This is a genomic window from Bacillus cereus group sp. Bc010, from assembly GCF_027716745.1.
Taxonomy (GTDB): domain Bacteria; phylum Bacillota; class Bacilli; order Bacillales; family Bacillaceae_G; genus Bacillus_A; species Bacillus_A pacificus.
Genome location: NZ_JAQFUY010000024.1, coordinates 1 through 57,671, shown reverse-complemented (window position 1 = coordinate 57,671; position 57,671 = coordinate 1). Strand labels below are relative to the sequence as shown.

Sequence of the window (57,671 nt, the reverse complement as noted above, 5' to 3'; positions counted from 1 at the left end):
TTGCTGCTGCAAATTTGTCATCATCCGCAAGTTTCTTAGTTGTGCGGATTTCTTCTAATAAGTCAGTCGCATTAGAATCTAACCAAGCATGGAATTCTTCTTCGAAACGAGTGATATCTACTACTGGGATATCATCTAGGAATCCACGTGTTAAAGCGTAAAGAATGATAACTTGTTTCTCTACACGTAACGGTTTGTGTAATCCTTGTTTTAATACCTCAACAGTACGAGCACCACGGTTTAGTTTCGCTTGAGTTGCTTTATCTAGGTCAGAACCGAACTGAGCGAACGCTTCTAACTCACGGTAAGATGCAAGGTCAAGACGAAGTGTACCTGATACTTTACTCATTGCTTTAATCTGAGCAGATCCACCTACACGAGATACAGAAGTACCCGCATCGATCGCTGGACGTACGCCAGAGAAGAATAGGTCAGATTGTAAGAAGATTTGTCCATCCGTAATCGAGATTACGTTTGTTGGGATGTAAGCTGATACGTCCCCTGCTTGTGTTTCGATGAAAGGTAATGCAGTTAAAGAACCGCCGCCTTTTGCATCACTTAATTTTGCTGCACGCTCTAATAAGCGAGAATGTAAGTAGAATACATCCCCTGGGTAAGCTTCACGACCTGGAGGACGACGTAATAGTAATGACAGCTCACGGTAAGCTGCTGCTTGTTTTGATAAGTCATCATATACTACTAATACGTGTTTACCATTGTACATGAACTCTTCACCCATTGTTACACCAGCGTAAGGAGCTAGGTATAATAATGGAGCTGGTTGAGAAGCAGATGCAGTTACAACGATTGTGTACTCTAATGCACCATGCTTACGTAGTGTTTCTACTACGTTACGTACAGTTGATTCTTTTTGTCCGATAGCTACATAAATACAAATCATATCTTCATCTTTTTGGTTAATGATTGTATCTAGTGCAACTGCTGTTTTACCTGTTTGACGGTCACCGATGATTAACTCACGTTGACCACGGCCAATTGGTACAAGAGCGTCGATCGCTTTAATACCTGTTTGAAGTGGCTCATGAACAGATTTACGATCCATTACACCTGGTGCTGGACTTTCGATTGGACGAGTGTTTGTTGTATTGATTGGGCCTAAACCATCAACTGGTTGACCTAATGGGTTTACAACACGACCAATTAGTTCTTTTCCTACTGGTACTTGCATGATGCGACCAGTACGACGAACTTCGTCACCTTCACGGATTTCTGTGTAAGGTCCTAAAATGATAATACCTACGTTGTTTTCCTCTAAATTTTGTGCTAGTCCCATAACGCCGTTAGAGAACTCTACAAGTTCACCAGCCATAACGTTATCAAGACCATGAGCACGCGCGATACCGTCACCAACTTGGATAACTGTACCAACATCACTAACTTCGATTTCAGACTGATAGTTCTCGATTTGTTGCTTTATCAGTGCGCTAATTTCTTCAGCTCTGATGCTCATGTGCTTCACCCCTATCTATTCTTCATTAATTCACGCTGAATACGTGCTAATTTTCCTTGTAAACTTCCGTCATAAATGCGATTTCCAATACGTACTTTAATGCCGCCTAGTAAATCTTCATCTACAACATTTTTTACACGAATTGCATCTTTTCCTGTTCTCTTTGCAAATGCTTCTGCAATGTTAAGCTTCTCTTCTTCTGATAGAAGACGAGTAGAATATACAGTTGCGTCTGCTACGTTACGTTCTTCATTAGCAAGAACAACATATTCATCTGCAATTTCAGGTAAGATATCAATGCGCTTGTTATCAATTAAAATATATAACGTATTTAAAATAGATTCAGAAACAGACCCGAATACGTTTGCAAGAAACGTTTTCTTTTGTTCCTTTGAAATGTTCGGTTGCGTTAAAAAGCTATGTAGTTCTCCGTTCTTTACATAAACGTTTTGTACAAGGCGTAATTCCTCTTCAAACATTTCTAATACGTGTTTTTCTTTAGCAATTTTAAAAAGAGCGACAGCATAACGTTTTGCTACAATCCCATTGCTCATCGCGCTTCTCCTACTTCTTTAATATAATCGCGAATTAACTTCACTTGATCTTCTTCTTTTAATTCTTTTTCAATTACTTTAGAAGCAATTTGAACAGATAAAGAAGCAACTTGTTCTTGTAAAGCAGCAATCGCTTGCTCTTTTTCGCGTTGAATTTCTTGTACAGCAGATGCTTTAATTGATTCTGCTTCTTCTTTCGCAGCAGCAACAATAGCATCTTTTTGATCTACAGCTTGTTTTTTCGCTCTTTCGATTAACTCTTGTGCTTCAACACGTGATTGTTTTAACATTTCACGTTGTTCTTCTACTAACTTCTTCGCTTCAGCGTTACTTCTTTCTGCAGCGTCGATTTCATTAGTAACATGCTCTTCACGTTCTTTCATAATCCCCATTAAAGGACCCCACGCGAATTTGCGTAGCATTACTAATAGAAGTAAGAAAATGAACAATGTATAAGCAATCGTTCCAAATGGAATGGCAGCCCCTAATAATAAAGTTGGCACAAGGATTCACTCCCTTCAAAATATCTAAATTGATCATATGAAAAAAAAAGACATACGTTTCGTTCATAAAGCAATGGCGAAGAAAGTTCGGAAAAACACTCTTCGCCATCTATGTAAGGGGAGTCTCCCTTATTTGTTCATTACGATGAATGCAATAACTACACCGATGATTGGAAGTGCCTCAACTAAAGCAACCCCGATGAACATAATTGTTTGAAGTGCGCCTTTTAATTCTGGTTGACGAGCAACACCTTCGATTGTACGTGATACGATAAGACCGTTACCAATACCTGCACCTAATGCTGATAAACCAATTGCAATTGCAGCTGCGATTACACCTAAACTCATTTAATTTGTCCTCCTTTGTATTATAAAAAAATAAATTTTTTCTTACTTAAATTATATTAATGGTCATGACTTACTTTATGAGCCATATAAACCATCGTTAACATAACGAAAATAAATGCTTGGATTGATCCAACGAATACACTGAATCCCATCCATGCTAACATCGGTACAAGTGCACCTAATGCTCCAAGGAATGATGCTCCGCCCAACTTAGCAAGTAATCCTAATAAGATCTCACCTGCATAAATGTTACCAAATAAACGAAGACCTAACGTTAATGTGTTAGCAAACTCCTCAATAACCTTTAATGGGAATAAGAATTTCATAGGTTGGAAATAACCTTTTACGTATTCTTTCGTACCCTTCATCTTAATTCCATAATAATGGGTGAGGGTAACTACCATCACGGCTAATGTTAATGTAACTGCTGGATCAGACGTTGGTGATCTCCACCATGCAATATGTTCACCAGCTTCAGTTGCTGAATACATGAATGGTAAACCAAGGAAGTTCGATACGATGATAAACATGATAAGCGTAACGCCAAGCGTTAAGAAACGTCCACCTGTTTTCCAGTCCATCGTACTATTGATAATCCCTTTCACGAAGTCAAACACCCATTCCATGAAGTTTTGCATTCCTGTTGGGCGAAGGGCTAAGCTGCGAGTTCCGATAACAGCGATTAAGAAAACAATAACTGCTGCTACAGTAACCATCATAACTGATGACAAATCGAACGTTAAACCTAGAAATTCAACTAATTTACCGTGTTCCACTAGTAATTCACCTCTCTTCCCTGCTCTTATACTCTAAATAAAGAAAATCTATGATCATGACAAGGTATCCTGTCAGCAATCCTACACCTAAGCCCCACATCGCAATTAACTCTTGATATTTGGCTGCAAATAAAATTAATAACCCAATCGTGGCGAATCTTGAATATGTACTTACCGCTGTCGCCTTAAACTTCACGTTTTCTCCATTTGTCACGCGATCCAACAGCTTGTCTGTTCTACGTGCAATGATGCGCAAACTAAGAAAACTGAAAATCGTCCCGATAATCAGTCCAAGAAATACATCCTTGTAAGAGGTGAATCCCCATCCTAGCACTAGAAGCGCAAGCAAGTAGTACATATATTTCTTTTGTCTTTGGACAAGTCCATGTACGTCTATCATCATTGCTCTCCCGAATAGTAATGTCGAATGAGTCGAATCATTGCGTATACCCCTGTTCCTAATCCGAGTAATAACCCTATAATAAGAAACAATGGAAACGTTCCAACCTTATTATCAATCCACTGCCCACCAAAGATTCCAACAAGAATAGAACCGACTAACTGAGCAAGAATACCTGACATTAAAGCATAAGCTTTTATATGGCTGCGATCGTTTTTTTGCAAGGATTCATCCCTCCAATATGTAACCCTCATTCACGATGTGTTAATAATAACTCATTTTTTTGCATAAATCCTATACAAAATAAAAAGTTTACATTTTCGTCACGGAATAGATGTATTTTTGTCACTGAAAGCCCTACCATCTATCCCCGTTGTTAGCATACAATAGGGTATTAACAGTGTCAACGAGAAATCGTAAAAAATCAAAAAATTTGAGTATTAGTCATTTCCTCCCAAAAATGAAAACGTTCCCCTTCTAAATACTGGTTAGAGATATGCAATTTCTAACAGTTTTCTCTTTATAATAGAAGGAAATGTTCACAAGTTTGTCACTATTATATTTTTACGATATAACGCTTTCCTTCCATAATATAGTGCTCTTTAGACGTAAGACTTCTATATTATATGTGATGTGTATGCAACTTATGTTGTATATACTATGTATATTTATCCTCTCCCCTCCCCCTACTTGCTTACATCAAAAAAAGACGAGCTGAGGAATCCCCCTGCTCGTCAGTTGTCTTACTTCGTTCCGAATAAACGGTCACCAGCATCACCAAGACCTGGTACTACATATCCGTGGTCATTTAATTTCTCATCTAATGCTGCTACATAAATATCAACATCAGGATGTTCTTCTTGTACTACTTTTACTCCTTCTGGAGCTGCAACGATACACATTAATTTAATTTGTTTTGCGCCGCGCTTTTTCAGAGAGTTAATTGCTTCAGCTGCAGAACCACCTGTTGCTAGCATCGGATCTAGTACGATAAAGTCACGCTCTTCTACATCCGTTGGAAGTTTCACATAGTATTCTACCGGTTGCAATGTTTTAGGGTCGCGGTATAAGCCAACGTGTCCTACTTTTGCTGCTGGAATTAATTTCAGAATTCCATCAACCATTCCTAAACCTGCACGTAAAATCGGAATTAAACCAAGTTTTTTACCAGCGATCACTTTTGTTGTCGCTTTGCTTACAGGCGTCTCAATTTCAATGTCTTTAAGTGGAAGGTCGCGAGTAATTTCAAAAGCCATTAAGCTTGCTACTTCGTCCACTAATTCACGAAAATCTTTCGTACCTGTATTCTTGTCGCGAATATATGTAATCTTATGTTGAATTAACGGGTGATCAAATACATACAGTTTTCCCATGTGAATCTCTCCTTTAGATGATATTCATGCGTTTGCACGCTTTTTTACACTATTTACGATTGTAAAGAAAACGCTACTAATATTCAAGGGCAAATTTGGAAAAGTCATGATTTCCGATGAATCTATCTAGTATCTTTACCAATTATGGGAGCTGTATCCTTCATTATATCGCCAAAATTTATTCATCATTTGTATACATACTTAAAGAACAATATATGTCCACAAAAAAGACTGCTAAAACAATTACGTCTCAGCAGCCTTCTTCAATCTATTATAGATCTGTGTACATTGGGAATTTGCTCGTTAACGCTTCTACACGCTTACGCGCTTCTTCTAATGCAGCTTCATTTTCATGATTTTTTAATGTGTAAGCAATAAGTGACGCAATTTCATCCATTTCTTCTAAACCGAAACCACGAGATGTTACAGCTGCTGTACCGATACGTACACCACTTGTTACAAATGGGCTTGCTGTTTCAAATGGAATTGTATTTTTGTTCACTGTAATACCAACTTCGTCCAATACGTGCTCTGCTACTTTACCTGTGATTTCTAGGTTACGAACATCAATTAGGATTAAGTGATTGTCTGTTCCACCAGAAACAAGTGTAAGTCCTTCTTTTTGAAGACCTTCAGCTAAGCGGTTCGCATTGTTAATGATATTTTGTGCATATGTTTTGAAATCATCTTGAAGTGCCTCACCAAACGCAACAGCTTTTGCAGCGATTACGTGCATAAGTGGACCACCTTGAATACCAGGGAAGATTGATTTATCAATTTGTTTTGCAAATTGCTCTTCACATAAAATCATACCACCACGTGGACCACGTAATGTTTTATGTGTTGTTGTTGTAACGAAATGTGCATGTGGCACTGGATTTGGATGTAAACCAGCCGCTACTAAACCTGCGATATGTGCCATATCAACCATTAAGTATGCGCCCACTTCATCTGCAATCTCACGGAATCGTTTGAAATCGATAACACGAGGGTACGCACTTGCACCTGCAACGATTAATTTTGGTTTATGTTCTTTCGCTTTTGCTAATACATCATCGTAATTAATACGGTGAGATTCAGCATCCACGCCATATTCTACGAAATTATATTGTACTCCACTGAAGTTAACAGGGCTTCCGTGTGTTAAGTGACCACCATGAGATAAATTCATACCAAGTACTGTATCGCCTTGCTCTAAAATCGTGAAGTATACTGCCATGTTCGCTTGTGCACCAGAATGCGGTTGAACATTTACGTGCTCTGCGCCGAAAATTTCTTTTACGCGATCACGTGCGATATCTTCTACTACGTCTACATGTTCACAACCACCATAGTAACGTTTCCCAGGATATCCTTCAGCATACTTATTCGTTAAAACAGAACCTTGCGCCTCCATTACTGCTTCACTTACGAAGTTTTCCGAAGCAATTAACTCAATCTTCGAACGCTGTCTTCCTAGTTCTGCCTCAATTGCAGCAAATACCTTTTCATCTTGACGTTTTAAATGATCCACCAAAATCCCCCTTTTCTGAACGAATTACATCGATTCCCAACAGTTTTTTCTTATTTATTCAGAAAAAACGAAAATTCAGGTTGTAATTCTTTCGAACCTTCATGTTTTCAACTACATTCTAACATGACTTTCTATATCATAAAAGAAAAAAAAGACCGAAAATCGGTCTTTTCTTTCTTCTATAATAAAGTCAGACAACATACCTTATTCATAACTTTAACGGCAAGTGATAGTCTCTTCCTTCGCCGCATAAACAGCACGTGCTCCACCAATTAGCTTTCCACGTGTTGTTGCCATCGTTACATGTGCACTTCCAATTTCCTTCACACTAGTACGAACCGGAACAGCTACGTGCTTTAAATGCATACCGATAAATGTATCACCAATATCCATTCCCGCATCTGCTTTAATAAACTCAATTACTACCGGATCTTTCAAATTGTGATAAGCATATGTTGCTAATGCACCACCTGCTGATCTAACAGGCGTAACTGTTACAATTTCAAATTGATATTTCATCGCCAACTCTTTCTCAACTACTACAGCACGGTTTAAATGCTCACAACATTGAAACGCCAACTCAATACCTGTTTGTTCTTGAAATTGTTTTAACTCAGAAAAAATCGCCTCTGCTACTTCCATCGTTCCTGATGTCCCAATTCTTTCTCCTAGCACTTCGCTCGTACTACACCCCACTACAAAAATTTGACCACTTTGTAATGAAGCTTGTTCTTGGAAATCAGAAAGCGAAATTTGTAGCTGTTCTCTTACCTTTACGATTTCTGTCATTACGCCTCTTCCTTTCACAGGTTGGTTCACCAAATTATATTTCCTACTGCTTCTAGTTAGAATCTATTACTTTGCTTCGTATGTTTTAATTTTTCCTACGCGGTTTTCGTGACGGCCGCCTTCAAATTCAGTTGTTAACCAAATTTTTGCGATGTCACGTGCTAGACCAGCACCAATTACACGCTCGCCCATTGCTAACATGTTTGTATCGTTATGCTCTCTCGTTGCTCTCGCACTGAAAGTATCATGAACTAACGCACAACGAATACCATTTACTTTGTTTGCAGCAATTGACATACCGATGCCTGTCCCACAAACTAAAATACCACGATCTACTTCGCCATTTGCTACCATTTCCGCTGCTGGAAACGCAAAATCAGGGTAATCAACAGAACCAGCTTCACATTCACAACCTAAATCAATATATTCAATATTTAACTCTTCTAATAAACTTACAAGTTCTTTACGGATATTCATACCGCCGTGATCAGATGCTACTACTACTTTCATTTTTACCCCTCCAAAGTTTCAATCCATTATCTTCATTCTCACTTAATCCTTTAATGGGACGAAGTGATCTCCAATATCGTATTATACACGAAACATCAACCTTCTGAATGTTTTTTCAGTAAAGTTTGTACAAGTTTTTCCATCTCTTCTAATGTTTCTTTATAAATAGAGAGAGATCCGCCGAATGGATCTGAAATATCCTTACTCATCCCCTCAGTTAGTCCATATAATGTATCTACTTTCCCTTCAACACTCGGATAATGCCCAAGGATAATTTCCTTATGGTTTTCCGTCATTGTTACTATAATATCTGCCCAATCAATTAAGGCTTCGTTTACCTGCTGTGAAGCATGATCGATTGCAATTCCCTTTTCAGCTAAAGCTTCTTTTGCATGTACCGACGCATCACTTCCAGGATAGGCGAAAACACCAGCAGATTGCACTTCAAACTTACCTTCTCCATAATGGCGCAGTAACGCCTCAGCCATCGGACTACGGCATGTATTTCCAGTGCAAACAAATAATACTCGTTTCATCTAAACCCACCCCTTTTCTCTATTTCCTTCCTTTTATCATAGCGTACATTACAATAGAACAAAAGAAATGTGAATATACGAAAGGCGCATTTCTCTTATATTTTTTCTAAGAAAAATGCGCCTTATCCACATATATGTGAAACCCTATTTCCAAGTGCCCAAAGTATTTTACCATATATAAGGAACAGACTACAAAACAAAATAAGGAATCCATTTCATACGAAACGGATTCCTTTCATGTGATAATTATTTCATTGTAACTTTCATTACTTCTGTTGAACCTTTTGTAGCAGTTACACCTACAGTTGTCTTAATAGACTCAGCTGCATCTGTGTTTGTAATAACGATTGGAGTAATTGTGCTTTTCGCTTTTTCACGAATTAATTCTAAGTCGAATGAGATTAATTTATCTCCAGCTTTTACAGCTTGTCCTTCAGAAACGTGAGCTTCGAAACCTTCACCTTCCATTTTTACAGTTTCTAATCCAACGTGGATTAAAATTTCTGTACCGTTTTTCGCTTTAATTCCAATTGCATGTTTCGTGTGGAATAATTGTACGATTTCGCCATCAACTGGAGATACAACTACACCTTCAGTAGGATCGATTGCAACACCGTCACCCATCATACGACCAGCGAATACTGGATCTGGTACTTCTTCAATATTTTTCACTGCTCCAGTTAATGGAGCTACGATTGTTTCTTCATTTGTTTTTGAACCAAGACCGAATAATTTTTTAAACATAGGATAGTCCTCCTTATAATTTACCTAAAAGTTTATAGGGCAATCTCTATTAAAGATCAGAATAAACGTAAGACCTCATACTTCGAATATTATACTGTAAAAACGCTTTCGAAATAAATTACGTCATTACTACTAGACTCTTATTGTAGCGTCTCACAAAATTCCAGTCAATTCTGATTGTCTGAATAACAATAAGAAGTTAACTTCTACTTATATTTTCTCTTTTTTTACCCAACTTGTCTAGAGGTCTTTACTACATTTTATTTTTTGTTGTTAATTTGTAAAATTTTTTTCAAACTTTTTTCGAAATTCACTTGACTAAAGTAAGTAACTATTTTATTATTACTTACGTAAGATAAGTTAATAACTTTTAGGAGGTTTTCAAAAATGATGGATTTCGGTCTTCTTATTATTCGTCTTATTATAGGTATTACATTCATGGGTCATGGTGCTCAAAAATTATTTGGTTGGTTCGGCGGTTACGGTTTAAAAGGAACAGGTGGCTGGATGGAATCAATCGGTTTACGCCCTGGTGTATTTATGGCATTTATGGCTGGCGCAACTGAATTATTAGGTGGTTTCTTATTCGCATCAGGTATTTTCACTGCAATCGGTTCATTATTTATCGTTGGAACAATGTTAATGGCGATATTCACTGTTCATGGAAAAAACGGTTACTGGGTAACTCAAAATGGATATGAATATAACTTAATGTTAATCGCTGTTGCTATCGGTGTAGCTTTAATCGGTCCTGGCGCATACGTTTTACTATAATTTTTATCTTGAATTCGAGATTATTTAGGTGGAACTTACTTCATTGTGGTTGAAGTAAGTTCTTTTTATGTAATAAAAATATTATTTTCAGCAGGAGTTTTCCACTAACATCTTGTAAACAAACAATAAGTCGTCATATTTAGAAAGGGGATTTCAATCATGTTATCCATTAATCCAAATGAACAATCGGAAAAAGAGAATTACAAATTATTAACGGGAAGTATCATCCCACGCCCTGTCGCATTTGTTACTTCTGTAACAAAAGACGGCGTATTAAACGGCGCACCATATAGTTACTTCAACATCGTTGCTGCAAATCCACCACTTATTTCAGTTTCTGTACAACGAAAAGCTGGAGAAAGAAAGGACACTTCCCGAAACGCAATTGAAAAAGGGGAATTTGTCGTACATATCTCTGATGAATCATACGTAGCGGCAATTAACGAAACAGCAGCTAATCTCCCTCCAAATGAAAGTGAAATTGAACTAGCAAAATTAACACCAATTGAAAGTGATGTCATCTCCGTTCCAGGTGTAAAAGAAGCAAATATTCGAATGGAATGCGTACTAGAACGCGCAATCCCTCTCGGCGGAACAGAAGACTCACCGGCTTGCGATTTACTAATCGGACGCGTCGTTCGTTTCCACGTCGCAGACCACCTATACGAAAATGGACGCATTCATGCAGAAGGACTAAAACCAGTAAGCCGCCTAGCAGGACACAACTACGCAAAACTAGGAGAACAATTTGAATTAGTGAGGCCAGTTTAAAAGCGGAAGCGGCTCGCTCAGAATCGCAGGACATTGGAACTCTCGACCTTGAAGCGCTTTTTGCTTCGAGCGAGAGAGTGAAATGGCCGGAGATTCTAGCCGCTGGAGCTGGATAATAGCTAAAAGTGGAGGCGACTCGTTCAGCTCTGACCAGTTAAGGTTCTTAGATGCGAAGATCTGGCCACTGGAACTGGATAGGAAGCGTCCCCTCAGAATGGAAGTAACAATAATATAAAAAGGTGTACCAAATTAATTTGGTACACCCCTTTCATAGAAGAAGAAAAATAATTTTTCAGTATTGGTCATCGACCTCTTTTACCATTATTGGTCATCGGTAAAAAGTAACAGTGTGATCGGTTATTGGATGATTGGTTGTCCTTTGGCCATCACAAATCTCATTTTTACAAAAGTGGTCTTCTTCTATGCCTTGAAGCAGAGTCTCACCACTTCAAGGTTTAAAAGTATTTTTCACCATCAAAGTCTAGTTCAATGGCATAGTTTTTCGCATTAATTAAGTTAGATAACCTATTAGCTTGTCTCTCTAACTCTAAACCTTTTACACGATATACTTCTGGATCAAACATGGCTACTTTTACAAGCGATGATGTTTCACCGTAAGAATATACATGTTCTTCTTTCTTACTCACGCCAAACTCTTTACACTTTCGAGCTTTTGCACGTAACTGCGTTGCAAGTTCTATCGCTTCAACAATCGTTATATTCTCTCCGTTGAAATTCACTTCATTTCGGATATTTGCTTCATACATTAATTTATCTAAAAGACGAAAATCAGCGCGAACTTCATCTAGTTCCTGTTCAACTTGTACCAATGTACGCGTCTGTTTTGGAAGTGTATCACCTTTTTCAATTTCAACAAATCCAATTTGGTTCATCTCTTCTTCTAATTCATGTATTCTTTTCGATAATACACTTTTTAATTTTACAGCTTCTGCCAAAGAAATGTTAGACATAGTATCCCCCTTATATCTCTTCTTTCTGCTCCTCTAAAGTAGGTACTTTCTCTTTTTTCGGTTTCCCAAGCTTAATTACGAAGAAGTAAAGGGAAAGCAATGTAATAAGAAAAACAATTAAAAACGGGTATGGAGAATAAAAAGCACGCGCTGCCTCCGTTTTCCCCGCAACAAACTTCAATGACTCAATATCTAAAAACTCAGCAAACATTTGTACACCGAGCATACTAAACCAAAAAACAAAAAAACTAATAATAACACCAAAAACTTGCTTCAACCTCGTCATCCATCTCATCCTTTCTATATTGTAATTTTTTAGCGCAATCAGTATAGTACAAACAAAACTATGCACAGAAAGGAACTATCCTATCATTCGCGAATTAATTTAATCCAACCTAAAACTGAAATTTGTAAAATAATCCCCCAAATAATAAGCAGTCGTAACCATCTCGGAAAAAAAGTTACAAATCGAATATACCATTCCAATAACTTGTTCATAACGCCCTCCCCCTAAAATTATATAGGAAAAAGGAGATATAATCCAAATCCAACCAAAATGATACCACCTACTATCTCACCGTATGTACCGAGCATATCTTTCGCATGTCTCCCAATGAATAGACCACTCCACGCTAATAACATACTAACAAATCCAAAAAGTAATATCGTAATAATTGTCTGCGCCCCATAAATACCAAGACTAAGACCTACTGAAAAACTGTCTATACTAACCCCAAATGCAAATACGAATAAACTAATTCCAATAGGGGCCGTTCGAGTCTCTTCATTCTCCAAGATAGATGAATATACAATATAAAATCCTAATCCGATTAATAAAATAGCACCTGCAAAATGTGCAATGTCTCCATACTGTTCTGATAAAAAACGACCTAATACCATCCCTATAAATGGCATGATAATATGAAATATCCCTATCGTCACACCGATATACAGGATTTGTCTTATCTTTAAGGTCATCATTCCCATCCCAAGACTTACCGAGAACGCATCCATCCCTAAGGCGAATGCCATAATTATTAAAGGTATTAGCTGTTCAAACGTCATTCATGTCCCTCCTCGGACGTGCTACTTCAAAATATGCTTATCCGAGGAGAAATATTCTGTTTGCTAATCGTACCTTATCATTCGGTAATAATTTGATGTCCTGCCGCTTTTGTTAATCGATTCATAATAGCATTCCCTATTCCTTCATTCGGGAATGATTCACTAAAAATAACATCCACTTCACTTGCATCAAACGTTCTAAGTACATCATATAATTTAGTCGCAACGCTAGCTAAATCGCTTCGAACACCACAAGACAATACAACATCCGCGTTATATACGTGCTGATACTCTTCTGTCGTTAATACACCGACTTTGAATCCTTCTTCCTTCTTCTCATCCACAAGGCGTTGAATAAATTCACGTGAACCTTCAACAATACTTAGCGGCGCTTTCGGTGCATAATGTGTATATTTCATTCCAGGTGATTTCGGTTTTTCCTTCTCATCCTTTAAAGCCGGATCTAAAGAAACCGTGCCGATTACCGATTCTAATTGTTCTTTCGTAATCCCACCTGGGCGTAATATCGTTGGAACAGCGCTCGTACAATCAATTACAGTCGATTCAACACCTACTCCGGTTGCACCACCATCTACAATACCTGCGATTTTCTCATTTAAATCTTCATATACGTGAGATGCTAACGTCGGACTTGGACGACCTGAACGATTTGCACTAGGTGCTGCAACAGGTACATTTGCCTCTTCAATAAGAGCAAGAGCTACTGGATGATCAGGCATTCTTACTCCAACCGTATTAAGTCCTGCCGTTACCTTCTCTGAAATTCCTTCTTTTCTAGGTAAAATAATTGTTAAAGGGCCCGGCCAAAAATGCTCCATTAACTTTTCTGCAACTGGCGGAATTTCCTTCACAATCCCATCTAACTGCGATTTTGTACCGATGTGGACAATAAGTGGATTATCACTCGGTCTTCCTTTCGCCTCAAAAATTTTCGCAATCGCTTCATCATTCATCGCGTTTGCACCTAGTCCATATACCGTTTCTGTAGGGAAGGCAATCGCCTCATTTTCCCTTAATAATTTTGCTGCTTCTTGTAACTGTGGATAATATTTTTTTCTTTCCACAACATTATCCACAATCCACATATTTGTATGCATTTTTTCCCACGTCCTTTTCTACCCTGAAATACTTGTCTATTTTTAGTTTACTATGAGATTTATCCAAAAGACAAACAAGGTTTATCCACAAAATGTGGATAAACCTAATTAATCCGTGGATAACTTTGTGAATAGCTGACAATTTAGTATTATTGCATTTGGCTCTTTTATATTTTTACAAAAGTGTTCTAACTGTCGAATTCCCTCTGGTACGTTCTCTTTCTCTATCGTAACAAAGTCAAAAAACTGAAAGATCGTTATAGATTGTGGATGATTTGTTAGTAAGTACAATTGTCGAATATTTTTTTCTTTCATATACTGCAAAAACATTTCAAAAAAATATAAGAAAGTCTGTTTATCCACATTAGGTGTGAATAAACAAGAACGAATCAGTGCGTTTTCTTCACTTTGTTCATATCCAATGACTGCCCGTATTTCTTCCGCCTCTTCCAAAATCATAAACTGCGCGTACAACTCATTTATTTTATCATCTTTTTTATTAGCTTGTCCGAAAAAAGAATGCAATCTTTCCACATCTGCCTTCGTCGCAAAATATACCTTCTTCATAATAAATCCCTCCTCTTTTTTATATATGAGAAGGGATTTACAAATAGTACTATTTAGAGAATAAAGATGTAAAAGCTTCTACAATAAATAACTTAACTTCCGGCTTTTCTTCTTCCTCCTCTACTTTTACATACTCATTTCGCTTTTCTTGTTTTTGTTCCACAGGTTTCTCCACTTTTTCCACAGTTTTTGTTTCCTCTTTACTTACAGGTTGTTCTTCTACTTTCGTTTCATTTTTTACTACTTTCTTTTCAGAAGCTGTTACTTTTTTTGCGACTTCCTGCTTTACAACTTTCTTTTCCTTCACCTCATCTCCTTTTTTCTCTTCTGCATTTACTACTTCTTCATCATCTATTTGTTTCACTTGCTCCCCTTCAGGAGATTCAGCCTTCACAACATGTTCTTCTTTCCTTACAGCTGTACCACTTGAAAAATCTAAGAAACACATCGGCGGAAATAGTACACACCACCAGTTTGCCCCTTCACCTTCCCCAATTGTAATTAAAACTGCTTCATATTCCCCTGCCGGATAAATAAAATTCCCATATACCTTTGTAGGAAACTTTACATTTTTACTGAATTTCACTTGAAATGAATCTTTACTTCCTTCTTTTTTCAACGTATTTGCTACTGTTTTTTCGATTTCTGGAATATGACTTTGAATGACCTTGCGTGCCTCTTCAAATGAAGTTAAATCAGCTACCCATCCATCAATTTGTGCTTTTACTTCATCACGCACTTTACGCTTTAACGCCTGGTCTTTATCTGAATCACTATTTGCTAAAATCCGTAATCGAACGGCCTCTTTCGGAATAACTGAAGGCCCTTTCGCATCAGCTTTCATATATCCAAACTGCACAAGTAACTGTGCACCAATTAATAATAGAAGAAGATAAGCAATAACTTGTTTTTTCATTTCCTCCACCGTCCCTTCTACAAACAGTGTGGACAGACTTTCATCTTTCTAAACTATTAAATTCAAAATCTATATGAATTTTTCCACAAAAAAATAGAGTAAGGTGTAAACCTTACTCCATCTCCGCAAATACCATGCGATCTTTTCCATTAATATCAAAAACAACCTCAACATGAGCATGTGGAAATGCTTGTTGTAACAGCCCTTTCACGTCCTCACCTTGCCCTACTCCAATTTCAAATGCGACAATTGCTTTCTTCTGCAACACATTTGGCAACTCTTCCATAAAGCGGCGATAGAAATCTAGTCCGTCTTCACCACCAACAAGCGCTCTCTTTGGCTCATGCTCTTTCACCACGGGAGAAAGACCACGCCAATCTTCTTCCGGTATATATGGAGGATTTGAAACAACAACATCTAACTTTTGACCCGTTTCATAAAATGGTGATAATAAATCACCATGATAGAATGTTACTTCTGCGCCCAAAATTTTCGCATTTTCTTTTGCAACTTCAATCGACTCCTGCGCAATATCTACCGTATACACATGAAGATTTTTATTTTCCAAAGCAAGCGTAATCGAAATCGCTCCACTACCTGTACCGATATCTGCTACATGTAGTTTCTCATCACCAAAATGACGCTCGATTCTTTCTAACACTCCTACTATAAGCTCTTCTGTTTCTGGTCTTGGTATTAATACTTCTTCATTCACAAAAAACGATCTTCCATAAAACATTTCATGACCAATCATATATTGAATAGGAATACCTTCTACATGCTTGTGGATAAACTCTGTAAAACTTTTTTCTTGTTCCGCAGTTATTTCTTCACGCATGTTCATCAATATTCCTGTTCTATTCGTCTTTAATACATGACAAAGGACAATTTCTCCCGCATTTTCATCTCGTCCATTCTCCTGTAAAAAAGAAGAAGCCCATTTCAGGGCTTCATAGACACGCATTACTCAGCTGCCTCCATCCTTTGAGCCTGATCTTCCATTACTAAGGCATTGATGAAATCATCTAACTTACCTTGTAAGATTTGATCTAACTTTTGAATCGTTAAACCGATTCGATGGTCTGTAACACGGTTTTGCGGGAAGTTATACGTACGAATACGCTCTGAACGATCACCCGTACCAACAGCTTGTTTACGGTTTTGATCATACTCAGCTTGTGCTTCTTGTCTAAACTTATCATAAACACGTGCGCGTAATACTTTCATCGCTTTTTCTTTATTCTTAATTTGTGATTTCTCATCCTGACATGATACAACTACACCAGTCGGTAAATGCGTTAAACGTACCGCTGACATCGTTGTATTAACGCTCTGTCCACCAGGTCCACTAGAAGCGAATGTATCAACACGAACATCTTTCTCATGAATATCAATTTCTACTTCTTCTGCCTCTGGTAATACAGCTACAGTTGCTGTAGATGTATGGATACGTCCACCAGATTCCGTTTCAGGAACACGTTGTACACGGTGAGCGCCATTCTCGAATTTCAGCTTCGCGAAAGCACCTTTACCGTTAATCATAAAGATAATCTCTTTATATCCACCTAACTCTGTATAGCTAGCCTCGATAATCTCCGTTTTCCAACCTTGCACCTCAGCGTAACGGCTATACATACGGTATAAGTCACCAGCAAATAAAGCGGCCTCGTCGCCACCAGCAGCTCCACGAACCTCAACGATAACGTTCTTATCATCGTTAGGGTCTTTTGGTACAAGTAAAATTTTCAGACGCTCTGATAATGTTTTTTCTTGTGATTCTAACTCAGAAACCTCTTCTTTTACCATTTCACGCATTTCTGCGTCTAACTTATCTTCTAACATTGTTTTCGCATCTTTTAATTGCTCACGAACATCCTTATACTCACGATACACCTCTACCGTTTCCTGTATATCAGACTGTTCCTTTGAATATTCACGAAGCTTATTTGAATCACTAATAATTGCTGGGTCGCTTAGCAATTCATTTAACTTCTCATAACGATTTTCTACAGCTTGCAAACGATCTAACACATCATTCACCTCTACATCCTAGTATCTAATACAAATAGTATATGGTACTTACTCAAAAAAACGCAAATTATATTTAAAAGCGTAAGCGGCTTGCTCAGAATTGTAGGCCATTGGAACTCTCAACCTTGAAGCGCTTTTTGCTTCAAGCGAGAGAGTAAAATGGCTGGAGATTCTAGCCGCTGGAGCTAGATATCACAACTTAAAGCGCAAGTGGCTCACACCACTCACACTCTCTATTCTGAAAAAAACCCGCCTTGCGCAGCGAGTTTTACTTATCTTTGTTTGTAGGAACTGCATGACAATGACGACAGCGTGGTTCATACGATTCTGAAGCACCAACTAAAATAATCGGATCATCAAATGCCGCTGGTTCTCCATCAATTAATCGTTGTGTACGACTTGCCGGAGATCCACATGCAGAACATACTGCTTGTAGTTTTGTTACATGTTCAGCAATCGCCATCAGCTGAGGAACTTGTCCAAATGGTAGACCACGGAAATCTTGGTCTAAACCAGCTACAATGACACGATAGCCACGATTTGCCAATACTTGCACCACTTCCACAATGTCCCCATCAAAGAATTGCACCTCATCGATTGCAATTACATCCATTTCTTCAGTGATATGTTCAAATATATCTTTTGAAGCTGAAACAGGAACTGCTTTTACCTTTAATCCGTTATGTGATACAACGTCTTCTTCACTATAGCGATTATCAATACATGGTTTAAATACAATTGCATGTTGTTTCGCAAATTGCGTACGACGCACACGGCGGATAAGCTCTTCTGATTTACCAGAAAACATACTACCGCAAATCACTTCAATCCAACCGTTCTGATTTATTAAGTACATGAAGCTCTCCTTTCATCTACTTTTTAATTAAAAGTAGGGTAAAGGTATAATATTTTCGCAAAAAAAACAGACAAGCGAATAGATACACTTGCCTGTTTTATGTTTTTATTACTTAAGACCGTATTTCTTATTGAAGCGGTCAACGCGTCCGTCTGCAGTAGCAAACTTCTGACGTCCAGTGTAGAATGGGTGAGAATCAGAACTGATCTCAACTTTTAGTAATGGATAAGTGTTACCATCTTCCCACTCAACAGTTTCGTTAGATCCTCTAGTAGATCCGCTTAAGAATTTGAAGCCTGTGTTTGTGTCCATGAATACAACTTTCTTGTAATCTGGGTGAATTCCTGCTTTCATTCTTTTCATCTCCTTCCGCCCTGAATCATTTTCGAAACAGAGTTTTTCATCTTCAGCTGCATACACAACTATATTGATGAAACACATATGATGAAATTATAACAAGGCTAACTTCATTTTGCAACTACCTGTTTTTGTCTTTTTAATTTTAAAAGTAGAAGCGGCTCGCTCAGAATCGAAGGCTATTTAGAACTCTCGACCTTGAAGCGCTTTTTGCTTCGAGCGAGAGAGTGAAATGACCGGAGATTCTAGCCGCTGGAGCTGGGTATTATCTTAAAGTGGAGGCAACTCATCCAACTAGAACTAACTAATGCCCTTCCACTCATCTCTCTTTAAGATCACCTAAAAAACATAAAAAACTCGCTTACCATAAAATAAGCGAGTCCCAATCTTTTCCCTTTACTTCGTTGTTACATATCTTTTCGAATCTGCAACAATGTTTTGTAAAAATTCTTCATTTGTCTTTGTTTGACGAAGTTTACGTAAGAAACCTTCAACAAAGTCTGGTGTATCACGCATTGTTTTACGAATACCCCATAGCTTGTCTAAATGTTCTTTCGGAATTAATAGATCCTCTTTACGTGTACCAGAACGGCGAATATCAATTGCCGGGAAGATACGACGCTCAGCTAATGAACGATCTAAGTGAAGTTCCATATTTCCAGTTCCTTTAAATTCTTCGTAAATTACATCGTCCATACGAGATCCTGTATCAACAAGCGCTGTTGCTAAAATTGTTAAGCTACCGCCTTCTTCAATATTACGTGCAGCTCCAAAGAAACGCTTCGGTCTATGGAAGGCAGCTGGGTCGATACCACCCGATAATGTTCTACCACTTGGCGGAATAACAAGGTTGTAAGCTCGCGCTAAACGGGTAATACTATCCATTAAAATGATAACATCTTTTTTGTGCTCTACAAGACGCATTGCACGTTCTAACACAAGTTCCGCTACTTTAATATGATTTTCTGGTACTTCATCAAAAGTAGAGCTTACAACATCTCCTTTAACAGAACGTTCAATATCTGTTACTTCCTCTGGACGCTCATCAATTAGAAGGACAATTAATTCAGCTTCCGGATGATTTGTTGTAACACTGTGTGCGATTTCTTTTAATAGACTAGTTTTACCAGCCTTTGGAGGCGCGACAATTAAACCACGTTGTCCAAATCCAACTGGTGCAATTAAATCCATGATGCGTGTCGGTAACTTTTTCGGTTCCGTTTCCAATTTCATTTGGCGATCTGGGTATAATGGTGTTAATGCAGGGAAATGCACACGCTCTTTTGCTGACTCTGGATCATCTCCGTTTACAGCTTCAACTTGTAATAATCCAAAGTAGCGTTCATTTTCTTTCGGAGGTCGTACTTTACCAGAAACCTTATCTCCATTACGTAAATCGAAACGACGAATTTGCGAAGCTGAGATATAAATATCTTCTGAGCTTGGAGAGTAGTTGATAGGACGTAAGAATCCAAATCCTTCTGATTGAATAATTTCTAATACGCCTTCCATGAAGAAGAAACCTTCTTTTTCTGCTCGAGCTTTTAAAATGGCGAAGATTAACTCTTTTTTCGTTAATTTGCTATAATACGAAATTTTAAATTCTTTCGCAAGCTCGTATAACTCTTTTAATTTCATGTTTTCTAATGCTGCAATTGACAAATTCATTCAGACACCACACTTTAACGTTATTCTCTTTTCACATGGGTAAAGGGAAAAAATACGGAAGGCAAATAATTAATAATGAAAGGCAATAAGTTCAAGTAGGGTAATATTCACTATTGTAACCCTTTTATCTAGTTTTAATCAATACGTTGAAACACAAATACAAGAAGCGAAGACAAGAAAATTTGTCTTCGCTTTTTATTTAATCTAGTTTCATCAGCTAGAATGGTCGGTGGCTTCACTTCTTCCCCCTCCCATTCTGAGCGAGCCGCTTCCACTTTTTATTTAATAACCAAGTTCGGTTTTTTATTTAAGCTGTGACGTCCGTCTACGAAGCGTACTGTGCCTGATTTTGCGCGCATAACAAGGGATTGTGTTGTTCCTACGCTACCTTTAAATTGAACGCCGCGTAATAGTTCTCCGTCTGTTACACCTGTTGCTGCGAAGATTGCATCGTCACCTTTTACTAAGTCCTCCATGCGAAGGATGCGGTTGATGTCGTCTATGCCCATCTTTTTGCAACGCGCCAATTCAGCTTCGTTTTGTGGTAATAATTTCCCGTGAATTTCTCCACCTAAACATTTTAATGCAACTGCCGCTAACACACCCTCAGGCGCACCACCAGAGCCGAATAAAATATCTACACCTGTACGATCAAATGCTGTGTTGATTGCGCCAGCTACGTCTCCATCATTAATCAATTTAATGCGAGCACCAGCTTTACGAATTTCTTCAATAATTGCTTGATGACGTGGACGGTTTAAAACTGTCGCTACAACATCTTCAATATCTTTGTTTTTCGCTTTCGCAACTGCACGTAAGTTATCGATAATAGGCGCATCAATATCGACCGCCCCAACCGCTTCTGGGCCAACCGCGATTTTATCCATGTACATGTCAGGAGCATGTAACAAATTACCATGATCTGCAATTGCAATAACAGCAAGAGCATTCCATCCACCAGCTGCTACAATGTTTGTCCCTTCTAAAGGATCAACTGCAACGTCTACACGCGGACCATATCCTGTACCTAATTTTTCTCCGATATATAGCATTGGTGCTTCATCCATTTCACCTTCACCAATTACAACTGTACCTTTCATCGGAATTGTATCAAATACATCACGCATAGCTGATGTTGCTGCACCGTCTGCCTCATCCTTTTTCCCGCGTCCCATCCAACGCGCTGATGATAAAGCTGCAGCCTCTGTTACACGTACTAACTCCATAGATAAACTTCTTTCCACGATAATCCCTCTCCTTTAAGCCTTTATATTTCTGCCGTATTTTGTGAACCGTGTTTTTCTATAAAGTGTACTTCCGCAAGTAGTGATGCTTCGCTTCCCCCTCGCGGAAGTATCACTTATGCGTTCTTCATTTCTTCAATTTCTTGCTTTGTCATTTGTTCTCGCCAAATGTTTGCACCAAGCCCTTTAAGCTTGTCTACTATATTTTCATAGCCACGATCAATATGCTCAAGTCCGGTTACTTCTGTAATTCCATCCGCCATCAATCCTGCAATAACAAGGGCTGCTCCAGCTCGCAAATCACTCGCTTTCACTTTTGCACCTTGTAATAAAACAGGACCAGTTACGATAGCTGACCGACCTTCTACTTTAATTTGCGCATTCATACGACGTAATTCATCAATATGTTTAAAACGTGCGCCATAAATCGTATCCGTTACAACACCCGTTCCATGCGCCTTTGTTAAAAGCGTTGTAAACGGCTGTTGTAAATCTGTTGGGAAACCTGGATATACAAGCGTTTTTATATCAACGACTTTTAATCTCCTATCACCGTTCACTGTAATTTGGTCATCATTCGTTTCAACTTGGACACCAGCTTCTCTTAATTTTGCGGTAACTGACTCCAAATGCTGAGGAATAACATTATCAACTGTTACTTCTCCTCCTGACGCAGCACCTAAAATCATATACGTACCCGCTTCAATACGATCTGGAATGATCGTATGATGACAACCGTGCAGTGAATCCACACCATCAATTCGGATTACATCTGTACCAGCACCTTTAATACGTGCTCCCATGCTAGTTAACAGTGTAGCTACATCAATAATCTCTGGTTCTTTCGCTGCGTTTTCAATAACAGTTCTACCTTTCGCTCGTACAGCTGCTAACATAATATTAATCGTAGCTCCTACACTAACAACATCTAAATAAATACGTGCCCCTCGTAGTTCATCTGCTCTTAAATAGATAGCACCTTGTTCATTCGTAACATGTGCACCTAACGCTTCAAACCCTTTAATGTGCTGATCAATCGGCCTCGGTCCTAAGTGACATCCACCTGGAAGCCCAATAACAGCTTTTTTAAAACGGCCAAGCATCGCACCCATTAAATAATAAGAAGCACGCAATTTTTTCACTTTTCCATTTGGTAAAGGCATTGCAACCATGTTAGAAGGATCGACTACCATCTCTTCCTCCTGTCCATAAGTCACTCTCCCTCCAATTTCCTCTAGTAAGTCTCCTAACATTTTCACGTCCGAAATATTAGGGACACCACCAATAGTTACTGGAGTATCTGCTAAAATTGTCGCTGGAATTAGTGCAACGGCGCTGTTCTTTGCACCACTCACGCGAATTGTTCCATTTAAAGCTCTTCCGCCTTCAATTAGCAATTTTTCCATATTGAGCTCCCTTCTTGTGAATGTATTTACTTTCTATATTTTTATAGAAAGCTCCCCTTAAGAATCTCAATTACTTTTCCATCCCAAAACTCAATAAATAGGAAACCATTATCTTCATTTCTCCTGTAATACAAAAAGATAAAGATTAACTATTTATCGAATTTACTTTATCAATTTAGATACGTTATCACATTTATTAATAGGACTATGCACATTATTTTCTATTTCAAAAACAAAATGATAAAATCTTTAGACTTGTTCACGCTTTCATTATACAACGAAAGGAAACCGTCTAAAAGAGTAGACGGTTTCCAAAACGGAATTTTATTCTTACGCTTTACCGTTAGAACCGAATTCGCGAATTTTACCAATAACAGTTGCTTTGATAGCGTCGCGGCCAGGTCCGATAAATTTACGAGGATCGTAAACTTCTTGGTCTTTGTTTAATACTTCACGAACAGCTTTTGTAAACTCGATTTGGTTCTCAGTGTTTACGTTGATTTTTGAAGTACCTAAAGAGATAGCTTTTTCGATATCAGCAGTTGGGATACCAGTACCACCGTGTAATACTAAAGGTACGCCAGTGAAGTCACGAACTTGTTCCATTTCAGCGAATCCTAAGTTAGGCTCACCTTTGTAAGGACCGTGTACAGAACCTAAAGCTGGAGCTAGGCAATCGATACCTGTTGCTTCAACAAGGTGCTTACACTCAGCTGGGTCAGCGTAAATTACGCCTTCAGCGATTACGTCGTCTTCTTGTCCGCCAACTGTTCCAAGCTCAGCTTCAACAGATACGTTACGAGCGTGTGCGTATTCTACTACTTTTTTAGTAGTTTCTACGTTTTCTTCGAATGGGTGGTGAGAAGCGTCGATCATTACAGATGTGAAACCTGCATCGATTGCTTCTTTACATTTTTCGAAGCTTGAACCATGGTCAAGGTGAATCGCTACAGGAACAGTGATGTTCATTTCTTCGATTAAAGCTTTAACCATAGCTACAACTGTTTTGAAACCAGTCATATGACGAGCTGCACCCTCAGATACACCTAGGATTACAGGAGATTTTTCTTCTTCCGCAGCAGCTAAGATAGCTTGAGTCCACTCTAAGTTGTTCATGTTGAATTGACCAACTGCGTATTTTCCTTCTAGTGCTTTGTTTAGCATTTCTTTCATAGAAACTAAAGGCATGGTGAATCCTCCTAAAAAACGTTTTTTGTATCCGATAAGTTCTTATCGCTGGTAGTATGACCAGAATAAGGTAAAATATGTATATCTACATACCGGACTTTTTTCTACACTCAATAGGATAACAACTTGTACTCAAAAACTCAACCGTATTCACCTGCACAATAGTCCATGTAAACGCTTTTTTCCATATTTTTTATAAAAAATTCATTTTTAAGCCTCTACAGCGAGCTCATTTCTCACCGCTTGACGAATTTCATCAATATCAAATGGTTTAGCAAAATGCATTAAAGCACCTAAATCTTTTGCTTCTTGGATCATATCAAGCTCTCCATAAGCAGTCATTAAAATCACTTTAATACTCTCATCAATTTCTTTTACATGCTTTAAAATCTCTATACCATCCATACCTGGAATTTTCATATCTAACACAACTAAATCTGGATTATCTTTTTTCACGATATCTAAAGCTTGAAATCCATTCGCTGCTTGGAATGTCTGATAACCTTCTTTTTGGAACACTTCATGTAATAACACACGAATGCCATATTGATCATCAACGATTAAAATTTTCCCTTCCATAACTCCCAACCTTTCTGTGTAAGTACAAGATTTAAAGCTTCTTATATCTTAACGATTAATTTTCGCTATTCTTTACCAAATTCCTTCCTATTTCTTTCTTATTTTACCGTTTTCCATTTTGTTATGCCACCTTCGATTTCACCTTTCTAAAAAAATAAACTATAATGAAAGCCGGTAAACACGTACGAAGGGAGTAACATTATGTTAAAAATTTTTTCAACCCAATTAAGCGGTTATTTCTCCAGAGTTTCTCAAAAAGAGGAAATGAATATAGAAGATAGCGCACGTCTACTTGCTCAAGCATTAGTTGGCGAAGGTTTCATTTATTTACATGGTACAAATGAAATGGAGGGCGTTGTTGCTGAAGCGCTATTCGGTGCTGAACCAATGAAGCAAGCAAAACGACTATTTGAAAATGGTAAGGAAGTAGAAGTAACTTCTGCAGGTCGTGTACTTCTTATTAGCCGCTTTTCAACAGATGAAGAAGTTGTAGCAATAGCAAAAAAACTTCAAGCAGATGGACACTCTATTGTCGGCATTTCTGCTATTCAAGAAGGCAATGAATCACTAGAACAATATACAGATGTACATATTGATACGAAATTGTTAAAAGGGCTTATTCCAGACGATGAAGGTAATCGCTACGGATTCCCAAGCTTAATGATAGCTTTATTTGCATATCACGGAATCAAATTTACAATCGATGAAATAATTGAGGATTATGAATAACTTACGTTAAAAGGACCTAAAATTTAGGTCCTTTTATAAATCTCTATTTTATTATGAACCAATACGCCCCTTTTACTAATATTCCTTTTTTCCTGTACCTAAATTATATTGGAAGATTCCATTTTAATGATATAAAATAGAATTTGATTTTACATTTCTTAGAAAGAAGGAGAATATATTGGGGTTTATTTTATTTTTAATAGTAATTTATATTGCTTATAAGTGTTTTAGTTCTGATTCTGGGGGAAGTACCCAAGTAAACCGTAACGATTCATCTGGCTCATGGTACCATCCTGATGGACAATTTATAGAAGGATTTTATATAGAAGATAGGGATGTTTACGCTAAAGGTCCTGTCTTCTCCTTTAATTTCGGGGAGCAAGGGTTACTGTATGGATACGAGGAAGGTATTCTCCAACTTCGAAACTCTACTGGTAATATTGAAATCCAACTCAAGCAAGTAAATGACCGTCGTATCGTTCCTATCTTTTTTCATATAAACGGAAAACCATTCTCTGTTGTAGATAAAAATGGAAATTTTCTCAATCAAAATAATTCCAATTTCAACATCATCAGTGTTGTGCACACATTTAGTCATATGTATGCTGAAATATCAGATGCAAACTTCAATGAACAATTAAAAATAGAGGTCTATATTTTCATGAGAGACCTTCTTATTTTCAATATGATGATTAAACGAGGTATTATAGCAAAGTTCGAAAATCAAAACATATTTGTCTCTAACAAATATGATGGCCCCCTATTCGTTGATAAATTTAGAGAGATATTTGTGATTGCTGAAGAAACAATCGAAACTCACATGGACTGGATTACCTCTGAGAATAATGATTCTAGAGTTTCTATACTTCTTGAAATTCTAGAATTACCTACAGATACAAGAGATATGAATATTATTAAAAAACAGTATAGAACTTTAGCCAAGAAATATCACCCTGATACAGGAAATGGATCAGAGGAAAAAATGAAAAAAATCAATGTTGCTTATGAGGAACTTTGTCAACACCTTGCAGCATCTTAAATCAACATTACAAAAAATAAAGCCGGCACTTTAAAAGTGCCGGCTTTATTTTTTATTACTTGCTCTCTTTATTCGTAATAGACGCTCTTACGAAGTCATGGAACAATGGTTGTGGACGGTTTGGACGAGAAACAAGTTCTGGGTGGAACTGTGCTGCTACGAACCAAGGGTGATCTTTCAATTCAACGATTTCAACTAAACGGCCGTCTGGGCTTGTACCAGAGAATACAAATCCTGCTTTTTCCATATCCGGACGGAATTGATTGTTGAACTCATAACGATGACGATGACGCTCATATACAACCGGCTCATTGTAAGCGTTGTAAGCATTTGTTTCTTCAGCAAGCTTACATGGGTATAGACCAAGACGAAGTGTACCACCTAAGTCTTCTACATCTTTTTGTTCTGGTAATAAGTCGATGATTGCATAAGGTGTGTCAGGATTGATTTCAGAAGAGTTAGCTCCTTCTAATCCTAATACGTTACGTGCGAATTCGATTGATGCAAGTTGCATACCTAAGCAAATTCCTAGGAATGGAACTTTGTTTTCACGAGCATATTGAATTGCAACGATTTTACCTTCTACACCACGATCACCGAAGCCACCTGGTACAAGGATACCATCTGTATCTCCTACTAATTCTTGTACGTTCTCTGCTGTTACGTGCTCAGCATTTACCCATTTCACTTCTACATCTGTGTCGAAAGAGTAACCTGCATGACGAAGTGCTTCTACAACAGAAATGTATGCATCTTGAAGCTCTACGTACTTACCAACAAGAGCGATTTTTGTTTTCTTAGAAAGGTTACGCACTTTTTCAACTAGCGCAGTCCACTCTGTCATATCTGCAGCTGGATTGTCTAATTTTAAGTGATCGCAAACGATTTGGTCCATATTTTGCTCTTGAAGAGATAATGGAACTGCATATAAAGTATCTGCATCGCGTGCTTCAATAACTGCTTTTGTATCAATGTCACAGAATAATGCAAGCTTGTCTTTCATATCTTGAGAAACAGGCATTTCTGTACGAACAACGATAATATTTGGTTGAATACCTAAACTGCGAAGCTCTTTAACGCTATGTTGCGTTGGTTTTGTTTTCATTTCACCCGCTGCTTTTAAGTACGGGATTAACGTACAGTGAATGTACATTACATTGTCACGACCGATGTCGCTCTTAATTTGACGGATTGCTTCTAAGAATGGTAGAGACTCAATGTCACCAACAGTTCCACCGATTTCTGTAATAACAACGTCCGCGTTTGTTTCGCGACCAGAACGGTATACGCGCTCTTTAATTTCGTTAGTAATGTGAGGAATAACTTGAACTGTTCCTCCTAGGTATTCACCACGACGCTCTTTTTGAAGAACTGAAGAGTAAATTTTACCTGTTGTTACGTTGCTGTATTTATTTAAATTGATGTCGATGAAACGCTCATAGTGACCAAGGTCTAAGTCAGTTTCTGCACCATCATCTGTTACGAATACCTCACCGTGTTGGTATGGGCTCATAGTCCCTGGGTCTACGTTAATGTATGGATCAAACTTTTGAATCGTTACGTTTAAACCACGATTTTTTAAAAGTCTTCCAAGAGATGCTGCTGTAATACCTTTTCCTAGAGACGATACTACACCGCCTGTTACAAAAATATACTTAGTCATGAAAAAGCTCCCTTCTATTTTGCTGTTATATAATCACCGTTGCAAAGCGCAACGTATGTAGATAACACTGTATCCATCTTATTGTTAGACTCTTTTTATTTTCTAAACAAAAAACAAAAAAGAAAATTGCTCCCCTCATCACATAAAGTAATAAGTAGGGAGCAATTTTCTTTTATATTTACACTTTAAAAGTATTATCGTCCTTTTTTAAAGAGCCCAAAAATGATTCTACATGGACGATAATGAAAAGTCAAGAACTACAGTTCTTCCTCTTCTTCTTCTTCAGTTTCATCATACTCAAGTTCTTCTTCAGCGAAGTCATCTTCATCTTCGTCTAAATCATCAAGATCATCGTCGTCTCCGTCTTCGTCTTCAAGAACCTTGTCCAAATCTTCTACATCATCATCTTCGTCTTCATTTCCATCTACATCATCAAAGTCATCTTCATCTTCGTCAATGTAGTCGTCAAAACCGTCTTCTTCAACTTTACGTTTCTTCTTCGGTTTTGGTTGAGGCAAGATTTCTTCATCAATTTGCTCGTATGGGTACCAGCTGCGTAGCCCCCAACGATTTTCTCCTAAATTAATGAAACGTCCATCGATGTTTAAGTCTGTATAAAATTGTGCGATTTTCGCATTAACTTGCTCTTGAGATAGTCCCAGCACTTGAGCGATTTCTTGAACCAACTCGTTGAATGTCGTTGCTTGTTTTTTATCCCCTAAAACGCTATGTACAACTTCAATCATTGAACATTCTTTTAGCTCTTCTGGTGAATATTGCTTAAAATCCACTTATGCGGCACTTCCTTTCATCAAATATAACCTTATATATAACGGCCTGCTTAAAAAAATCCATACTATTCATTATAAACAAAAGTCACACAAATATGCTACAAAAAAAACGGGAAACTTTTATAGGGTAGTATACATTCCTTATTTCGGAAGCATATGGGCCCCTTGTAATACATACCTAATTTGCATGTCTGTATATTCTTCGAGCGTATATAGCTTTTGCAGCGCCCAACGTCGAAATCCCCACATCTGTCCTTGTATAAAAATATTATGCGCAAGAAGCTGTATTTCTTTTTTATTTAATGTAAATGTTCCGTTTTCCGTACACTGTTCTAAAATATTCTCAAACATTCCTACCATTTGAAACTCCTTTTCTAATACGTACGGGAGTGATTCTTTCGGTAAGAAGCGTACCTCTTGATACATTATTAATACTTCTTCCTGCAATTCGTCCATCACTTTAAAATAATTCGTTATTGCTATCTTTAAACTTTCTACACTTCCTTTTTCCGTACAAACTACTTCCTCTAATCTTTCTTTTACATGTTCATAAATACTATCACAAACTAAATACAAAACATCATCTTTTGTACGAATGTATTCATAAAGCGTTCCAATACTAAATCCAGCTGCCTTTGCAATCTCTCTCGTTGTTGTACGCGGAAATCCTTTTTGTTTAAACAGTTGCACTGCACCTTTAATCATTTGTTCACGCCTTAACGCGACTAATTTTTCATCTTTCACTGATGCATGCACATTATGTTTAACCATCCCCTTCACCTCTCTATTATTTTTTGGAAGGAAAAAGCGTAGGAAAATACCTACGCCTTTGATCCTACTTCGTTAACATACGAGAAATTACGAGCCTTTGAATCTCTTGTGTTCCTTCATATATCTGTGTAATCTTTGCATCTCGCATATATCGCTCTACCGGATAATCTTTCGTATAACCGTAACCACCAAATACTTGTACCGCTTCAGTCGTCACCTTCATCGCGGCATCGCCTGCAAATACTTTTGACATCGCCGACTCTTTCCCATAAGGAAGTCCTTCCGATTCCAGCCAAGCTGCTTGATATGTTAGAAGACGCGCCGCCTCCACATCCGTTGCCATATCTGCAAGTTTAAAGCCAATCCCTTGCTGCACCGCAATCGGCTTCCCAAACTGATGACGCTCTCTTGCATATTCTACGGAAGCATCTAAAGCCCCTTGTGCAATACCAACCGCTTGCGCCGCAATACCGTTACGGCCACCATCTAATGTTTGCATCGCTATCTTAAACCCTTGTCCTTCTTCCCCTAGTAAATTCTCTACAGGAATACGGCAATCTTCGAACATAATTTCAGTTGTTGGTGAAGAGCGAATCCCTAATTTACTCTCCTTCTTCCCAACTGAAAATCCTGGTGTATCACTTTCCACTATAAATGCACTCGTGCCACGCTGCTTCGATTCAGGATCAGTTAATGCGAAAACAACATAAATATCAGCAATACCACCATTAGTGATAAATATTTTTGATCCATTTAATACATAATGGTCTCCATCTCTTTTGGCGATCGTCTTCATTCCACCAGCATCCGATCCAGATCCTGGCTCCGTTAAGCCGTATGCACCAATTTTCTTTCCTTCAGCCATCGGTCGTAAAAATGTTTGCTTTTGCTCTTCTGTTCCAAATTTAAAAATTGGCCAACCAGCAAGTGAAGTATGTGCAGACAATGTTACACCTGTAGAAGCACATACGCGTGATAATTCTTCAATAGCAATTACATACGCCAAGTAATCGCTTCCAATTCCGCCGTATTCTTCAGGCCACGGAATTCCGGTTAAACCAAGCTCTGCCATTTGATCAAATAGCGCACGATCAAACCTCTCTTCTTCATCACGTTCAGCTGCTGTCGGTGCTACTTCGTTCTTAGCAAAGTCCCGAACCATTTTTCTTATCATTTCATGTTCTTCTGATAGTTTAAAATGCATGCCCGTCTCCCCCTTATGCTTTTATAAAGCCCGGCTAATAACAAGTTTCTGTATTTCACTCGTTCCTTCATATATTTGCGTGATTTTCGCATCACGGAAAAATCTTTCTACTGGATAATCTTTCGTATAACCGTAACCACCAAATACTTGCACTGCTTCAATCGCAACTTCAACAGCTGTTTTAGAAGCGAATAATTTCGCAATAGATGCTTCTTTACCACATGGTAATCCTTGCGCTCTTAGCGATGCCGCCCTATATACAAGTAATCGCGCCGCTTCTACGCTAGTTGCCATATCTGCAAGTTTGAAGCCAATCCCTTGCTGCGCCGCAATTGGCTTTCCGAATTGCTCACGTTCTTTCGCATAATCAATCGCACATGCAAGCGCCGCTTCAGCAATCCCTAATGCTTGCGCCCCAATTCCAATTCGCCCAACATCTAAATTCGCCATCGCTACTTTAAATCCTTGTCCTTCTTCACCAAGTAAATTCTCAGCCGGTACCTTCATATCCTCGAACGTAAGTTGTACAGTGCGAGAACCGAGCAGTCCCATTTTATGCTCATCTTTACCGATGATTAAGCCTGGTGTATCTTTCTCTACTATGAATGCAGAAATCCCACTCTTTCCTGCCTCTGGATTTGTAGAAGCGAATACAATATATGTACTTGCTTCACCACCATTTGTAATGAACACCTTCGATCCATTAATAATGTAATGATCGCCTTTCTTCACAGCTCTTGATTTCAAACTTCCTGCATCCGATCCTGCATTTGGTTCTGTTAATGCAAATGCACCTAAATATTCACCAGTCGCAAGTTTAGAAACGTATTTCTCTTTCTGTTCTTCTGTTCCGAAATATAAAATCGGGTTCATTCCAACTGACGTATGCACAGCTAAAATTACACCAACTGTTGCGCTTACCTTTGAAATTTCTTCAATTGCTAAAATGTAAGAAATAAAATCCATTTCTGCACCACCGTATTTTGCAGGCGCTGGAATTCCCATTAATCCAAGCTCACCCATCTTCTGCAAAATCTCTTTTGGGAACACCCCTTGTTCCATACTAGGAACAAAGGGAGCAATTTCCTTCTGTGCAAAATCTCGAACCATTTTCCTCATCATTTGCTGCTCTTCATTAAAACGAAAGTTCATATACTCCGCCTCCATTTGCTATATAACCTTTTAACAATTTGGTAAGACCACTATTTTGTAACAAAGGGGGATTTATTCGTAAACGTAGAAACCACGACCTGTTTTACGTCCTAACCATCCTGCATTTACGTACTTACGTAGCAATGGACATGGGCGATATTTACTATCACCTAAACCTTCATGCAACACTTCCATAATGTATAAACATGTGTCTAAACCGATAAAATCAGCGAGCGTTAAAGGGCCCATCGGGTGATTCATACCAAGTTTCATTACTTCATCAATTGCTTCTTTCGTCGCTACCCCTTCATATAACGTATAGATTGCTTCGTTAATCATCGGTAATAAAATACGGTTCGATACAAATCCTGGGAAATCATTTACTTCAACTGGTACTTTGCCAATTTTCTTCGTAATATCCTCAATTGTTTCGTATACCGCATCATCTGTAGCCAAACCACGAATAATTTCAACAAGTTTCATAACCGGAACCGGATTCATAAAGTGCATACCGATTACTTTTTCCGGACGTTTCGTTACCGCGGCAATTTCTGTAATTGGCAAAGATGACGTATTTGTCGCTAAAATTGCGTGTTCTGGAGCAATTTCATCTAAATTCGCAAAGATTTTCTTTTTAATATCCATTTTCTCGACAGCTGCTTCGATAATAAGATCCGCTTCCTTCACACAATCTAAATCAAGCGTTACTGCAAGACGGTTTAATGTCGCTTCCTTTTCTTCTTCCTTCATGCGCCCCTTTTCTACTTGGCGTGCTAAGTTTTTCGTAATAATAGCCAATCCTCTATCTAATTGCTCCTGTTTTAAATCTTGAACCTTCACATCGTATCCTGCCATTGCACATACTTGTGCAATTCCTGATCCCATTTGTCCTGCACCAATTACAACAATTTTTTGTACACTCATTTCTTCTTCCCCCTTAATTTTCAATAAACTATATACCGTCTAATCTTAATTAGTGAACTTCAATCATCACTGCATCACCTTGACCACCACCGCTACAAATCGAAGTAATTCCAATTCCGCCGCCGCGTTGCTTCAGTGCATGGATTAGTGTAACGATAATGCGCGCTCCGCTTGCTCCAATCGGATGCCCCATCGCCACTGCGCCGCCATTTACATTCAATTTTTCTGGATCAATTCCCGCAATCTCTGTACTTGCAATTGCTACCGCTGCAAATGCTTCATTAATCTCGAATAAATCGATGTCTTCAATTGTCTTGCCTGTTTTTTCAAGCAATGCGTTAATTGCATAACCTGGCGTTCTCGGGAAATCTTTAGACTCCACTGCAATTGCTGTATGTGCCAAAATTGTCGCTAACGGCTTTCTTCCTTCTTGCTTCGCTCTGTCTTCGCTCATTAATACAAGTGCAGCACCACCATCGTTTAAGCCTGGTGCATTACCAGCTGTCACTGTCGCTGTTTTATCAAATACAGGTTTTAATTTTGCTAACTTTTCAATTGTTGTATCCGCGCGTGGCGCCTCATCCTTTGCAACGACAATAGGATCGCCTTTTCTTTGCGGAATCGTTACTGGCACGATTTCCTCTTCAAAACGCCCTTCTTTATGTGCTGAAACCGCACGTTGGTGGCTACGATATGCCCATTCATCTTGCGCTTCGCGAGAAATTCCATCTTCCTTCGCAACTTCTCCGCCATAAACACCCATGTGTATACCAGAAAATGCGCATGTTAAACCGTCAGCAATGTTTAAATCAACGACTTCGTTGTTGCCCATTCTGTATCCCCATCTTGCTCCTCGTAAAATGTAAGGACTGTTACTCATCGACTCCATACCACCAGCTACAATCAATGATTGATCGCCAGTACGAATAATTTGATCCGCTAACGTAACCGCACGAAGCCCCGACGCACAAACTTTATTCACTGTTTCCGTCTGCACTTCCCAAGGGATTCCAGCAGCCCTCGCCGCTTGGCGTGATGGAATTTGTCCCTGTCCACCTTGAATAACCGTTCCGAATATAACTTCCTCAACATCACTAGCAGAAACATTTGCTCTTTCAAGCGCCGCTTTAATTGCAATCCCTCCAAGTTCTGTTGCTTTTACATCTTTTAAAGACCCTCCAAATTTCCCAACCGGTGTTCTTGCAGCACTTAAAATAACTGTTTTACTCATGTTTCTTTCCCCCATTTCTTTTTATCACTGAGCGTGCGCTCGGTGTTCCTACGTTGAGAAGAGGTGCAATAATTGCACCTCTTTCTAAAGTTGTATGCATTCCTACAAACTAGATTGCTTCTTTCTTCTGTCCAATCACTGAACGTTCTAAAATCTCTGTTACATCGAGAGTTTGAACTTTCTCTTCAACTTCTTTCGCTTTCGTCCCATCACTAATCATCGTTAAGCAATAAGGACATCCTGTACCGATAATGGATGGCTGTACAGCTAATGCTTGTTCTGTACGAGCAACGTTAATGCGTGAACCTGTTGTTTCCTCCATCCACATTAAGCCACCACCTGCTCCACAGCACATTCCCGTTTCACGGTTACGTGCCATTTCTACAAGGTTCACACCAGGAATCGCTTTCAAAATGTCTCGTGGCGCTTCGTATACTTCGTTGTATCTTCCTAAGTAGCAGGAATCATGGTACGTAACTGTTTCCTCAATAGCGTGAACCGGTTTTAAGCGTCCTTCTTTCACCCACTGAGCTAACAGTTCTGTATGATGATAGACTTCTGCTTGCAAGCCAAAGTCCGGATACTCATTTTTAAATGTGTTATAAGCATGAGGGTCAATCGTAACGATTTTCTTCACTCCTGCTTTTTCAAATTCCTCGATATTTTTTGTCGCCATCTCTTGGAAGACAAATTCATTTCCAAGGCGGCGCGGTGTATCTCCAGAGTTCTTCTCCTTATTACCGAGTATTGCAAATGAAATGCCTGCTTCGTTCATCAACTTCGCAAACGATATCGCAATCTTCTGACTACGATTATCATATGATCCCATTGAACCAACCCAGAATAAATATTCGAACTCCTCGCCAGCTTTCGATTTTTCTTTTACAGTTGGAACCGTTACTTCATCATCACCTTGGCGCCAAGTTTCACGCTCTTTACGGTTTAGACCCCACGGATTCCCTTGACGCTCGATGTTTGTCATCGCACGTTGCGCTTCCGCATCCATCTTTCCTTCTGTTAAAACGAGATAGCGGCGTAAATCAATAATTTTATCAACATGCTCATTCATAACCGGACACTGATCTTCACAGTTACGACACGTTGTACAAGCCCAAATCTCTTCTTCTGTAATAACATCTCCAATTAAACTCGGATCGTAAGCGAGTGTTGTGACTGCAGATTCTTGTTGTCCTTTCCCCGCTGCCATCATCGCTAACTGATTTCCTTGTGTATTATTAAAAGCAACTACCGGAACCCACGGTGCTTTTGATGTCACTGCAGCTCCTTTATCAGTTAAATGATCGCGAAGTTTTAAAATCAAATCCATCGGCGATAACATTTTCCCTGTTCCTGTTGCCGGACACATATTTGTACAACGACCACACTCTACGCAAGCGTATAAATCAATAAGCTGATTTTGTCTAAAGTCTTCGATTTTACCAACACCAAATGTTTCTTGTGTTTCATCTTCAAAGTCAATCTTTTCAAGTTTCCCTGGATTTGAAAGGCGGCCGAAGAAAACGTTAGCTGGTCCCGCAATTAAATGCGCGTGTTTCGATTGTGGAACATAAACTAAAAACGTTAACAAAATTAGTAAATGCACCCACCAAGAGAAATAGAACACAGAAATGGCTGCGGTTTCATTTATCCCTGAGAAAACGTAAGCGATTGCAGAAGCGATTGGCTCACTCCATGAAAGCTCCTCGCCATGCCATATAATTCCCATCCCATTACCGAGTAGCACAGAAATCATTAAGCCACCGATGAAGATAAGAACAAGGCCTGATTTGAAATTACGTTTTAAACGAACTAGCTTCTCAACATAACGTCGATGAAAAGCCCAAAAGACTGCAATTAAAATAACAAGTGTGACAATTTCCTGGAAGAATGTAAATGCAGGGTATAGTGGTCCAAGTGGAAGATGTGATCCTGGTGCGAGTCCTTTCCAAACGAAGTCAATTGCTCCAAATTGGACAAGAATAAATCCGTAAAAGAACATAACGTGAATAATGCCGCTCTTTTTATCTTTCAGCAGCTTTTTCTGACCGAAAACATTGACCTTAAGGAGATCCCAACGCTCTTTAAAACGACGGTCAAATTCAATCTTTTTTCCTAACTGTATGTAGGCCATCCTCGTTCGTATAAGATACACAAACAAATATCCCGCATAAGCAATAACAGCAATGGCAGCCAGCCAATTCATGATCAGTAAGCTATTCATTTTTATGCTACCCCTCTCTTTGTAAGCCCTCTTTCTTTTTTAGAATCTTCAAAAACATATAATTTTCTGAATTTTATCCCCTACCTTCATTATATAATGAGTGAGCATTCAGTCAACAGTTTTTTGTTATACAACAACATATTTTTTAATAAAGCTGTTTATTTCGGTGAAACTATAAAGTGAAACTTTAATCAGTAGAAGTTATTTACTCCCTACTAATTATTAGCCCACAAATAACAGGATAAAATGAATGTTTGATTTATAAAAAACGAATGGTGAAAAGACCGTGAAGGAGGGAATTTACTCATGTTCTTCTTATCTCTCTTATTAATAGGTAGCACTCTCTGGATTGTAATTGATCTTTCTTATGGGAGAATTGTTCATTTAAAGCGTGTACGTTCTCGTTCTTTCCCTTTACGTCAAAGTGATTTTCACCTTTATACATACGGAAAAGATTTGTATGACGCTCTATTTACTGATATAAAACAGGCGAAACACCATGTGCACGTTTTGTTCTTCATTGTAAAAAACGATAAAATCAGCCGGGAATTTTTAAAGTTACTTATTGATAAGGCAAAGGAAGGAATTGAAGTAAGACTTCTACTCGATCGATTGGGAAGCCATCATTTATCAAATGAGGCCATTCGCTCCCTACAAAAACATGGTGTCTCTTTTTCATTTTGTCACAAAGTAAAGTTTCCCTTTCCTTTCTTTTCTGCAAATCAAAGAAACCATAGAAAAATTACAGTTATTGACGGGAAAATTGGTTATATTGGTGGATTTAATATTGGAGAAGAATATTTAGGACATAATCAAAAATTAGGATTATGGCGCGATTATCATTTACGTCTTACAGGAGAAGGAATACAAGATTTACAAAAGCAATTTTTACATGATTGGCTGGACGATACAGACCAAAATTTATTAGAGGCATCTCTTTATTTTCCTAAGCAACAACCAGGAACCATTCTGCATCGTTTTATCCCTACTGATGGGGCCTACTTGCAAAATACATTTTTATATTTAATTGAAAGCGCAGAAAAAGAACTCTTTATCGGTACACCATATTTCATTCCTGGAAGAAAAATTATGAATGCATTATTAGAAGCACGAAAACGCGGGGTTCAAATCACAATTCTCGTTCCAGAAAAAGCGGATCACCCCCTTGTTCGAGAAGCAAAATTCCCATATTGCCGAAAGTTAATACAAGCTGGCTGTAATATTTACGCATTTCAACAAGGTTTTTTTCACGCTAAAGTTATTATAGTTGATGACTACATCTGTGATATCGGAACTGCAAACTTTGATATGAGAAGTTTATATATTAACCATGAAATCAACTGCCTTTTATATGATGAACATTTTATACAAACAGTAAAAAATAAATTCCACGAAGATCTAGAAAATGCTTCATTACTTTCCTTGAAAGATGTTAGTCCGAATTCTCTCATTAATAGAGGCAAAGAATGGATAGGAACAATACTTGCTTTCTTTCTATAGGAAAGATAATGCATAAAGGAGATGTATTCATTATGATTATGCGTTTCGGATATGTCTCACATGCAATGGCACTCTGGGACTGTTCTCCGGCTAAAACGATGACATTTACAAGCTTTCAAAAGCTTAGTAAACAAGAACGAGAAGATAAATTATACGATGTTACGCGACAGAATCTTGAGCATACAATACGTATTCTTCATTACAATATAGCGCATGAAATTCCATTATATCGCTTATCTTCTTCCATCGTCCCACTTGCAACACATCCCGAAGTCGAGTTTGATTACATCGGGTTGTTCACACCGCTTTGGCGTACAATTGGGGCATTAATTAAAGAACATAATTTACGCGTAAGTTTTCATCCAAATCAATTTACGCTATTTACAAGCGATAAGCCACACATTACAACTAACGCTATTACAGATATGACTTATCACTATAAAGTATTAGATGCAATAGGAATTGCAGATTCTTCTTATATTAACATCCATGTAGGTGGTGCCTACGGAAATAAAGAAAAGGCGGTTGAACGTTTCCATGAAAACATAAAAAAACTTCCTGCACATATAAAAAGGCAAATGACACTTGAAAATGATGATAAAACATATACAACTGCTGAAACTTTATCTATTTGCCAAAAAGAAAAGATTCCATTTGTATTTGATTATCATCATCACATGGCAAATCTTTGCGAAGAACCGTTAGAAGAGTTACTTCCTGCAATTTTTGAAACTTGGGCACATACAAATATCCTTCCTAAAGTTCATATTTCTTCCCCTAAATCAAAAAAAGAATTTAGGGCTCACGCGGAATATATTGATTTAGAGTTTATTAAACCTTTCTTACACGTTGCAAAAAAAGTCAATCATAATTTCGATATTATGATTGAAAGTAAACAGAAAGATTTAGCGATGCTGCAATTCATACATGAATTATCCGCTATAAGAGGAATAAAAAGAATAAATAGCTCAACATTACAATGGTAAATTGTAATGTTGAGCTATTTTTTTCAAAAAAAGTAATTTTTTAGTGAAAAAAACCCTATTTTATATGCTATGATTGGAATTAGCATTTTCCACCTGTGATTCAACTTTATTGAAACGGAGTCATAATATGATTAATCAAAAAAAATATGTACACTTTGTTATGATATATATAATTATATTTTCTCTTTGGATATTTCTTATTCCTAAGAACTTGAATATAAAAGAAATTGGAATTCTCTTCTTATTTTGTTTTGCTGCACTCTTTTCTTGCTATTGCTTATATAAAGCTATTAAGAAAATGAAGCGCGGTGATAAATTATTTTGGGTTTTATTACTATGCACTTGCCTGTGTGGATTGACAATGGAGATAACTTTATTTCTTCATTCACTTTCTATATATGACCAAGTCATATTCTCATATACGGCATTACCCTTTTTTATCGTACAATATATTTTGCTCTTTTCTGGCTTTGCTATAAAGTTCATAAAACATTACTCTATTAGAGGCCTAGCTCAATTTTCATTCGATAGCATCTTTATCATTATTATGAATATTTATTTTACCTTAACTTTTATTTTAGACCGTTCAAGCTTTCGTATGTTAACAACAGATCATTGGGTTTTAATTGGATACTTTATTGCACAATCATTAGTCATTTACGCCGTTATTAGTCTATATAGACGAGAACAATATTCTGCTAGTAGAATCTCATTAATTATCGGCTTTACTATCATACTTGTATACGGATATATACATCTCTTTCAATTAAACGCAGGGATGAAAACTTCTTCTGAAGTCTCTTACTTAATACATACTGCTTCGATTTTATTAATTGGTTTGTCATCCATACTATATATTTTAGATAAACCAATGCAGCATGAAACGAAAACAAAATATTATCGGTTTGATTATGTGCGCTTTATATTACCTTATTTTAGTATAATCATTACTTTTTCTTTTATTATCTTTCAACCTTGGGATGATAAGTTCATGTTGATCGGTCTAGTATTATCTCTCATCTTATTGTTCTTACGACAACTTTATATGTGGAAAGATAATCAGGCACTAATCGATACATACGAGCAGTTGACTACACAACTAGAAGACAAAGTAGAAGAAGGTGCATCTGCGTTATCAAAAAGTGAACAACGTTATAAATCTTTATTCGAAGATCACCCGGATGCTGTTTTCTCTTTAAATATGTATGGTATTTTCCAACAGTCTAATACAGCTTGCGAAAGCTTATTTACTGCCTACTATTGTGAAGTAGAAAGCTATTCCCTTTTACACTTTATTGACTCAAAAGACCATGATTTACTAAAGAAAGCTTTACAACTAACGAAAAAAGGTAGACCACAAACTTTAGAAGTTCGCACAAAAGAAAAAGAAGGTTATTACTATTACCTTCACATTACGCTCATCCCTACTTTCATAAATAAAGAAGTTGTTGGGATGTTCGGCATAGCACGTGATATTACAACTTTATATGAAAAACAAAAACAAGTAGAGCATTTAGCCTTTCATGATGCACTTACTGGACTACCAAATCGCCGCAAGTTCGAAAAGGATTTAAAAAACATTTTAAATACAGCTCAAACTAGCGCAAGTGATGTTGCTGTCATGTTTCTTGATTTAGATCGATTCAAAAAAATTAACGATAGACTCGGTCATGACGTCGGAGACTTATTATTAATTGAAGTAGCAAAACGATTACGCAGTTGCCTACGTTCAAAGGATGTCGTTGCTCGCCAAGGCGGAGATGAGTTTACAATTCTATTACCAGATATGTACTCAGAAAAAAGTGCGGCTTTTATTGCTGAACAGATTTTAAATATTTTAAACAAACCATTCTTCATTCAAGGCGAAGAACTGTCTATTACACCGAGTATCGGAATTGCAATGTACCCTGATTATGGAACAGATGTAACAGCATTAATGAAAAATGCTGATATGGCTATGTATCGCGCGAAGGCAAATGGAAAAAATCGATTTGTTTTCTTCTCAAAAGAAATAAGTATTGTTCAAAATGAAATCCAATTTTTAGAAGGCGAACTTGCAAAAGCATTACAACAAAATGAATTTTTCCTTGAATACCAGCCGCAAGTAAGCACAAAAACAAAACAAATTATCGGTTTTGAAGCATTACTTCGTTGGAAACATCCAAAGCTTGGTATCGTATCCCCGGCCCAATTTATTCCTCTAGCCGAGGAAACTGGATTCATTATTGAACTTGGAAATTGGATTTTGCGTACCGCCTGCTTAGAAGCAAAAAGATGGCATAATCAAGGTTTTTCTCACTTAAAAGTCGGTGTAAATTTATCTGTTGTTCAATTTAACCATGCAAATTTAATACCTACTATTTCAAAGGTTTTAGAAGAAACAGAGTTAAAACCAGAAGCACTAGATATTGAAATTACAGAAAGTATCGCCATTAACCAAAATCAATCTGTAGTTGCAAAACTAGAACAGCTTCAAAATCTCGGTATTCAAATTTCAATTGATGACTTTGGAACTGGTTATAGTTCTTTAGCTTATTTAACAAAATATCCAATTAATACATTAAAAATTGCTCGAGAATTTATTTGCGGAATTACAACTAGTCCTTTAGAGGAAGCGATTATTTCTTCCATTATTACACTATCAAAAGAACTAAATTTAGAAGTTATCGCAGAAGGTGTAGAAACCGAAGAACAATGGAAGTTTTTATATGGGCAAAACTGTGACCACATTCAAGGATTCTTTATTAGTAAGCCCGTTTCTAGTAAAGACGTTTGGAGGTTACTCCACAAAAAAACAACCGTCTAAGTAAGACGGTTGTTTTTTTAATATTCAAAAGGTACATCTGAAGCTAATTGTACTTCTTGATCATTATGAGAAATTACTTGGTTTTTCTCTAAAGCTGTATCTCCTAATGAAATACCCCATGCCATTGCTAACGTTAACAGACTACCAATAAGTAGTTTTTTCATATTCCATCACCCGCATTTTTTCTTTAAATATATCATGAAAATCCATCCGTATCTTATGCAATTATGCATATTTGCTTTTTAAATCTTTTTTATTTCTTCATTCTTTTTATAATTAATTCTTTTAATGTATGGTTTCCTAATATATCGAAAAAGAAGTAAGCTTTTTCGCAAGCATCTTCAATTTCTGCTCTATCACACTCTAGCTTTTCTAGGCATTCAACTTTTCGATAGTATAACTGTCCAATCAATGTCATACTATTAATTTGACACGATAATTCAATGGCTTTATTTGCATGACAAAGTGCTTCTTCGTATTGATTGTCCAAGTATAATGCTTTTGCATGATTATGTCTCACCTTTACATCAAACTCTTTATTATCATGTAATACTTCTAATTGTTTTAATATATTTTCATATAACTCAATACTCTTCTTAAAATGGCCATTTTCAGCGTAAATGTTTGCAATTGCGTTTTCAATATAAAGGTTCTGATATACGTCTATCCCTGCCAATTGTTGATTGAGCAATTTCTTTAATTCTGAAATACAATATTCGTAATCAATTTTTTTCAATATGTAAGCAGCTACATGATATTGCCATTGAAGAAACTGCTGAAGCTCAGGATGATATTCTTCCTTTTTCAACTCATTCCATACTTTATTATAAATTTCTTTATATTTCTTTTCCTTACAGAGCATAATAATTCGGTCTTTTAACTGCTTATTCCTTTCCATGTCAGAATAAATAAGTACCTCATAAAAATGGATAATGGGAACTTGTAACTTTGCTGCAATACCTTGCAATAAATCCATACTTGGGTATACCGCGCCCGATTCAATTCGGCTCACTTCCGATTGGTGACATATATTCTCGGATAACTGTTTTTGTGTTAATCCCCGCATCACCCTAATTTTCTTAATTTCACTTCCTAATTTTTCTGCGTGCATACTTACTCACCATCCCACTATAACAATCTAATTTTTCGAGTTGTCATACCACTACAATAATGTGAATTCGACAATTTTTGATATGAAATAATGCATAATATATATAAGATTCGGCAAATTTTTCATGCAATTCATCTCACATCCAATAATAGATTAGGAGTATTATAGATAAATTACAGAAAACTTGCCCATACTTCCATTACACTCGGCCTTTTTTATCCTTTATCGGCAAAAACTATCCACACCCAAGAATTAGGAAAAATGAAGTAAAAGTTGAAATTGCTCAGCCTAGCTTAACAATTTAGAAATTAACACAACCTCAAAATGATATAAAAGAAAATATTGCAAAAAAGTATTTAAAAGGTGAGGTAACTGGGGCTAAGGCTCAACAAGAGCAAGTAACAACTGAAAAAATGTAGAATTTCAACCTACCGATAAAGAAAATCAAACCGAATTTCATCTTGCACAAACTTATAAAAACTATAAAGTATATGATCAAGATCTCATTATAAAAGTAGATAAAAATGGAGTAATCACAACTATTAGTGGTAAAGTTATCCAGAATTTAGACCGATAACCTAATCCTACTATAACAAATTTTTTGTCGAAAAATGAAGTAAAATCTATATGACGCAATCCCCCCCTAATTCCAGACTATATAACTGAGACGGAATTACAAAAAAAGAAGCTTACCATTCATAGGTAAACTTCTTTTCATATCCATCCCTTTTCTTCCGCAATTGTAATTGCCTCAATTCTATTTTTCGCATCAAGCTTCGTTAATACTTCAGAAATATAATTACGTACTGTACCAGGTGAAAGATAAAGTGTCTTTGCAATTTCATTTGCTGTCTTTCCTTCTTTCGCAAGTAGCAATACTTCTTTTTCGCGATCTGATAACGGATTTTGCTCTTGCCATAAGCCGAACATTAAATCTTGAGAGATCTCTCGTTTACCTTTCATTACGTTGCGAATTGATGCAGCTAAATCCTCGCTTGGGCTATCTTTTAATAAATATCCGTGCACACCAGCTTTCATTGCTCGTTCAAAATATCCAGGGCGCGCAAATGTTGTTAAAATCATTACTTTACATACCGATTTTTCTTTCTTCAACATTTCTGCAACATCTAATCCGCTTTGAATTGGCATTTCAATATCCATAATGCTTACATCAGGTTTTAACGATTCGATTAGTTTTAGCGCCTCTTCTCCGTTCGCTGCTTGCCCAATTACTTCAATATCATCTTCTAGATCGAGTAGGGCTCCTAACGCACCACGAAGCATTCGCTGATCTTCTGCAATAATAATTCGAATCATGCCTTCACCTCATCTTTTCCTGTTCTAATAACAACTGGAACTTTTACTGTTAATAGTGTTCCTGGATTAATCGTACCCAGTTCAACAAATCCATCAATAAGAGCGATTCGCTCCTTCATACCACGAATACCATTCCCATCGTGGTTTTGGTCCGCTAAACCGATTCCGTTATCTTCTACTGTCAAAATCAATTCACCTTGTGATTCTAGTACAGAAACTATGCAACGCGTCGCCTTACTATGCTTTACAACATTCGTAACAGCTTCGCGTAAACACATTCCTAAAATATTTTGTTCAATGGGTGATAGCGAACTTGCACTCGTTTCTTGTTTGATCTCTAATTCAACATTAGCAGCTTGTAAGATCGCTTTTATTTGCCCAAGCTCTTCTTCCACTGTAATCATGCGCATATCAGAAATTAACTCCCTTAGCTGTTTTAAAGCAGTTCGCGATGTTTGTGTAATCTCCTTCGCTTCCGCACTTGCGCGCTCTGGATTTTTGACGATTAGCTTTTCAACAAGCTGACTTTTCAACGTAATAAGAGATAGCGTATGCCCTAACGTATCATGAAGATCCCTTGCAATACGCTGCCTCTCTTCACGTTTTACTAAGTCTTTAATTTGCTCATTTGCTTCGTTTAATTGATTTCTTAACACCTTTTTTTGATTAAAATTACGCATTCCAAATGGTGTAAGAAGCATTAAAATAAACATCGGAACGATATTTACTAAACTTGTCGGTGTTAGTTGATTCATATTTATAAATACTCCAAGCATTACAACTAACAAACATAGTAATATCCGAAATACTTTCTTACTTGGTGCAAACCCCATTGCACTTGCTGTGAAAAAGCCAAAGAATATCATGAAGGGATTATAAAATAAAGCAAATAAAAGCGTAAGTATCATTTGAATACAAGCCCACAAAATAAACGTCTTCTGGACAAAATAAAGTTGACGGTATGTGATCATGAAAACTATCAACATACCGCTTCCTATTACAAGCTTCCATCCCGATACTTGTGTTAAATTATAAATTGGAAATAACAAATAAACGAGCCACATATACGGAAAGAATCCCATATGTTTCGGAAAAATCTCAATCCTCTTCTTCTCTATCATTTATACCGCTTCCTGTCTTTTTCTTATATATATTGATATTACAACAAATATAAGGAAATAACCTCCTAATACCGCGATATTTTCCCAACCAACCGATTTTCCAGCTACAATATCCCATGCACCACTTCCGAAGTGATATGTTGGTGTCCATTCACCGATAGATCTTAATATTTTCGGGAATACTTCGATTGGCATCCATAGACCGCCAATTACAGCTAAACTCATATTTAAAATATTCGCTAAACCCGCTGCTGCATCCGCCTTCTTAATAGAACCTATTACTGTTCCTAACGCTAAAAATGGTGTCACACCTAACAACAACCATAATCCAGCACCAATCCATTGCCCTACTGTTAACTCAACATGATTAATTAATATTCCTGCGATAAAGATAACTAAGATTGAAAAAGCATTCACTACAGTTTGAGCGATAATCTTCGCTGTTATATACGCTCCCTCTGGAAGTGGTGTAATTTTTAAAAGATGTGTCCAACCCTGCCCTTTTTCTTGAGAAATTCTCACACCGAAACTAAAAAGTGCTGTCCCTACAATACTGAACGTTGCCATTGAGATTAAATAATGCGCTTTCCACGCATCTCCGTTTTGTGGCACTTGAACCACATTTGTGAAAATGTAATAAAACATAACTGGCATTAATAATGAGAAAAAGATAAACAATTTATTACGAAACGTACGTAAAATTTCTATTTTGCATTGCATCCATAAAGCTCTCATGCGATTTCCCCCTCCTGATTTGTGATAAATTGTTCAAATGCTTCATCAAGGCTTCCACGTTCAACAGAAACATCTGTTACAGGTAAGTTCTTTTCATAAATTGCTCTTAACGTTGCATCTGTATCTTCTGTTGTTAAAGTGAAGTGTCCTTCTTTTGATTGTACTTCTGTTACGTTTGGTAATTCTTTTAGTAATTTTGCAGGAATACTTTCCTTCGAATAAAACGTGATTGTTTTTCGTGAAATCGTCGCTTTCATCTCATCTGGCGTACCGTCTGCGATAACCTTTCCATTCGCAAACAATAAAATACGATTTGCTAATGCATCTGCTTCTTCTAAATAGTGCGTTGTTAAAATAATCGTTTTCCCTTCACTTGCTAACTTTCGAATTGTTTCCCAAAATGTTCTTCGAGACGTAATGTCCATTCCAACTGTCGGCTCATCTAAAAATAACAAATCTGGATTTCCTGCAAGTGCGAGTGCAAAATTTAACCTTCTCTTTTGACCTCCTGATAATTTCTCACATCTTTGCTTTCTCTCTGATTTTAAATTCGATAACTGTAGCAACGTTTCTTTCGCTATCGGATTCGTATAATAGCTACGGAATAACTCAATTGCCTCTTCCACTGTAATGCTATCGATGACACTTACTTCTTGTAACATCGCGCCGAGGCTATTACGAACATCTCTATGCTTTGGACTCTTTCCGAATATAGAAACCGTTCCTTCCGTCGGATCCTTTAATCCAAGCATCATCGACATCGTCGTCGTTTTCCCTGCACCATTCGGTCCAAGCAATGCTACGATTTCTCCTTTATTCACATGAAATGAAACGTTATTTACTGCTTTTTTATGTTTAAATGTTTTAGAAACACTATTTACTTCAATAATCTTTTCCATCTCTCCACCCCCGCTGTTTCTTATATTTACATTGTATTCCTTGGAAAACTTAGGAAACAGTATGATGCGTCATAACATCGATATGACAATTGTCATGTATTCTTTATGAGAGGAATCAATCCGCCATACTGCAAGCGAGTAGCAGGACGAAAATAAACATGATACAATCGGGTAAGATATATATTCGAGGAAGGACAGTGGTTTTCATGATTATTCGTAATGAACAAGATTTAGAAGGCTTACGAAAAATCGGCCGCATCGTTGCGCTTGCACGTGAAGAAATGAAAAAAGAAGCGAAGCCAGGCATGACAACGAAAGAGCTTGATTTGATCGGTAAAAAAGTATTAGATGAGCATGGTGCTATTTCTGCACCTGAAAAAGAATATGATTTCCCTGGCGTAACTTGCATCAGTGTAAACGAAGAAGTTGCTCACGGTATTCCAGGTGATCGTGTATTAAAAGAAGGCGACCTTGTAAATGTCGACGTATCTGCAGCACTTGATGGTTATTATGCAGATACAGGTATTTCATTTGTACTTGGAGAAGATGAAGCAAAAGAAAAGCTTTGCCAAGCAGCTGTTGATGCCTTTTGGGCAGCAATGAAAAAGGTGAAAGCTGGTTCAAAACAAAACCAAATTGGTCGTGCCGTTTCAAACTTTGCACATAAAAATGGATACAATGTTATTCAAAACTTAACTGGTCACGGTATTGGTCTTAGCTTACATGAAGCACCAAACCACATTTTAAGCTATTTTGATCCAATGGATAATGCGCTTCTAAAAGACGGTCTTGTTATCGCTGTAGAGCCATTCATTTCTATGAAAGCTGATCATATTATCGAACGTGGCGATGATGGTTGGACATTCGTTACACCTGATAAAAGCCTTGTTGCACAATGTGAACATACAGTTGTCGTAACACGCGGCGAACCGATAATTTTAACAGAAATATAAAATTAAAAATGACCGTTTTTTAGAATTTTTCTACTAAAACGGTCATTTTTAATTTTTGGAAAATATTTGTTAAACCGCTGTTGAACTCTTTATCATTTAAGTATATAATCTTTAGCGAAGGTTATTCATAATCATCTTTCAGAGAAGATAACACTATTATCAAAAGGGATACCTTCTTTTTTCTTATGTAAAACAGCTTCAAAAATGACCGCAGTAATGATTTAGCCGAATATTATAAATAACTTATATTCCACTAAATCCGAAAAGGAACTGTACCATCTTAACTTCGGTCCACAAATTGTACAACTCTCTCTAGGCAGAAAGTTAATTTTCATAAATGTAATAAGTGACATTCTTAAGATACAATTATCTCAATTTCAGATTACATAAATGAATATTTTCAAAGTGCATATTGTCTTCACCCTAACCAAAATCAACCCTATTCAGATTTTTTCCACATAATTTTAAAGCAAAAAACAAACTTTTAACTTGGGATACATTACTTTGGTTAGCATGTATCGTAAAACCTACCTTTATGACTATCCAGTTCATAACACATTCACAAGAAAATGCTCTTGTATATAAAGGTCTGATATCGTTCCTTTTATCAGCATAATTTCGACATTTTTTGTCGAATTATGTATATTCCAGATTTTTACGTTACTTTATATATGCCTTTAGTTAAACATCTATTCTGTCAGAGAACGTACATAGAAACGGAGGGATAGTAGCAACAAAGACTTTATAACAATTAACTTTTTTTATATTCCATTTGTTCATGTGGAATATATTCCTCAGTGAACAAATGAATGTTCAAAGGAGGCAAAATGAAAAAACTTTTCAATATATGTTTAATTGTATTTGTACTATTTTCACAGTTTATTAGTTTCCCGTACAATCAGGCAAAAGCTGAGACTTTAAAGGAAACTTCATTATTTGACACTGTTGAGATGAAAGATGCAACGGATCATATTATTGACGAAGCAAAAAATCCTAACAACTTAATAAAGATAGGATCAACCATTCAAGTAGAATATGCTTGGTCAATAAAAGATCAACAAGTTGTACATGCAAACGATACAGCAGTAATTCAAATACCACTTGCATTAAAAGTATCTAAAGATTTACAAGGAGATTTAGTAACAGATCAAAAAAATATTGGTCAATATTTTATAACAGCTAAAAATAATAAATTAAAACTAATATTTAATGATCAAGTAGAAAATTCGAAAGATGCTAAAGGAAAAATTAAAATTGATACTGTGTTTAACCCAACTTTAAAAGCTGAAGAGAAATCAGTTCAAATCGATTTTCCTTTAGGAACACTGGTTCAGCCTATAACAGTTCCTATTCAAGTAGAAGATTCTAAAGAAGATGGCACCAAACAGGATACTAATAAACAAGTGCCAGATCAAGTAGCTAAACCTGCTACTGACAATCCGGAACAAAACCCAGCAACTAAACCTGCTACTGACAATCCGGAACAAAATCCAGCAACTAAACCTGCTGCTGATAACCAAGAACAAAATCTAGCAAGCGATCCTGCTGAGAGTACAAATTCAGGTCCAAAGCAAATAACAACAAACATTTTAACGGGTGTAAAGTTGACGGATAAAGACGGAAAACCATTTACAGAGGATAACCGTCCAAGTACAGATTCCCCTGCCAATATTGAGTTTACATGGGAACTTTTAAAATCGATGAATGTTAAAAATGGAGATTACTATATTTTTGATCTTCCTAAACACTTTAAGATTTATAATACAATTAACAGTCCTTTATACGATAGTGAAAACAATCCAATTGGTAACTTTACTGTTACAAAAGATGGAAAAGTCACGATGACATTTAACGATTATGTTGAAGAACATCCAGATGTTGTTGGTAACCTACAATTAAAAACAGAATTTAATAAAGCTGAAATTAAAGGTACAACAACACAAGAAATTCCTTTCCCAATTAAAGATAACGATGTTTCTATTACAGTTGACTTTAAGCCTAATGTAAAAACAGCCACGAATAAAAAGGGGTTACCTGATAGACCAATTAATACAAATGAGATTAATTGGACAGTAGAGATGAATAAAACGAAAGACACCCTTAAAAACGCCGTTTTTAAAGATAACATCCCACAAGGTACAAGCTTAAATAAAGATTCTATTAAAGTTTATTATTTAGAAGTTGATGTTAACGGGAACGCAACACGTGGTAAAGAAGCCGATCCAGAAGATTACAAAATTATTTCATCAGATGGTTCAAAATTGGAGATTGCTTTTAAGGAGAATATCAGTAAAGCATACCAAATCGAATATGCCACAAAAATTACTGATGAAAATGTAAAAGACTTCCGAAATAACGTTACGATAACGAGTGATAATCAAAAACAACAAAACGCAAGCTCTACTGTAACGGTTTCTCGTGGTACACATTTAAACAAAACAAGTAAATATGATCCAAAGACGCAAACGATTGAATGGACAATTACTTACAACGGTGATCAAAAAAATATCAAAAAAACTGATGCACTTTTAAAAGATATTTTTGACGATACACATGAACTAGATGCAAATTCTATCGTTGTGAAAAACGCTTCCTACGATGATAATGGAAGGCTTGTAACAGGAGATACTGTTAATAATTAAACTGTAAGTAACAAGAAGAATGGATTCGACTTACAGTTTAATGAGGATATTAATAGTGCTTATGTAATTTCCTATAAAACAAAGCCAACTGGTAATGTCATAAAAGATGGAAAAATAAAAAATACAGTTACAGCTGATAATGGTTCAAGTAAAGAAAATGAAGTTGGCTTCAAGCAGCAAAATATTATTAAATCTAATAATAAAGCTGAAACAAACTATAAAGACAAAACAACAACCTGGACAATTACGGTAAATAATAACAACTATCCATTAAACAACGCGATCATTACGGATACCTTTGACCATGGTGGATTACAATTAAAAGATAAAAAACTAGAAATTAAAGACGGAGATTATACCCTTCAAGCTGGGACTGATTATGTTTTAGATGTAACAGATAAAGGTTTCAAAATTACCCTTATAGGTACATATCAGTCTAATATGACAAAGACATTAGTCGTAAAATATACGACAGACTTTGACTATACAAAATTAGAAAGTGGTAAAACTTCGTTTAAAAATACAGGTAACCTATCTTGGATAGATGCAGGGTCCAATCCACAATCAAATAAAGTTGAAGCGGACTTTGATCCTGATACTTTCACAAAGGCGAATGGATATAAATACGGTTCTTATAACGCCCAAACGAAAGAAATCACTTGGATAATAGGTTTTAATTATAATAATGTTGAGATTAAAGATCCATATGTGATAGACGTAATACAAAATAAACAAAAGTTAGTACCAGGATCCATTGAAGTGCGCGATATGATTTTAAATGGAAGTCCTGACAATGCACAACCTGGTAATGCTGTACCAACTGAGAAATATGAACTTGAAGAACCTACAGAGAAAAATAAAAACACCCTAAAGGTTCATTTCAAACAATCAATTAATTCACCTTACTATATTATCTTTAAAACAAGCCTCGATGGTGAACTTATCCAAGGCATCTACAAAAACGAGGCAGAGTTAAAAGATGGCTCTAAAATTGTAAACACGCTTAAAGGTGATGCTCAAGTAAATAAAGGTGGCAGCTTCGTTACTAAAAAAGCTGTGCAAGATGACAACTATATTAATTGGAGTATTGCAATTAATGAAAGCCAATCGACCATTGCAGACGCAGTTGTAACAGACGATCCAACAGACAATCAAGTACTTGTGGAAGATTCATTCCACTTATATCCTACAACTGTCGATTACTATGGAAATGTAACAAAAGATACAGCAAATGAATTAAAACAAGGAACAGACTATAAACTCAAAATAACAACAGACAATAATACCGGAAAGCAACATTTTGAAATTGCTTTCTTGAAGAAAATTGATCGAGCTTATATTTTAGAATATCGTTCATTTATTAATGCAGACGATAAAGAAAAAGTAAGTAATAAAGCAAAAATTACAGGCAATAAGTTAACAGTAACAAATACAGAAACTACCGAAACGATTGAAGTACGAATGTCTTCCGGTTCCGGCGGAGGATCTGCTACTACAGGTCGTGGAAACCTTGAAATTATAAAGGTAGATAACGACAATAAGAACACTCCATTAGCTGGAGCAGAATTCACTTTATACGATCGTACAGGTAAAACTGTTATCCGTAAAATTACAACAGACAAAGATGGTATCGCTAAATTTAATAACTTAAAACGCGATAAATATTTATTAAAAGAAACAAAGGCTCCTGAAGGCTATGTAATTAGCTGGGAGTTAAAACAAGGGAAAATTGTTGAACTTGGTACACAAGAGACTACAACATATAAACTTGTAAATAAGAAGTTTGTCGGGAAAGTAGTTTTAACAAAGTCTGATGACCTGAACAAAAACGTAACACTACAAGGTGCCGTTTTCACACTACTTGATAAAGACAAAAAAATAATTTCAGAACATGAAAAATTAACAACAAATGATAAAGGACAAATTACTGTAGATAATTTAAAACCAGGAACTTACTACTTACAAGAAACAAAGGCTCCTGAGCATTATAAATTAGATGATCGACTGATTGGGGTTAAAATCGCGGAAGATCAAACAACAGTAATAAACCGCACTGCAACAAACAGCTTGATTCCGGGTTCGGCCATTTTAACAAAAGTCGATAAAGATGGAAAAACTTTAGCCGGTGCGGAGTTCAGTGTACGAGATCGACATAACAATGTAATTCGTGGATATGAAAAATTAACGACAAATGATCAAGGACAAATTGAAGCAAAAGATTTACGCCCTGGAGACTATCAATTTGTCGAAGAAAAAGCACCGAAAGATTACGACATAGATAAAAAACCAATTGAGTTTACAATTGTAAAAAGTCAAAAGAAAGCAGTTACTGTTACTGCGACGAATCACCTCATTAAAGGTGGCGTCACTTTAACAAAAACTGATGATATCGATGGTACAGCTCTTGCAGGTGCTGTATTTAAAATTGTCGATGCTCATGATGAAAAGAAAGTCATTCGCGAAAATGTAAAAACTGGTGCTGACGGTAAAGTAACTGTTAAAGACTTAGAGCCTGGTACGTATAAATTTATTGAAACAGAAGCTCCTAAGGATTATGTGTTAAATACAAACCCTATCGAGTTTACAATCGATAAAAGCCAACAGTCTTTAGCTACCGTTACGGCAACAAACAGTTTAAAAACAGGCGAAGTTGAATTATTAAAAGTTGATGAATTTGGTGATAAAAAACCTCTACAAGGTGCCGTATTTAAAATTGTTGATGTAAATAATAATGATGTTCGTACTGACCTAACTACAGATGCTGATGGAAAAACAAAAGCTGATAAGTTACGTCCTGGTACGTATAAATTTATTGAAACAGCTGCTCCTGAACATTACGTTTTACGAGCAGAACCTATTGAATTTACAATCGATAGAAGTCAAAAAGAAACGCTACTTGTGAAAGCTGAAAATGCTTTAAAACCAGGAGATGTTGAATTAACGAAAGTTGATGATATCGATGGTACAGCTCTTGAAGGTGCTGTATTTAAAATTGTTGATGCTAATGATGAAAAGAAAGTCATTCGCGAAAATATAAAAACTGGTGCAGATGGTAAAGCTATCGCTACCGACTTACGCCCTGGCGATTATAAATTTATCGAAGTGACAGCACCGAAGTATTACGATAAAAATACAAATCCGATTAAATTTACGATCACAGAAAGTCAAACGACGTCTGCTACTGTTACCGCTAAAAACAGCTTAACAAAAGGCGGTATTGAATTAACAAAAGTGAATGCTGCAGATGAAAAGGAAACACTTGAAGGTGCTGTATTTAAAATTGTTAATAGAGATACGAATGAAGATGTTCGTGCGGAACTTGTTACGAATAGTGAAGGAAAGTTAGTTGTAGACGACTTACGTCCTGGTAACTATAAACTTATCGAAACAAAGGCCCCAACTTATTACGATGTAAATGTAGAACCAATTGAATTTACAATCGAAAAAGGACAACAAAAACTTCTTCCACTTACATTTAAAAATAGTTTAACGAAAGGAAAAGTTAAACTTATTAAAGAAGATGATGTGGAAAGTAGTATCGCTCTTGCCGGCGCAGTGTTCACATTACAAGACGCAACTGGCAAAGAAATTGCGAAAGATTTAAAAACAAATGATTACGGAGTACTAGTTATTCCTGATTTAGCACCAGGAGATTATCAATTTATTGAAACATCAGCTCCTGAACATTATAAATTAGATCAAACACCTATTAAGTTCACAATTAAAAAAGGTAGCAAGGATGATCTTCCAGTCCCTGTCACTGTAACAAATAGTTTACTTACAGGTGGCGTTACTTTAACAAAGGTTGATGACGTTGATGGGGCTACTCTTGAAGGTGCAGAATTTATCATTGTTGATGCTCATGATACGAAAAAGGTAGTTCGTAAAGGATTAACTACCGATGAACATGGTAAAGTTTCTGCTTCTGATTTACGTCCAGGTGACTATCAATTTATTGAAGTAAAAGCTCCAAAAGACTATGACTTAAGAAAAGATCCTATTCCGTTCACTATCGGAAAAAGTCAAAAAGAAAATATTAGCGTTACCGCTACTAACAGCTTAACGAAGGGTGGCGTCATTTTAACCAAAATCGATGACATCGATCGTACAATGCTGAAAGGTGCAATCTTTAAAGTTGTTGATATGAATGGTAACGAAGTTCGCACAAACTTTGTTACAGATGACAATGGTGAAATTTCTGTTTCTAATTTACGTCCAGGAGACTATCAGTTTATTGAAACAGCTGCTCCTGAACATTATGTGTTAGATGAGAAACCGATTCCATTTACAATTGAAAGAAGTCAAACAGAGAAAATTACTGTTACAGGTAAAAATACGTTAAAAAAAGGTAGCGTTGAATTAACAAAAATTGACGATATTGATACTGATACGAAGCTCGCTAATGCTGTATTTAATTTATTAGATGCAGACGGAGAGATAGTTGAAGAAGGCTTAAAAACAAATGATGAGGGAAAAATTGTTGTTGAAAACCTACGTCCTGGCACGTATCAATTCGTTGAGACAATAGCTCCTGAACATTACGATTTAAATAAAAAACCGATCAAATTTACAATTAAGAAAAGCCAAACTGAAACTCTTCATATTACGGCTAAAAACGCTCTAACAAAAGGTGGCGTTGAACTTTCTAAAGTAGATGACATCGATGGTACTAAACTTGAAGGTGCAGTATTTAACTTTGTTGATATGAACGGTACTGTAATTCATAAAGACCTTGTTACAAATAGTAAAGGGAAAATCGAAATCGATGACCTACGTCCGGGTGATTATCAATTCATCGAAACGAAAGCTCCTAAGCATTACGTTTTAGATGAAACGCCAATCCATTTCACTATTGAAAAAGGACAGAAGAAAGCTATTTCTTTAACTGCTAAAAATAGTTTAAAACAAGGTAGTATCGAATTAATTAAAGTAGATGATTTAAACGATCAAACAAAACTTGCCGATGCTGTGTTTAATTTACTAGATCAAAACGGAACTGTAATTAAAACAGATTTAAAAACGAACGGTGAAGGAAAAATCACTGTTGAAAACTTACGTCCTGGTACGTATCAATTTGTCGAAACAACAGCTCCGAAACATTATGATTTAGATAAAAAACCAATTGTAGTTACAGTTGAAAAAAGCCAGAAAGATGTGGCTACTGTTACTATGACAAATAGTTTAACAAAAGGCGGCGTTGAACTTACTAAAGTAGACGACGTCGATGGTACTACACTTGAAGGTGCAGTATTTAACATTGTTGATATGAAGGGTACTGTAATTCGCGAGAACCTTACTACAAATTCACAAGGTAAAATTAGCGTTTCTAACTTACGTCCAGGTGATTATCAATTCGTCGAGACGAAAGCTCCGAAACACTACGATTTAAATAAAGAACCGATTCCTTTCACTATTGAAAAAGGACAAGCCGAACCGATTTCTGTTACTGCTAAAAATAGTTTAACTAAAGGTGCGGTAGAACTTTCTAAAATGGATGATATCGACGGTACAGCTCTTGAAGGTGCGGTATTTAAAATTGTTGATATGAACGGCAATGACGTTCGCACTGGCATTACGACAGATGCAAAAGGGAAAGTTTCTATTCCTGATTTACATCCTGGAGACTATCAATTTATTGAAACAACAGCTCCTAAGCACTATAAACTAGATGCTACACCAATTAAATTTACAATTGAGAAAAGCCAAGCAGAGAAGTTACAAGTCACTGCTAAGAACAGCTTAATTGAAGGTGCGGTAGAGTTAATTAAAGTGGATGATATAAATCAAGATACAAAACTTTCTGATGCAGTATTTAACATTATTGATGCGAAAGGTAAAATTGTTCGCACAAATTTAACTACTGATAAAGACGGGAAAGTTTCTGCTTCTAATTTAAGACCAGGAGATTATCAATTCGTGGAAACGAAAGCTCCGAAAGATTATGATTTAAATAAAACACCGATTCCTTTCACTATCGAGAAAAGCCAAACAACTCACGTTTCTGTTACTGCTAAAAATGGCTTAACTAAGGGTGGCGTTGAATTAACGAAAGTTGACTCTTTAGATGCGAAAGAAACGCTAGAAGGTGCGGTATTTAAAATTACTGATATGAACGGTAATGATATTCGTACGAATTTAGTTACCAATAAAGACGGAAAAATCATCGCTAAAGACTTACAACCTGGAGACTATCAATTTATTGAAACGAAAGCTCCAAAACATTATGACTTAAATGAAGATCCTATTAAGTTCACAATTGAAAGAAGTCAAACAAAACATGTCTTCGTTACAGCTACTAACAGCTTAACGAAAGGTAGTGTGGAGTTAATTAAAGTGGATGATGTTGAAGAAAATACAACACTTGAGGGTGCGGTATTTAAAATTGTTAATAAGGATGGACACGACGTCCGTACTGATTTAACTACTGATAAAAACGGCCGTTTAGTTGTCGATGAATTACCACCAGGAGACTATGAGTTTATCGAAACAAAAGCTCCTACTCATTATGACTTAAACGAAACACCTATTAAGTTCACAGTTAAAAAAGGGCAAGAAAAAATTGCTTCCGTTACAGCTACTAATAGCTTAACGAAAGGTGCTGTGGAACTTTCTAAAGTAGATGACGTTGACGGTTCTGCTCTTAAAGATGCAGTATTTAAAATCGTTGATATGAACGGCAACAACGTTCGTTCTAATTTAACTACTAATAAAGACGGAAAAATTTCTGTTTCTGATTTACGTCCGGGTGACTATCAGTTTATTGAAACGAAAGCTCCTACTCATTACGACTTAAATCAAACTCCTATCAACTTTACTGTTGAAAAGAGTCAAACCGCTACTGCTTCTGT

The 57,671-nt window shown here is 36.9% G+C and carries 51 protein-coding genes and 3 pseudogenes (1 of these 54 running past the window's edge); 10 read left to right on the top strand and 44 right to left on the bottom strand.

What is annotated here, in order from left to right; all coding sequences use genetic code 11:
* From atpA to PDQ68_RS21200, 14 genes are all read right to left on the bottom strand, one after another.
* A protein-coding gene (atpA, locus tag PDQ68_RS21265) for a F0F1 ATP synthase subunit alpha (RefSeq protein ID WP_000027518.1) crosses the window boundary here: on the bottom strand, window positions 1–1,471 show its 5' portion. It extends 38 nt beyond the left edge of the window; only the first 1,471 of its 1,509 coding nucleotides appear in the window; it begins with the start codon at window positions 1,469–1,471; the stop codon falls past the left edge of the window.
* A gap of 11 nt (window positions 1,472–1,482) precedes the next feature.
* The gene (gene atpH, locus PDQ68_RS21260) at window positions 1,483–2,025 is read right to left on the bottom strand and encodes a F0F1 ATP synthase subunit delta (protein WP_000064683.1); all 543 of its coding nucleotides are present in this window, start codon (window positions 2,023–2,025) and stop codon (window positions 1,483–1,485) included.
* The gene (gene atpF, locus PDQ68_RS21255) at window positions 2,022–2,528 is read right to left on the bottom strand and encodes a F0F1 ATP synthase subunit B (protein ID WP_001142617.1); all 507 of its coding nucleotides are present in this window, start codon (window positions 2,526–2,528) and stop codon (window positions 2,022–2,024) included. Before atpF ends, atpH begins: the two co-directional genes overlap by 4 nt.
* A 129-nt stretch (window positions 2,529–2,657) precedes the next feature.
* Window positions 2,658–2,876, bottom strand: a complete 219-nt coding sequence (atpE, locus tag PDQ68_RS21250) for a F0F1 ATP synthase subunit C (protein ID WP_000052064.1) — start codon at window positions 2,874–2,876, stop codon at window positions 2,658–2,660.
* A gap of 56 nt (window positions 2,877–2,932) precedes the next feature.
* Window positions 2,933–3,652 carry a F0F1 ATP synthase subunit A gene (atpB, locus tag PDQ68_RS21245; RefSeq protein ID WP_000399870.1) on the bottom strand — a complete coding sequence of 240 codons (720 nt, stop codon included), beginning with the start codon at window positions 3,650–3,652 and terminating at the stop codon, window positions 2,933–2,935.
* Between the two features lie 7 nt (window positions 3,653–3,659).
* Entirely contained in the window at window positions 3,660–4,052 is a 393-nt protein-coding gene (locus PDQ68_RS21240; RefSeq protein WP_000567600.1) for an ATP synthase subunit I, read from the bottom strand.
* Entirely contained in the window at window positions 4,052–4,276 is a 225-nt protein-coding gene (locus PDQ68_RS21235; protein WP_001171223.1) for an AtpZ/AtpI family protein, read from the bottom strand. Before PDQ68_RS21235 ends, PDQ68_RS21240 begins: the two co-directional genes overlap by 1 nt.
* A 26-nt stretch (window positions 4,277–4,302) precedes the next feature.
* Complete coding sequence (locus PDQ68_RS21230; protein ID WP_000232961.1) at window positions 4,303–4,416, bottom strand: DUF4024 domain-containing protein; 114 nt, start codon at window positions 4,414–4,416, stop codon at window positions 4,303–4,305.
* A 379-nt stretch (window positions 4,417–4,795) separates the two neighbouring features.
* A complete protein-coding gene (gene upp / locus PDQ68_RS21225; RefSeq protein WP_000517539.1) occupies window positions 4,796–5,425 on the bottom strand; it encodes a uracil phosphoribosyltransferase in 630 nt (209 codons plus the stop codon).
* Window positions 5,426–5,696: 271 nt separating this feature from the next.
* Window positions 5,697–6,938 (bottom strand): serine hydroxymethyltransferase, encoded by a 1,242-nt coding sequence (glyA, locus tag PDQ68_RS21220; protein ID WP_000349818.1) that lies wholly within the window; start codon window positions 6,936–6,938, stop codon window positions 5,697–5,699.
* 216 nt (window positions 6,939–7,154) lie between these two features.
* The gene (locus PDQ68_RS21215) at window positions 7,155–7,727 is read right to left on the bottom strand and encodes a TIGR01440 family protein (RefSeq protein ID WP_029141237.1); all 573 of its coding nucleotides are present in this window, start codon (window positions 7,725–7,727) and stop codon (window positions 7,155–7,157) included.
* Window positions 7,728–7,793: 66 nt separating this feature from the next.
* Window positions 7,794–8,237, bottom strand: coding sequence for a ribose 5-phosphate isomerase B (rpiB, locus tag PDQ68_RS21210; RefSeq protein WP_000869919.1), 444 nt, complete (start codon window positions 8,235–8,237; stop codon window positions 7,794–7,796).
* Between the two features lie 95 nt (window positions 8,238–8,332).
* Window positions 8,333–8,773, bottom strand: a complete 441-nt coding sequence (locus tag PDQ68_RS21205; protein ID WP_000832382.1) for a low molecular weight protein arginine phosphatase — start codon at window positions 8,771–8,773, stop codon at window positions 8,333–8,335.
* 246 nt (window positions 8,774–9,019) lie between these two features.
* A complete protein-coding gene (locus tag PDQ68_RS21200) occupies window positions 9,020–9,517 on the bottom strand; it encodes a PTS sugar transporter subunit IIA (RefSeq protein ID WP_000473666.1) in 498 nt (165 codons plus the stop codon).
* Window positions 9,518–9,904: 387 nt separating this feature from the next.
* On the opposite strand from PDQ68_RS21200, the gene PDQ68_RS21195 reads away from it, so the two are divergent.
* Complete coding sequence (locus PDQ68_RS21195) at window positions 9,905–10,291, top strand: DoxX family protein (protein WP_000968618.1); 387 nt, start codon at window positions 9,905–9,907, stop codon at window positions 10,289–10,291.
* A gap of 159 nt (window positions 10,292–10,450) precedes the next feature.
* Window positions 10,451–11,062 carry a flavin reductase family protein gene (locus PDQ68_RS21190; RefSeq protein ID WP_014893403.1) on the top strand — a complete coding sequence of 204 codons (612 nt, stop codon included), beginning with the start codon at window positions 10,451–10,453 and terminating at the stop codon, window positions 11,060–11,062.
* Between the two features lie 455 nt (window positions 11,063–11,517).
* Here PDQ68_RS21190 and PDQ68_RS21185 read toward each other — a convergent pair whose 3' ends face one another.
* The 16 genes from PDQ68_RS21185 to spo0F all read right to left on the bottom strand — a co-directional run bounded on the left by PDQ68_RS21185 (window position 11,518) and on the right by spo0F (window position 25,028).
* On the bottom strand, window positions 11,518–12,033 hold the full coding sequence (locus PDQ68_RS21185; protein ID WP_000065590.1) for a hypothetical protein: 516 nt from the start codon (window positions 12,031–12,033) through the stop codon (window positions 11,518–11,520).
* A gap of 10 nt (window positions 12,034–12,043) precedes the next feature.
* The gene (locus PDQ68_RS21180) at window positions 12,044–12,319 is read right to left on the bottom strand and encodes a DUF3935 domain-containing protein (RefSeq protein ID WP_000197488.1); all 276 of its coding nucleotides are present in this window, start codon (window positions 12,317–12,319) and stop codon (window positions 12,044–12,046) included.
* 83 nt (window positions 12,320–12,402) lie between these two features.
* Window positions 12,403–12,531 (bottom strand): hypothetical protein, encoded by a 129-nt coding sequence (locus tag PDQ68_RS21175; RefSeq protein ID WP_001037627.1) that lies wholly within the window; start codon window positions 12,529–12,531, stop codon window positions 12,403–12,405.
* 18 nt (window positions 12,532–12,549) lie between these two features.
* The gene (locus tag PDQ68_RS21170; protein WP_061184183.1) at window positions 12,550–13,098 is read right to left on the bottom strand and encodes a manganese efflux pump MntP; all 549 of its coding nucleotides are present in this window, start codon (window positions 13,096–13,098) and stop codon (window positions 12,550–12,552) included.
* Between the two features lie 77 nt (window positions 13,099–13,175).
* The gene (locus PDQ68_RS21165; protein WP_061184182.1) at window positions 13,176–14,216 is read right to left on the bottom strand and encodes an L-threonylcarbamoyladenylate synthase; all 1,041 of its coding nucleotides are present in this window, start codon (window positions 14,214–14,216) and stop codon (window positions 13,176–13,178) included.
* Window positions 14,217–14,324: 108 nt separating this feature from the next.
* Window positions 14,325–14,783 (bottom strand): GNAT family N-acetyltransferase, encoded by a 459-nt coding sequence (locus PDQ68_RS21160; RefSeq protein ID WP_000758435.1) that lies wholly within the window; start codon window positions 14,781–14,783, stop codon window positions 14,325–14,327.
* 49 nt (window positions 14,784–14,832) lie between these two features.
* Entirely contained in the window at window positions 14,833–15,699 is an 867-nt protein-coding gene (spoIIR, locus tag PDQ68_RS21155; protein WP_061184258.1) for a stage II sporulation protein R, read from the bottom strand.
* A 112-nt stretch (window positions 15,700–15,811) separates the two neighbouring features.
* Window positions 15,812–16,663, bottom strand: coding sequence for a peptide chain release factor N(5)-glutamine methyltransferase (gene prmC / locus PDQ68_RS21150; RefSeq protein WP_061184181.1), 852 nt, complete (start codon window positions 16,661–16,663; stop codon window positions 15,812–15,814).
* Window positions 16,663–17,730, bottom strand: a complete 1,068-nt coding sequence (gene prfA, locus PDQ68_RS21145; protein WP_061184257.1) for a peptide chain release factor 1 — start codon at window positions 17,728–17,730, stop codon at window positions 16,663–16,665. Before prfA ends, prmC begins: the two co-directional genes overlap by 1 nt.
* Before the next feature lie 268 nt (window positions 17,731–17,998).
* Window positions 17,999–18,586, bottom strand: coding sequence for a thymidine kinase (locus PDQ68_RS21140; protein ID WP_000280862.1), 588 nt, complete (start codon window positions 18,584–18,586; stop codon window positions 17,999–18,001).
* A gap of 108 nt (window positions 18,587–18,694) precedes the next feature.
* A complete protein-coding gene (locus tag PDQ68_RS21135; RefSeq protein ID WP_000643437.1) occupies window positions 18,695–18,940 on the bottom strand; it encodes a type B 50S ribosomal protein L31 in 246 nt (81 codons plus the stop codon).
* 399 nt (window positions 18,941–19,339) lie between these two features.
* A complete protein-coding gene (gene rho, locus PDQ68_RS21130; protein WP_001053898.1) occupies window positions 19,340–20,611 on the bottom strand; it encodes a transcription termination factor Rho in 1,272 nt (423 codons plus the stop codon).
* Between the two features lie 278 nt (window positions 20,612–20,889).
* Window positions 20,890–21,855 carry a class II fructose-bisphosphatase gene (gene glpX, locus PDQ68_RS21125; RefSeq protein WP_000442334.1) on the bottom strand — a complete coding sequence of 322 codons (966 nt, stop codon included), beginning with the start codon at window positions 21,853–21,855 and terminating at the stop codon, window positions 20,890–20,892.
* A 116-nt stretch (window positions 21,856–21,971) separates the two neighbouring features.
* On the bottom strand, window positions 21,972–23,261 hold the full coding sequence (gene murA / locus PDQ68_RS21120) for a UDP-N-acetylglucosamine 1-carboxyvinyltransferase (RefSeq protein WP_000413260.1): 1,290 nt from the start codon (window positions 23,259–23,261) through the stop codon (window positions 21,972–21,974).
* Between the two features lie 330 nt (window positions 23,262–23,591).
* Entirely contained in the window at window positions 23,592–24,449 is an 858-nt protein-coding gene (locus PDQ68_RS21115; RefSeq protein ID WP_001131850.1) for a class II fructose-bisphosphate aldolase, read from the bottom strand.
* 210 nt (window positions 24,450–24,659) lie between these two features.
* Complete coding sequence (gene spo0F / locus PDQ68_RS21110; protein ID WP_000398594.1) at window positions 24,660–25,028, bottom strand: sporulation initiation phosphotransferase Spo0F; 369 nt, start codon at window positions 25,026–25,028, stop codon at window positions 24,660–24,662.
* 201 nt (window positions 25,029–25,229) lie between these two features.
* On the opposite strand from spo0F, the gene PDQ68_RS21105 reads away from it, so the two are divergent.
* Both PDQ68_RS21105 and PDQ68_RS21100 read left to right on the top strand, forming a co-directional pair.
* Window positions 25,230–25,757 carry a DUF2529 domain-containing protein gene (locus PDQ68_RS21105; protein WP_061184179.1) on the top strand — a complete coding sequence of 176 codons (528 nt, stop codon included), beginning with the start codon at window positions 25,230–25,232 and terminating at the stop codon, window positions 25,755–25,757.
* 178 nt (window positions 25,758–25,935) lie between these two features.
* On the top strand, window positions 25,936–26,796 hold the full coding sequence (locus PDQ68_RS21100) for a J domain-containing protein (protein ID WP_061184178.1): 861 nt from the start codon (window positions 25,936–25,938) through the stop codon (window positions 26,794–26,796).
* 55 nt (window positions 26,797–26,851) lie between these two features.
* Here PDQ68_RS21100 and pyrG read toward each other — a convergent pair whose 3' ends face one another.
* The 8 genes and pseudogenes from pyrG to PDQ68_RS21060 all read right to left on the bottom strand — a co-directional run bounded on the left by pyrG (window position 26,852) and on the right by PDQ68_RS21060 (window position 36,753).
* Window positions 26,852–28,459: a CTP synthase gene (gene pyrG, locus PDQ68_RS21095; protein WP_000170453.1), complete on the bottom strand. Its 1,608-nt coding sequence runs from the start codon at window positions 28,457–28,459 to the stop codon at window positions 26,852–26,854.
* Between the two features lie 257 nt (window positions 28,460–28,716).
* The gene (gene rpoE / locus PDQ68_RS21090) at window positions 28,717–29,250 is read right to left on the bottom strand and encodes a DNA-directed RNA polymerase subunit delta (RefSeq protein ID WP_000346275.1); all 534 of its coding nucleotides are present in this window, start codon (window positions 29,248–29,250) and stop codon (window positions 28,717–28,719) included.
* A gap of 141 nt (window positions 29,251–29,391) precedes the next feature.
* Complete coding sequence (locus tag PDQ68_RS21085; RefSeq protein WP_000238604.1) at window positions 29,392–30,021, bottom strand: TetR/AcrR family transcriptional regulator; 630 nt, start codon at window positions 30,019–30,021, stop codon at window positions 29,392–29,394.
* A 64-nt stretch (window positions 30,022–30,085) separates the two neighbouring features.
* The gene (gene acdA / locus PDQ68_RS21080; protein WP_000545534.1) at window positions 30,086–31,225 is read right to left on the bottom strand and encodes an acyl-CoA dehydrogenase AcdA; all 1,140 of its coding nucleotides are present in this window, start codon (window positions 31,223–31,225) and stop codon (window positions 30,086–30,088) included.
* Between the two features lie 21 nt (window positions 31,226–31,246).
* A complete protein-coding gene (locus PDQ68_RS21075) occupies window positions 31,247–32,377 on the bottom strand; it encodes an acyl-CoA dehydrogenase (protein WP_001011168.1) in 1,131 nt (376 codons plus the stop codon).
* Window positions 32,378–32,449: 72 nt separating this feature from the next.
* Window positions 32,450–33,301 (bottom strand): 3-hydroxybutyryl-CoA dehydrogenase, encoded by an 852-nt coding sequence (locus PDQ68_RS21070; protein WP_000116031.1) that lies wholly within the window; start codon window positions 33,299–33,301, stop codon window positions 32,450–32,452.
* A gap of 49 nt (window positions 33,302–33,350) precedes the next feature.
* Window positions 33,351–34,632, bottom strand: a pseudogene (locus PDQ68_RS21065) (acetyl-CoA C-acetyltransferase).
* Window positions 34,633–34,641: 9 nt separating this feature from the next.
* Window positions 34,642–36,753, bottom strand: a complete 2,112-nt coding sequence (locus tag PDQ68_RS21060) for a (Fe-S)-binding protein (RefSeq protein WP_016719011.1) — start codon at window positions 36,751–36,753, stop codon at window positions 34,642–34,644.
* A 306-nt stretch (window positions 36,754–37,059) separates the two neighbouring features.
* Here PDQ68_RS21060 and cls point away from each other — a divergent pair, with 306 nt between their 5' ends.
* From cls to PDQ68_RS21045, 3 genes are all read left to right on the top strand, one after another.
* Window positions 37,060–38,253, top strand: a complete 1,194-nt coding sequence (gene cls / locus PDQ68_RS21055) for a cardiolipin synthase (RefSeq protein WP_000465820.1) — start codon at window positions 37,060–37,062, stop codon at window positions 38,251–38,253.
* 32 nt (window positions 38,254–38,285) lie between these two features.
* Window positions 38,286–39,239: a UV DNA damage repair endonuclease UvsE gene (gene uvsE, locus PDQ68_RS21050; protein ID WP_061184176.1), complete on the top strand. Its 954-nt coding sequence runs from the start codon at window positions 38,286–38,288 to the stop codon at window positions 39,237–39,239.
* Window positions 39,240–39,366: 127 nt separating this feature from the next.
* On the top strand, window positions 39,367–42,045 hold the full coding sequence (locus tag PDQ68_RS21045; RefSeq protein WP_270786946.1) for a DUF4084 domain-containing protein: 2,679 nt from the start codon (window positions 39,367–39,369) through the stop codon (window positions 42,043–42,045).
* A gap of 17 nt (window positions 42,046–42,062) precedes the next feature.
* Here PDQ68_RS21045 and papR read toward each other — a convergent pair whose 3' ends face one another.
* A complete protein-coding gene (gene papR, locus PDQ68_RS21040) occupies window positions 42,063–42,209 on the bottom strand; it encodes a quorum-sensing peptide PapR (protein WP_000734728.1) in 147 nt (48 codons plus the stop codon).
* Window positions 42,210–42,298: 89 nt separating this feature from the next.
* Complete coding sequence (plcR, locus tag PDQ68_RS21035) at window positions 42,299–43,156, bottom strand: transcriptional regulator PlcR (RefSeq protein ID WP_270786945.1); 858 nt, start codon at window positions 43,154–43,156, stop codon at window positions 42,299–42,301.
* Window positions 43,157–43,324: 168 nt separating this feature from the next.
* Between plcR and PDQ68_RS21030 the strand changes: the two are divergent.
* Window positions 43,325–43,784 (top strand): annotated as a pseudogene (locus tag PDQ68_RS21030) (M4 family metallopeptidase); the annotation flags it as partial.
* Window positions 43,785–43,870: 86 nt separating this feature from the next.
* On the opposite strand, the gene PDQ68_RS21025 reads toward PDQ68_RS21030, so the two are convergent.
* From PDQ68_RS21025 to PDQ68_RS21010, 4 genes are read right to left on the bottom strand one after another with little or no spacing between them, the layout of a single operon-like run.
* Complete coding sequence (locus PDQ68_RS21025; RefSeq protein ID WP_061184175.1) at window positions 43,871–44,473, bottom strand: response regulator transcription factor; 603 nt, start codon at window positions 44,471–44,473, stop codon at window positions 43,871–43,873.
* Complete coding sequence (locus PDQ68_RS21020; RefSeq protein ID WP_270786943.1) at window positions 44,470–45,594, bottom strand: sensor histidine kinase; 1,125 nt, start codon at window positions 45,592–45,594, stop codon at window positions 44,470–44,472. Before PDQ68_RS21020 ends, PDQ68_RS21025 begins: the two co-directional genes overlap by 4 nt.
* Window positions 45,595–46,329 (bottom strand): ABC transporter permease, encoded by a 735-nt coding sequence (locus tag PDQ68_RS21015; RefSeq protein WP_061184173.1) that lies wholly within the window; start codon window positions 46,327–46,329, stop codon window positions 45,595–45,597.
* Window positions 46,326–47,228: an ABC transporter ATP-binding protein gene (locus PDQ68_RS21010; RefSeq protein ID WP_061184172.1), complete on the bottom strand. Its 903-nt coding sequence runs from the start codon at window positions 47,226–47,228 to the stop codon at window positions 46,326–46,328. The genes PDQ68_RS21015 and PDQ68_RS21010 overlap by 4 nt, the downstream gene beginning before the upstream one ends.
* Before the next feature lie 158 nt (window positions 47,229–47,386).
* Between PDQ68_RS21010 and map the strand changes: the two genes are divergently transcribed.
* Window positions 47,387–48,181: a type I methionyl aminopeptidase gene (gene map / locus PDQ68_RS21005; protein WP_002096176.1), complete on the top strand. Its 795-nt coding sequence runs from the start codon at window positions 47,387–47,389 to the stop codon at window positions 48,179–48,181.
* 827 nt (window positions 48,182–49,008) lie between these two features.
* Window positions 49,009–57,671: pseudogene (locus PDQ68_RS21000) on the top strand (SpaA isopeptide-forming pilin-related protein); the annotation flags it as partial.

Excerpts from the sequence above, each read along its gene's own strand:
- atpH (WP_000064683.1), bottom strand. The coding sequence starts at position 2,025 with ATGAGCAATGGGATTGTAGCAAAACGTTATGCTGTCGCTCTTTTTAAA.
- atpE (WP_000052064.1), bottom strand. The coding sequence starts at position 2,876 with ATGAGTTTAGGTGTAATCGCAGCTGCAATTGCAATTGGTTTATCAGCA.
- PDQ68_RS21240 (WP_000567600.1), bottom strand. The coding sequence starts at position 4,052 with ATGATAGACGTACATGGACTTGTCCAAAGACAAAAGAAATATATGTAC.
- PDQ68_RS21230 (WP_000232961.1), bottom strand. The coding sequence starts at position 4,416 with ATGGTAGGGCTTTCAGTGACAAAAATACATCTATTCCGTGACGAAAAT.
- upp (WP_000517539.1), bottom strand. The coding sequence starts at position 5,425 with ATGGGAAAACTGTATGTATTTGATCACCCGTTAATTCAACATAAGATT.
- PDQ68_RS21215 (WP_029141237.1), bottom strand. The coding sequence starts at position 7,727 with ATGACAGAAATCGTAAAGGTAAGAGAACAGCTACAAATTTCGCTTTCT.
- rpiB (WP_000869919.1), bottom strand. The coding sequence starts at position 8,237 with ATGAAAGTAGTAGTAGCATCTGATCACGGCGGTATGAATATCCGTAAA.
- PDQ68_RS21205 (WP_000832382.1), bottom strand. The coding sequence starts at position 8,773 with ATGAAACGAGTATTATTTGTTTGCACTGGAAATACATGCCGTAGTCCG.
- PDQ68_RS21200 (WP_000473666.1), bottom strand. The coding sequence starts at position 9,517 with ATGTTTAAAAAATTATTCGGTCTTGGTTCAAAAACAAATGAAGAAACA.
- PDQ68_RS21195 (WP_000968618.1), top strand. The coding sequence starts at position 9,905 with ATGATGGATTTCGGTCTTCTTATTATTCGTCTTATTATAGGTATTACA.
- PDQ68_RS21190 (WP_014893403.1), top strand. The coding sequence starts at position 10,451 with ATGTTATCCATTAATCCAAATGAACAATCGGAAAAAGAGAATTACAAA.
- PDQ68_RS21185 (WP_000065590.1), bottom strand. The coding sequence starts at position 12,033 with ATGTCTAACATTTCTTTGGCAGAAGCTGTAAAATTAAAAAGTGTATTA.
- PDQ68_RS21180 (WP_000197488.1), bottom strand. The coding sequence starts at position 12,319 with ATGACGAGGTTGAAGCAAGTTTTTGGTGTTATTATTAGTTTTTTTGTT.
- PDQ68_RS21175 (WP_001037627.1), bottom strand. The coding sequence starts at position 12,531 with ATGAACAAGTTATTGGAATGGTATATTCGATTTGTAACTTTTTTTCCG.
- PDQ68_RS21170 (WP_061184183.1), bottom strand. The coding sequence starts at position 13,098 with ATGACGTTTGAACAGCTAATACCTTTAATAATTATGGCATTCGCCTTA.
- PDQ68_RS21165 (WP_061184182.1), bottom strand. The coding sequence starts at position 14,216 with ATGCATACAAATATGTGGATTGTGGATAATGTTGTGGAAAGAAAAAAA.
- PDQ68_RS21160 (WP_000758435.1), bottom strand. The coding sequence starts at position 14,783 with ATGAAGAAGGTATATTTTGCGACGAAGGCAGATGTGGAAAGATTGCAT.
- spoIIR (WP_061184258.1), bottom strand. The coding sequence starts at position 15,699 with ATGAAAAAACAAGTTATTGCTTATCTTCTTCTATTATTAATTGGTGCA.
- prmC (WP_061184181.1), bottom strand. The coding sequence starts at position 16,663 with ATGCGTGTCTATGAAGCCCTGAAATGGGCTTCTTCTTTTTTACAGGAG.
- PDQ68_RS21140 (WP_000280862.1), bottom strand. The coding sequence starts at position 18,586 with ATGTACTTAATAAATCAGAACGGTTGGATTGAAGTGATTTGCGGTAGT.
- PDQ68_RS21135 (WP_000643437.1), bottom strand. The coding sequence starts at position 18,940 with ATGAAAGCAGGAATTCACCCAGATTACAAGAAAGTTGTATTCATGGAC.
- rho (WP_001053898.1), bottom strand. The coding sequence starts at position 20,611 with ATGAATTTGTCAATTGCAGCATTAGAAAACATGAAATTAAAAGAGTTA.
- murA (WP_000413260.1), bottom strand. The coding sequence starts at position 23,261 with ATGGAAAAATTGCTAATTGAAGGCGGAAGAGCTTTAAATGGAACAATT.
- PDQ68_RS21115 (WP_001131850.1), bottom strand. The coding sequence starts at position 24,449 with ATGCCTTTAGTTTCTATGAAAGAAATGCTAAACAAAGCACTAGAAGGA.
- spo0F (WP_000398594.1), bottom strand. The coding sequence starts at position 25,028 with ATGGAAGGGAAAATTTTAATCGTTGATGATCAATATGGCATTCGTGTG.
- PDQ68_RS21105 (WP_061184179.1), top strand. The coding sequence starts at position 25,230 with ATGTTAAAAATTTTTTCAACCCAATTAAGCGGTTATTTCTCCAGAGTT.
- pyrG (WP_000170453.1), bottom strand. The coding sequence starts at position 28,459 with ATGACTAAGTATATTTTTGTAACAGGCGGTGTAGTATCGTCTCTAGGA.
- PDQ68_RS21085 (WP_000238604.1), bottom strand. The coding sequence starts at position 30,021 with ATGGTTAAACATAATGTGCATGCATCAGTGAAAGATGAAAAATTAGTC.
- acdA (WP_000545534.1), bottom strand. The coding sequence starts at position 31,225 with ATGCATTTTAAACTATCAGAAGAACATGAAATGATAAGAAAAATGGTT.
- PDQ68_RS21075 (WP_001011168.1), bottom strand. The coding sequence starts at position 32,377 with ATGAACTTTCGTTTTAATGAAGAGCAGCAAATGATGAGGAAAATGGTT.
- PDQ68_RS21070 (WP_000116031.1), bottom strand. The coding sequence starts at position 33,301 with ATGAGTGTACAAAAAATTGTTGTAATTGGTGCAGGACAAATGGGATCA.
- PDQ68_RS21060 (WP_016719011.1), bottom strand. The coding sequence starts at position 36,753 with ATGAATAGCTTACTGATCATGAATTGGCTGGCTGCCATTGCTGTTATT.
- cls (WP_000465820.1), top strand. The coding sequence starts at position 37,060 with ATGTTCTTCTTATCTCTCTTATTAATAGGTAGCACTCTCTGGATTGTA.
- uvsE (WP_061184176.1), top strand. The coding sequence starts at position 38,286 with ATGATTATGCGTTTCGGATATGTCTCACATGCAATGGCACTCTGGGAC.
- PDQ68_RS21045 (WP_270786946.1), top strand. The coding sequence starts at position 39,367 with ATGATTAATCAAAAAAAATATGTACACTTTGTTATGATATATATAATT.
- papR (WP_000734728.1), bottom strand. The coding sequence starts at position 42,209 with ATGAAAAAACTACTTATTGGTAGTCTGTTAACGTTAGCAATGGCATGG.
- plcR (WP_270786945.1), bottom strand. The coding sequence starts at position 43,156 with ATGCACGCAGAAAAATTAGGAAGTGAAATTAAGAAAATTAGGGTGATG.
- PDQ68_RS21025 (WP_061184175.1), bottom strand. The coding sequence starts at position 44,473 with ATGATTCGAATTATTATTGCAGAAGATCAGCGAATGCTTCGTGGTGCG.
- PDQ68_RS21020 (WP_270786943.1), bottom strand. The coding sequence starts at position 45,594 with ATGATAGAGAAGAAGAGGATTGAGATTTTTCCGAAACATATGGGATTC.
- PDQ68_RS21015 (WP_061184173.1), bottom strand. The coding sequence starts at position 46,329 with ATGAGAGCTTTATGGATGCAATGCAAAATAGAAATTTTACGTACGTTT.
- PDQ68_RS21010 (WP_061184172.1), bottom strand. The coding sequence starts at position 47,228 with ATGGAAAAGATTATTGAAGTAAATAGTGTTTCTAAAACATTTAAACAT.
- map (WP_002096176.1), top strand. The coding sequence starts at position 47,387 with ATGATACAATCGGGTAAGATATATATTCGAGGAAGGACAGTGGTTTTC.